Origin of the sequence: Thermosynechococcus sp., from assembly GCF_025999095.1 — a bacterium.
Lineage (GTDB): Bacteria > Cyanobacteriota > Cyanobacteriia > Thermosynechococcales > Thermosynechococcaceae > Thermosynechococcus.
Map to the genome: position 1 here is coordinate 1422232 of NZ_AP024678.1, position 56793 is coordinate 1479024.

Here is a 56793-nt window from a genome sequence, read left to right on the forward strand (position 1 = left end):
AGGTCGCGATCGCTGGCGGGATAGGTGGAAAAGGGTTGAAAGATGATCTGGCGATAGCGCTCCTTCCCTAAAGGTGTGGGTGGTACAAATTTCAGCTGTGGAAGTTTTCCGAGGTATTCAGGTTGTGGTTGACGCGATCGACACCCGCTGCCGCCAGCCGTGCCGTTTGCTCAGCGGTCAGTAGGCCCAAGCAGGCACAGATTTTTAGGGGATAGCGTTCCTTGACTGCTCGAATCGCGCCGAGCACTTGCTCAAACACCTTCTCACTGGGCGATCGCCCGGAAATCACCATGCAAAATGTACCGGCCTTGAGTTGGGCAGCGCGCTCAGCGGCGGCAAGAATTTTCTCCTGCGAGAGCAGGGGATACTTTTCAATCTCAGCGGTGGAGATTTTCGATTGCGAGCAGTAGTGGCAGTCCTCCGGAGCATAGACCACTTTGGGCATTCAGGAGATAGTGCAGCCGTACCCGATTGCCCCAGTAGTGGTAGCGCACCCGATAGGCTGCCGCCAGTTGATTCAGGAGTTCCGTATCGGGGGCTTGGAGCACCGCTCGCGCTTGATCGCGGCTGAGGCACTCGTCGGCAAGGGCTAAATTGGCAAGGTGCTGCCAGTCAGTGGTCAACACAGTACTCATGGGGTTGCTCTTAACTACGAAGGGTAACAGCGTATTTTTCCACCAGGCTGTCGCGGATGCGCTGATGGAGTTCATTCACCTCGGCCTCGGTGAGGGTGCGATCGCCGGCGCGGTAGGTGAGGCGAAAGGCCAAACTGCGCTGCCCTTCGGGCACCCCGCTGCCACTGTACTCATCAAAGAGTTCGACACTCTCCAGGAGAGAGTCGCGCCCCCCCGCGGCTTTCCAAATGGTGCGACTGAGTTCCGCCACCGTGAGAGCCGCCGGGGCAAAGAAGGCGAGGTCGCGATCGCTGGCGGGATAGGTGGAAAAGGGTTGAAAGATGATCTGGCGATAGCGCTCCTCAAGGCGACTCAGGAGGACCTCCAGGTCTAGTTCAAAAACATAAACAGCAGCGGGAAGCTCTAGGGCGGCGGCATACTGGGGGTGTAACTGGCCAAAGATACCGAGCCGTTCTCCCTGCAAACAGAGAACCGCTGTGCGCCCCGGATGTAGACGTTCATCGTGGCGATCGCTCTCATAGTCCACAGGCAAACCAAACCGCTGAAAAACGCTCTCAAGAATCCCCTTGGCTTCGTACCAGGTGAGGGGCTGAGGCTGTTGCGAGCGGCGCACCCATTTACCCTGCCACGGATCACCACCGATGATGCCCCCCAGGCGATCGTTTTCCCAAAGACCCTCCTCATCTTGACCAAAAACCCGACCAATTTCAAAACCATTGAGGGGCGGATTCCCCTGTTCTTGGTTGTAGCGGAAGGCCTGCACTAGACCCGTAATTAGATCCGTGCGCAGTGACGAAAACTCAGCGACTAGAGGATTCACAACCGTGACTTGATTCGGCTGTCCCCCCTTGACCCAGGAATAGTGCATTAATTCCGTCAGGCCCGCCCCGCGCAAGGCTGCCCGTACCTCCCGCAGCAGGGTGAGTTCTAGGGGCAAGGCCCCCACCTCCGTCTGGGCTGGCAAGGTTTCCTCAAAGCGATCGTAGCCATAGAGTCGCGCAATCTCCTCAATGAGATCCACCTCCCGCTCAATGTCACGGAAGCGGTAGGGGGGTACCGTTACCGACCACACCACTAACTCGTTCTCAAGGGTTTCTTGACGGCTGAGGTGAAAGCCAAGGCGGCTGAGGAGCTCTTCAACGGTCTCTGGGTCCAAATAGGCGGGCTCATCGCTATCCTCTGTCCTCAGCAACCACTGCCCCCAGGAGCCGATGCACCTGTTCCAGCCGCAGGGTGAGGGTCCGCTCGAGGGGCGGCCGCTGATCCGCCAGCGTGGTATAGCTGACTGTTCCCTGGGCAATTTCCCTTAGCAGGGCGATCGCTTCCGCGGTGGCCGCCTCTAGTTCTGCTGGGTTGACCCCCCGTTCATAGCGCGCTGAAGCTTCCGTGCGCAATCCCTGGTCACGAGCCGATCGCCGGATCACCGGACTGGCAAAGAGGGCCGCCTCAAGGAAGACGTTCTGGGTTCCCAGGTGCACCTCGGTCTCTTCGCCGCCCATCACCCCTGCTAGGGCAACCGGCACGTCGCCGGCGGTAATCAGCAGATTCTCCGAACTGAGGCGGCGCTCCTCACCGTCCAAGGTTTTCAGGGTTTCGCCCGCCTTGGCAAAACGCACCCCGAGCTTTGACCGGCGTTTGGGCAGCAACCCTTTGCAGCCGATCCCAATCAAAGGCATGGAGGGGTTGCCCCCACTTCAGCAGGATGTAGTTAGTGATGTCCACCACATTGTTGATGGCTCGCAAACCCGCAGCCTCTAAACGTTGCTGGAGCCAAGGGGGTGAAGGGCCAATTTGGACATTAGTCATTAGCGTGCCACAGTAGGCAGGACAGGCCTGGGGGTCAGCGATCGCCAGTTGTACCGGTGCTTTAGCGCGGGACTTTTTGGGAGCGATCGCCTTTGGGGTTGGCAGCATCAGGGGCGCGCCGGTTAATGCCGCCACTTCACGGGCAATCCCCACCATACTCAGGGCATCGGCACGGTTGGCGGTGGAGCTGAGGTGCAAAATTACATCATCCAAGCCCAACAGCGGACGTACATCTTGGCCTACGGTTACTGCATCAGTGAAGGTGTGAATGCCCTCAGACTCCTTGGTTAGCCCCAATTCCGCAAGGGAGCAGATCATACCTTCGGACTTTACCCCCCGCAGTTTTGCTGGTCGAATTTTCAGATCAATTTTTGCCAGATATGCCCCCGGTAGGGCCACGGGTACATACAAGCCTGCTGCAGCATTGGGGGCCCCACAGACAATGGTGCGGGGCTCCCCTTGACCCACATCGACTTGGCAGACCCGTAATTTTTGGGCATCGGGATGGGGCTCACAGGCCAAAATATGCCCCACCACAACCCCTTCAGCCCATGTGCGCCGATCTTCAATTTCTTCGACTTCAAACCCTGCCATCGTCAGGCGATCGGCCAAAATCGTAACATCCAGATCAACCGCCACCAATTCCCGTAGCCAGCGAAGGGAAACCCGCATGGAATCCTCAAAAAATGTCATACTTTGCCATTTTTCAGCCTACTCCCCTGTGATGGCATTGCACAAGTGCGAGTCGGCAGGAAGCAAGGATTTCAGGAACGATCGCCGATGCCAAGGAGTAAGGCCATACTGGTCAAGGGCTTGGCGGTGTTCGGGGGTGCTGTAGCCCACATTGCGTTCCCAACCATACTGGGGATAACGACGCGCTAAGCGGGCCATGAAGCGATCGCGCCGTACCTTGGCAATAATTGAGGCACAGGCAATACTATAGCTGCGGCGATCGCCCCCGATAATGGCCGTAACCCTTTCAAAGGGCGCTGTTTTGGTTAGTTTGCCGTCAATCAGGGCATGGTCCCAAGGGGCCACCCGCTCTAGAGCCCGCGCCATCGCTCGATAGGTGGCTTGCAGAATATTCACCTGATCAATTTCCGCCACACTGGCACTGCCAATGCCAATGGCGATCGCTTGGTTATAAATCTGCGCAAAGAGGCGCGATCGCTGGCGGGCAGTCAACTGCTTAGAATCCCGTACCTCTGGAAGGGGGACACAGTCCACAGGCAAAATTACGGCTGCCGCCACCACTGGCCCTGCTAAGCAACCCCGCCCCACTTCATCCACACCGACGACGCGACAATCGCCCTGTTGCCAGTAGGCCTGCTCATAAATCAGACTGAGGGGTTCCATGCCTAGTGGCCAATCCCTACATAGCGAAAGCCCAGTGACTCTAGCCCCTTGCGATCTAAGAAGTTGCGGCCATCAATGATCACCGGTTGGTGCATCACCTTGGCCAATGCGCCATAATCCACCTCTTGGAATTGTGGCCAGTCGGTCACCAACACCAGAGCATCACAGCCATCAGCAAGGTGCAGTAGATCTGTTTCCACAATCACATGGGAGAGACCCGATCGCAGGCCCGACTGGGACACAAGGGGGTCATAGGCTTTGACCTTAGCACCTAAGCGATGCAGTTCCTCAATCAAATTAAGGGCAGGGGCATCCCGCAAATCGTCGGTGTTGGGCTTAAACGTTAACCCCAAAAGACCAATGGTTTTACCCTTGAGGATCTTCAGCACCTGTTGCAGTTTTTCAATGACAATAAAGCGCTGCCGCTGGTTCACTTGAACCGCTGCTTTAAGCAACTGGGCATCGTAGCCGTAGTCTTCCGCCGTGTGGATGAGAGCCGAAACATCCTTGGGAAAACAGGAGCCCCCCCAACCTAAGCCCGCCTGCAGAAATTTCTCGCCAATACGGGAATCTAAACCAATTCCCTTGGCCACTTGAACCACATCTGCCCCCACGCGATCGCAAATATTGGCAATTTCATTAATAAAGCTGATTTTGGTCGCCAAAAAGGCATTGGCAGCGTACTTGATCATTTCCGCCGAACTCAGATCCGTGACCAAAACTGGTACGGGAGGCAAGGTGGGATCAACCGCATACTTGCGCTCAATAATCGGCGCATAGAGTTCCTGCATGACTTGAATCGCTCTGCGGCTACTGCTGCCCAAGACAATGCGATCGGGATTCAACGTGTCATAGACCGCTGAACCTTCCCGCAGAAATTCAGGATTGCTGACCACATCAAAATCTAGTGGCGGATGGGTTCCCCCGGCTTTAATGGCATCGGCCAAATCGGGTTCTCGCTCAACCACGCCATCTAGAATAATCATCCGTACCCAGTCCCCTGAGCCAATGGGCACTGTGGATTTATTGACAATAACTTTGTATCCCAAATGCAAATGGGCACCAATCCCCCGGGCAACGGCTTCCACATAGCGGGTATCGGTTTCACCATTGGGCAGTGCAGGCGTACCGACAGCAATAAAGAGCACCTCACCAAACTCCACCCCAGCGCCCAGATCACTACTGAAGCGAATGTGACCACTGGCAATGCAACCCCGGAGTAACTCCGTCAGACCCGGTTCATAAATGGGGGATTCCCCCTGTTGCAGCAGCTTGACCTTATCAATATTGTTGTCAATGCAAATGACCTCATGGCCAATATGTGCCAGGCACACTCCCGTCACCAAACCCACATAGCCGGTGCCAATTACACAGACCCGCATTCCCTGTGGCCTCCCTAAGCTTCCACCATCATAGGCGTATAGGGTACGCCCAGCCGCTCAGCAAAGTCAGGAATTGTCCGCTGCAGCCCGGCGAGGAGAGGCACGGTTGGTTGCCAGCCCAACACTGTGCGCGCGAGGGTAATGTCGGGACGACGGCGCTGCGGATCATCACTGGGCAGGGGCTTAAACTGAATTTCCACCCCTGGATTAATCAGGGCCTGGATTTTTTGGGCGAGCTCTAGCACTGTGTATTCATCGGGGTTGCCGAGGTTCACAGGGCCAATGTGATCGCTATTCATCAGCCGAATTAACCCTTCCACCAAATCGCTGACATAGCAAAAGCTACGGGTTTGGGAGCCGTCCCCATAAACCGTGAGGGGAATGCCCTGCAACGCTTGGACAATAAAGTTGCTGACGACGCGGCCATCGTTGACCTGCATTTTCGGGCCATAGGTATTAAAAATCCGGGCCACGCGAACATCTACATTGTTTTGGCGGTGGTAGTCCAAGGTAAGAGTTTCTGCCACTCGCTTGCCTTCGTCATAGCAGGAGCGCACACCAATGGGGTTGACATGCCCCCAGTAGGACTCAGGTTGGGGATGCACTTGGGGGTCACCATAGACTTCTGAAGTTGAGGCCAGGAGAAATCGTGCCTTCACGCGTTTGGCCAACCCCAGCATGTGGAGTGTGCCCATGACATTGGTTTTAATTGTTTTGACCGGATTGTATTGGTAATGAACCGGTGAGGCGGGGCAGGCCAGGTGATAGATTTGATCCACCTCCAGGCGAATTGGATCGGTGACATCATGGCGGATCAGTTCAAAGTTCGGATGACCTATCCAGCGCAAAATGTTGCGCTTCGTACCAGTGAAGTAGTTGTCTAGGCAAATGACCTCATGACCCGCTTCCATCAGCCGATCAACGAGATGGGAACCAATAAACCCAGCGCCGCCAGTCACTAGAATGCGCATTCCGATTGCCTCAGTGCACTGATTTATGCCTCTGCCTCAGCTTAGCATGAGTTTGTAGGCAGCCAGTGCTATATGGATTTCCGCTGCCGACTTTAGGAACCAAACTTGAGAGGACGTCCGCGCACAGCAGTATTCACTTGCCCTTGGCTAAACACAACCTCACCATTGACAAAGGTGTACACTGGCCATCCTGTCAATGACCAGCCCTCAAAAGGACTCCAGCCACACTTGGTGAGAAGTTCCTCACGGCGCACTGGGCGATAGGTCTGCAAATCCACGAGCACCAGATCTGCATCGTAACCGGGGGCAATTTTCCCTTTGTTGGGAATTTCATAGGCCGCAGCAACAGCAGTGGACATCCAGCGCACCACTTGCGGCACAGTACAGCGGCCTGCCATCGCTTGGGTCAGCATGAGCGGCAAAGAGGTTTCTACCCCCGGCATACCAGAGGGGCTCTGGGGATAGGGCTGCGCCTTTTCCGCTAGGGTGTGGGGGGCATGATCGGTGGCAATAAAGTCAATGACGCCATCGAGTAGTCCTTGCCAGAGTTTTTCATTATCTACTGCTGTGCGCAGGGGTGGGTTCATTTGCGCCAGGGAACCCATTTTGGCGTAGGCCTCTGTGGTCAGTAGCAGGTGTTGGGGAGTGACTTCCACCGTTATCCAAGGAAGTTTGTGCTCGCGCAGAAAGTCGACTTCAATCCCTGTGGAAAGATGGAGAATGTGTAGGCGGCGTTCGTATTTACGGGAGAGCTTCACGGCTAACTGGGTGGCGTTGAGGGCAGCAATCTCATCTTGAATTTGCGAGTGTATGGCCACATCGGTAATGCCAGCAAATTGTGCGCGGCGGGCCCGGATGCGAGCCTGATCTTCAGCATGGACAGCAATGAGGCGTTTGCCCTCACTAAAGATACGGTCTAAAATTGGCTCTTCGTCCACCAAGAGGGGCCCGTGCATTGACCCCATGAAAATCTTGATACCGCAGACGGGGTGGACGGTGTTGAGGACGGCAAGGTTATCCTGAGTGGCGCCAATGAAAAAACCATAATTCACGACACATTTGGCGGCGGCACGGGCCAGTTTATCATCTAGGCTCGCCTGATCAATGGTTAGGGGGCGGGTATTGGGCATTTCCAAAAAGCTGGTGACCCCCCCCTTGGCACAGGCACAACTGGCGGTGAACAGATCCTCTTTGTGCTCTAAGCCGGGTTCGCGAAAATGCACTTGTGGGTCAATTACCCCTGGCAGGAGGGTTAAGCCTGTGGCATCAATGACCGTATCGCCGGGGTTCACAGTGACGCGCTCTGCTACTTCTGCAATGCGATCGCCCTCAAGGCGCACCTGTTGCTGGCGGAGTTCTCCCTCTGGGGTACAAATCACCGCATTTTGGATCGCGATCGCCACCCTGTTCTCCTTAAAAATTGGCTCTGCTATTGAGAATCTTACTGGCCTGTGAAACCCAAGGACACAAAGGATAAACTATAAACATCTGTAATACCTGTGGTGATAAAAATTTGACCCAAGTCTATCTTCTTAACGGAGATAAAACCTTTATACTGTAGAGCGTGTCTGTAGGTGGGGCGCGATCGAATCGCTATGGAATCTGGTATTGACTTACAGGGGCAGTTTATTCATGCGTTGGAATCCCTTGGCCTTTCCCATGATCTAGCCAAGCTACTTTGGCTGCCCTTGCCAATGTTAATGATGCTAATTGTGGCTACGGTGGGCGTCCTGGTGGCCGTTTGGCTAGAGCGGAAAATTTCTGCTGCTGTGCAACAGCGGATTGGCCCTGAATACATTGGCCCATTGGGGATTTTGGCACCCCTGGCCGACGGGCTCAAACTGATTTTTAAAGAGGATGTTCTCCCCGCGAATACCGATCGCTGGCTGTTTACCCTTGGTCCAGCAGTGGTCGTGATTCCCGTCTTTTTGTCCTACATTATTGTCCCCTTTGGCCAAAACCTACTGATCTCCAACTTGGCAATGGGGGTCTTCCTCTGGATTGCCCTATCAAGTATTGCGCCCATTGGCCTACTGATGTCGGGCTATGCCTCCAACAACAAATACTCCCTACTGGGCGGACTGCGGGCAGCGGCACAATCCATTAGCTACGAAATTCCCCTTGCCTTAGCAGTGTTGGCAGTGGCCATGATGTCCAATGGCTTGGGCACGGTGGAAATTGTCGAGCAGCAGTCGGAATACGGCATCCTCAGTTGGAATGTCTGGCGGCAGCCCATCGGCTTTTTGATCTTTTGGATTGCCGCTCTAGCAGAGTGTGAGCGCCTTCCCTTTGACTTGCCGGAAGCCGAGGAAGAACTCGTGGCCGGCTACCAAACAGAGTACGCGGGCATGAAGTTTGCCCTCTTTTACCTGGGTGCCTACGTTAACCTTGTCCTTTCGGCACTCCTAGTCAGTGTTCTCTACTTTGGCGGTTGGAGCTTCCCCATTCCCCTAGAAACCCTTGCCCATCTCCTGGGGGTGAGTCAAAGCAATCCCTTTTTGCAGATTGCCTTTGCAGTGGTGGGCATCACCATGACCCTGATTAAGGCCTACTTCTTCGTGTTTTTGGCAATTCTGCTGCGTTGGACCGTGCCCCGTGTGCGTATTGACCAGCTCCTAGATCTGGGCTGGAAATTCCTATTACCAGTGGGTCTAGTGAACTTACTGCTGACCGCTGGCTTGAAGCTGGCCTTTCCCGTAGCCTTTGGCGGCTAAGACACTCCCATTTCTATGAGGTGACACCATGAAATTCCTCAATCAGATTGCCAACTATGCCAAAGAGGCAGTGCAGTCGGCGAAGTACATCGGCCAAGGCCTCTCCGTTACCTTCGATCACATGCGGCGGCGGCCGATAACAGTGCAGTATCCCTACGAAAAGCTGATTCCTTCAGAACGGTTCCGGGGACGGATTCACTTTGAGTTTGACAAGTGCATTGCCTGTGAAGTCTGCGTGCGGGTTTGCCCCATTAACCTGCCGGTGGTGGACTGGGTCTTTAACAAAGAGATCAAAAAGAAAGAGCTCAAGCACTACAGTATTGACTTTGGGGTGTGCATTTTTTGCGCAAATTGTGTCGAGTACTGCCCCACCAATTGCCTTTCAGTAACAGAAGAATACGAACTGGCCACCTACGATCGCCACGAGCTGAACTACGACAGTGTGGCCATGGGACGCATTCCCTACAAAGTGACCCAAGACCCAATGGTGACGCCGATCCGTGAGTTTGCCTACCTGCCGGCGGGGGTGATGTCTGGCCATGATTTGCCGGCGGGTGCCCAACGGGCAGGGGAGCGTCCGGAGGCGATCGCCACCCCTGCTGAATCATCTGAGAACTAGGAGTTGTTGCTGTGGACTTAGCCACCCTGACCCAAACGATGACCTTCTTTGCCCTTGCTGCTGCAGTGACTGTTGCCGCTCTGGGCGTTGTGCTCCTGAACAATGTTGTCTATTCCGCCTTTTTGCTAGGGGTTGTGTTTCTGAGCATCTCTGGGCTGTATATCCTCATGAATGCTGACTTTGTCTCAGCGGCGCAAATTCTCATCTATGTTGGTGCGGTCAACGTTCTCATCCTGTTTGCCATCATGCTCGTCAATAAGCGCGAGGCCTATACGCCGGTACCCGGGCGCTGGCTGCGTCAGGGGGGGGCTGCCGTGGTCTCCCTGGGGGTCTTTGCGTTGCTGACGAAAATGATTTTGCAAGCCCCTTGGCAACTCAGTTCCCTGCCCCCCACCCCTGACAGCATCACCACCATTGGCCAGCACTTTTTCAGCGATTTCCTCTTGCCCTTTGAGTTGGCCTCGGTCTTACTGCTGATGGCCTTGATTGGGGCAGTGGTTCTCGCCCGCCGCGAACTGGTCTTGGAGGCTGAACCCCCCCTCGGGGAAGAGGTGGTCCCCCCCTTGGAGTTACCGGAACGTCCCCGTGAACCTGTGGCCTTGTCTGAAAAATAGGGAAAGACGATGCAGTTAACCTCTGTTTTGATCTTGGCAGCACTGCTGTTTTGTATTGGCATCTATGGTTTGGTGACCAGTCGCAATGCCGTGCGTGTGCTCATGTCCATTGAGCTGCTGCTGAATGCTGTTAACCTCAATTTAATTGGTTTTGCCAACTATCTGGATGGCCAGCAAATCAAGGGGCAAGTCTTTGCCGTATTTGTGATTACGGTGGCAGCCGCCGAAGCCGCCGTGGGGTTAGCAATTATTTTGGCCATCTATCGCAACCGCGACACTGTTGACATGGAGAAATTTAACCTCCTGAAGTGGTAGCCTAGAGGTTGGAACTTGCTTCCCTCAATTGCCGTCTAGAGTACAAGAGCCAGTGTCAGCAAAGGGGCAATCACCTATGACAGTGCGTCTTGGTAAGTCGGTCACTTATCTCTCATTAATGGCATTGGGGGCAGCTGCTGCCATGTTTGTCACCCACTTGATGCCAGCGTCAACGCCCTTGGTCACTCCCAGCTTGGCCCAGTTGCCGGCACCGCTACCGGCGGGAAATGACGTTAACTTTATTGCCCGTGCCGTTGAAGAGGTGGGCCCTGCCGTGGTGCGCATTGATGCTTCCCGTAGGGTGCAGGCCCGTGTGCCGGCTATCTTTAATGACCCTTTCTTTCAGGAATTCTTTGGGCCGATGATGCCCCCCCGCAGCCGTGAAGAACGGGGTCTGGGGTCTGGTTTTATCATTAGTAGCGATGGCTTGATCCTGACAAATGCCCACGTGGTGGAGGGGGCCGATCGCGTTCAGGTGACGCTTAAGGATGGTCGTACATTTGAAGGGCGTGTATTAGGTCAAGACCGTCTGACGGACGTGGCGGTGGTCAAGGTGAATGCCAACAATTTACCGGTGGTGCGCCTTGGCAATTCGGATACTTTGCGCCCGGGGGAGTGGGCGATCGCCATCGGCAATCCCTTGGGACTGGACAATACGGTCACCGCTGGCATTATTAGCGCCACGGGACGTTCCAGCGGCGATATTGGGGTGCCCGATAAGCGAGTGGGCTTTATTCAAACGGATGCTGCCATCAATCCCGGCAATTCGGGTGGCCCCCTGCTCAATCAGCGGGGAGAAGTGATTGGCATGAATACGGCGATCATTGGCGGTGCCCAGGGCCTAGGATTTGCAATTCCTATCAATACGGCGCGGCGCATTGCCAATCAACTCGTGGCCAATGGCCGGGTAGATCATCCCTTCCTCGGTATTCGCATGGCCAATCTTACCCCTGAGGTGCAGCAACGCCTCAACGCCAACCCCAATAGTCCTGTGCGGGTGCAGGAAAGTTCGGGTGTTTTGATTTTTGAAGTCCTACCCAACTCTCCCGCTGCCCGTGCCGGTTTGCAACCTGGAGATGTGATCCGTCGTATCAATGGCCAAAACATCACCAAAGCGGATCAAGTGCAGCAAATGGTGGAAAGCGCCGGCATTGGTCGCACAATGGACATAGAGGTGCGTCGCGGTGGCCAAAGCGTAACGGTGGCCGTCCAGCCGGCTCCCCTGCCTACCCAAGCGAGTCGCTAGGGTGTTGACGGCAGTTCTGATCATTCCCACGGGCATTGGCGCTGCCATTGGCGGTTATGCGGGGGATGCGATTCCCGTTGTTCGTGCCTTGGCCCAAGTGTGCGATCGCCTGATTACCCACCCCAACGTTCTCAATGGCGCCATGCTCTACTGGCCGCTGCCCAATGTCTGGTACGTCGAAGGCTATGCCCTGGATGAATTTGCCGCCGGCCATTGGGGATTGCTACCACCCCGGCCGAATCGCATTGGTCTGTTACTGGATGCGGCCATTGAACCAGAGCTGCAACTGCGCCATCGGCAAGCGGCAGCGGCGTGCTCGGCCACCTTGGGCTTAACCATTACTGAACCGGTGATAACAGATGCACCCTTGGGGGTGCAGTTACAAACTGCTGCCTCCGGCAGCACATGGGGCACGGTGGCAAACGCCGCCAGTTTACTGCGGTCGGCAGAAAAACTGATTCAAGTCGCTAAGGCCGAGGCGATCGCGATCGTGACTCGCTTTCCTGATGATCTGGGCACCGCAGCATTGCACCACTATCGTAGGGGCCAAGGGGTCGATCCTTTAGCAGGGGCAGAAGCGGTCATTAGTCATTTGATTGTCCAGCACTTTCAGATGCCAGCCGCCCATGCCCCAGCCCTGCAACCCTTACCCCTCGAGGCGAGTGTCCATCCCCGCGCCCTGGCCGAAGAAATTGGCTATACCTTTTTGCCCTCGGTGCTGGTGGGGTTGAGTCGTGCTCCCCGCTACAGTTTAAGTGCCCCCCAAGCCCTGTGGCGCCAGGAGGTAGATGCGGTGATTGTACCCGCCACTGCCCTGGGTGGGCGGGGAATTCTGGCCTTTGCTCATCAGGGCATCCCCATCCTAACGGTAGCGAACAACACCACAACCCTCAATGTTACTGGGGCCGATTTGGGGATAGAGACCATTCCTTGCCAGTCCTATGGGGAGGCGATCGGCGTCCTGAGTGCCATGAAGGCGGGAGTATCCTGGCAAACGGTTACCACAGCAACCTAAAGCTGGCATTGAGTCTGGGGTTGATGCAATTGATGGTGCTGCCTGAGGCAGAGATGCCGCGAGTGGCGAGGTTACTGGCTGAGCGCACGCAGGGGGAAGCAGCCCCAAAGTCAGCAGTCATAATAGAGTTAATCACGACGATTGTGTTGTACAAGTTCACGGAGCTGAGTCGGGAGGAGGTGTTGCGGATGTTGGGGTTTACCACTGAGGAACTGAAGCGGACACGGTTTTATCGGGAGGTGTATGCTGAGGCGCGGGCGGAAGGACTAGACGAAGGACGGCAGCAGGGACTGCAACAAGGAGAAGTGCTAGTTATCTTGCGCCTGCTGCGGCGGCGGTTTGGGAGTGTGCCTAGTGAGCTAGAGGAGCGGATTCAGCGGCTTTCTATTGCGCAGATTGAGGCTTTGGCGGAGGCGTTGCTTGACTTTAGGGAGCTGGGGGACGTGGCGGCATGGCTAGAACACTCCTGTTAACTTATCCATGCGCCGCGATTCCCTCTTTTACCAACTATTTGCCCAACTGCCCCAAACCCTCTTTGACCTGCTGGGCACAGACACCCCTCAGGGGTATCGTTTTGACTCAGTCGAGCTGAAGCAAACCGCCTTTCGCATCGATGGCGTCTTTGTGCCCCCTGACCCTGCGGGCACGGTCTATTTCTGTGAGGTGCAGTTTCAGCGGGATAACACCTTCTATGAACGCTTCTTTGCGGAGATTTTTCTCTATCTGCGCCTGTATCGCTCCACCTTTGCGGACTGGCAAGCGGTGGTGATTTATCCCAATCGGCAAACGGAGCAAGAGTCTTTTGACCCCTATGACCTGTTGGTCCATAGTCCGCGCCTGCGCCGCGTCTATCTCAATGAATTGGGGTCACCGGAGAGCTTGCCCTTGAGTGTGGGGTTGATGCAATTGATGGTGCTGCCTGAGGCAGAGATGCCGCGAGTGGCGAGGTTACTGGCTGAGCGCACGCAGGGGGAAGCAGCCCCAAAGTCAGCAGTCATAATAGAGTTAATCACGACGATTGTGTTGTACAAGTTCACGGAGCTGAGTCGGGAGGAGGTGTTGCGGATGTTGGGGTTTACCACTGAGGAACTGAAGCGGACGCGGTTTTATCGGGAGGTGTATGCTGAGGCGCGGGCAGAAGGACTAGACGAAGGACGGCAGCAGGGATTGCAGCAGGGATTGCAACAAGGAGAAGTGCTAGTTATCTTGCGCCTGCTGCGGCGGCGGTTTGGGAGTGTGCCTAGTGAGCTAGAGGAGCGGATTCAGCGGCTTTCTATTTCGCAGATTGAGGCTTTGGCGGAGGCGCTGCTTGACTTTAGGGAGCTGGGGGACGTGGCGGCATGGCTAGAACACTCCTGTTAACTTATCCATGCGCCGCGATTCCCTCTTTTACCAACTATTTGCCCAACTGCCCCAAACCCTCTTTGACCTGCTGGGCACAGACACCCCTCAGGGGTATCGTTTTGACTCAGTCGAGCTGAAGCAAACCGCCTTTCGCATCGATGGCGTCTTTGTGCCCCCTGACCCTGCGGGCACGGTCTATTTCTGTGAGGTGCAGTTTCAGCGGGATAACACCTTCTATGAACGCTTCTTTGCGGAGATTTTTCTCTATCTGCGCCTGTATCGCTCCACCTTTGCGGACTGGCAAGCGGTGGTGATTTATCCCAATCGGCAAACGGAGCAAGAGTCTTTTGACCCCTATGACCTGTTGGTCCATAGTCCGCGCCTGCGCCGCGTCTATCTCAATGAATTGGGGTCGCCGGAGAGCTTGCCCTTGAGTGTGGGGTTGATGCAATTGATGGTGCTGCCTGAGGCAGAGATGCCGCGAGTGGCGAGGTTACTGGCTGAGCGCACGCAGGGGGAAGCAGCCCCAAAGTCAGCAGTCATAATAGAGTTAATCACGACGATTGTGTTGTACAAGTTCACGGAGCTGAGTCGGGAGGAGGTGTTGCGGATGTTGGGGTTTACCACTGAGGAACTGAAGCGGACGCGGTTTTATCGGGAGGTGTATGCTGAGGCGCGGGCGGAAGGATTACAAGAGGGAAAACAAGAGGGACGAGAAGAAGGACTTCAGGAAGGCTTGCAGCAGGGATTGCAGCAGGGATTGCAACAGGGATTGCAACAGGGATTACAGCAGGGATTACAGCAGGGATTACAGCAGGGATTGCAACAAGGTTTACAACAAGGACTGCAGCAAGGACTGCAACAAGGACTGCAACAAGGAGAAGTGCTAGTTATCTTGCGCCTGCTGCGGCGGCGGTTTGGGAGTGTGCCTAGCGAGCTAGAGGAGCGGATTCAGCGGCTTTCTATTTCGCAGATTGAAGCTTTGGCGGAGGCGTTGCTTGACTTTAGGGAGCTGGGGGACGTGGCGGCATGGCTAGAACACTCCTGTTAACTTATCCATGCGCCGCGATTCCCTCTTTTACCAACTATTTGCCCAACTGCCCCAAACCCTCTTTGACCTGCTGGGCACAGACACCCCTCAGGGGTATCGTTTTGACTCAGTCGAGCTGAAGCAAACCGCCTTTCGCATCGATGGCGTCTTTGTGCCCCCTGACCCTGCAGGCACGGTCTATTTCTGTGAGGTGCAGTTTCAGCGGGATAACACCTTCTATGAACGCTTCTTTGCGGAGATTTTTCTCTATCTGCGCCTGTATCGCTCCACCTTTGCGGACTGGCAAGCGGTGGTGATTTATCCCAATCGGCAAACGGAGCAAGAGTCTTTTGACCCCTATGACCTGTTGGTCCATAGTCCGCGCCTGCGCCGCGTCTATCTCAATGAATTGGGGTCGCCGGAGAGCTTGCCCTTGAGTCTGGGGTTGATGCAATTGATGGTGCTGCCTGAGGCAGAGATGCCGCGGGTGGCGAGGTTACTGGCTGAGCGCACGCAGGGGGAAGCAGCCCCAAAGTCAGCAGTCATAATAGAGCTAATCACGACGATTGTGTTGTACAAGTTCACGGAGCTGAGTCGGGAGGAGGTGTTGCGGATGTTGGGGTTTACCACTGAGGAACTGAAGCGGACACGGTTTTATCGGGAGGTGTATGCTGAGGCGCGGGCAGAAGGACTAGACGAAGGACGGCAGCAGGGATTGCAACAGGGATTGCAACAGGGATTACAGCAGGGATTACAGCAGGGATTACAGCAGGGATTGCAACAAGGTTTACAACAAGGACTGCAGCAAGGACTGCAACAAGGAGAAGTGCTAGTTATCTTGCGCCTGCTGCGGCGGCGGTTTGGGAGTGTGCCTAGTGAGCTAGAGGAGCGGATTCAGCGGCTTTCTATTTCGCAGATTGAGGCTTTGGCGGAGGCGCTGCTTGACTTTAGGGAGCTGGGGGACGTGGCGGCATGGCTAGAACACTCCTGTTAACTTATCCATGCGCCGCGATTCCCTCTTTTACCAACTATTTGCCCAACTGCCCCAAACCCTCTTTGACCTGCTGGGCACAGACACCCCTCAGGGGTATCGTTTTGACTCAGTCGAGCTGAAGCAAACCGCCTTTCGCATCGATGGCGTCTTTGTGCCCCCTGACCCTGCGGGCACGGTCTATTTCTGTGAGGTGCAGTTTCAGCGGGATAACACCTTCTATGAACGCTTCTTTGCGGAGATTTTTCTCTATCTGCGCCTGTATCGCTCCACCTTTGCGGACTGGCAAGCGGTGGTGATTTATCCCAATCGGCAAACGGAGCAAGAGTCTTTTGACCCCTATGACCTGTTGGTCCATAGTCCGCGCCTGCGCCGCGTCTATCTCAATGAATTGGGGTCGCCGGAGAGCTTGCCCTTGAGTGTGGGGTTGATGCAATTGATGGTGCTGCCTGAGGCAGAGATGCCGCGAGTGGCGAGGTTACTGGCTGAGCGCACGCAGGGGGAAGCAGCCCCAAAGTCAGCAGTCATAATAGAGTTAATCACGACGATTGTGTTGTACAAGTTCACGGAGCTGAGTCGGGAGGAGGTGTTGCGGATGTTGGGGTTTACCACTGAGGAACTGAAGCGGACGCGGTTTTATCGGGAGGTGTATGCTGAGGCGCGGGCAGAAGGATTACAAGAGGGAAAACAAGAGGGACGAGAAGAAGGACTTCAGGAAGGCTTGCAGCAGGGATTGCAGCAGGGATTACAACAGGGATTGCAACAGGGATTACAGCAGGGATTACAGCAGGGATTGCAACAAGGTTTACAACAAGGACTGCAGCAAGGACTGCAACAGGGAGAAGTGCTAGTTATCTTGCGCCTGCTGCGGCGGCGGTTTGGGAGTGTGCCTAGTGAGCTAGAGGAGCGGATTCAGCGGCTTTCTATTGCGCAGATTGAGGCTTTGGCGGAGGCGTTGCTTGACTTTAGGGAGCTGGGGGACGTGGCGGCATGGCTAGAACACTCCTGTTAACTTATCCATGCGCCGCGATTCCCTCTTTTACCAACTATTTGCCCAACTGCCCCAAACCCTCTTTGACCTGCTGGGCACAGACACCCCTCAGGGGTATCGTTTTGACTCAGTCGAGCTGAAGCAAACCGCCTTTCGCATCGATGGCGTCTTTGTGCCCCCTGACCCTGCGGGCACGGTCTATTTCTGTGAGGTGCAGTTTCAGCGGGATAACACCTTCTATGAACGCTTCTTTGCGGAGATTTTTCTCTATCTGCGCCTGTATCGCTCCACCTTTGCGGACTGGCAAGCGGTGGTGATTTATCCCAATCGGCAAACGGAGCAAGAGTCTTTTGACCCCTATGACCTGTTGGTCCATAGTCCGCGCCTGCGCCGCGTCTATCTCAATGAATTGGGGTCGCCGGAGAGCTTGCCCTTGAGTGTGGGGTTGATGCAATTGATGGTGCTGCCTGAGGCAGAGATGCCGCGAGTGGCGAGGTTACTGGCTGAGCGCACGCAGGGGGAAGCAGCCCCAAAGTCAGCAGTCATAATAGAGTTAATCACGACGATTGTGTTGTACAAGTTCACGGAGCTGAGTCGGGAGGAGGTGTTGCGGATGTTGGGGTTTACCACTGAGGAACTGAAGCGGACGCGGTTTTATCGGGAGGTGTATGCTGAGGCGCGGGCGGAAGGATTACAAGAGGGAAAACAAGAGGGACGAGAAGAAGGACTTCAGGAAGGCTTGCAGCAGGGATTGCAGCAGGGATTACAGCAGGGATTACAGCAAGGATTGCAACAAGGTTTGCAACAAGGAGAAGTGCTAGTTATCTTGCGCCAGTTAAGGCGGCGGTTTGGGAGTGTGCCTAGTGAGCTAGAGGAGCGGATTCGGCGGCTTTCTATTTCGCAGATTGAAGCTTTGGCGGAGGCGCTGCTTGACTTTAGGGAGCTGGGGGACGTGGCGGCATGGCTAGAACACTCCTGTTAACTTATCCATGCGCCGCGATTCCCTCTTTTACCAACTATTTGCCCAACTGCCCCAAACCCTCTTTGACCTGCTGGGCACAGACACCCCTCAGGGGTATCGTTTTGACTCAGTCGAGCTGAAGCAAACCGCCTTTCGCATCGATGGCGTCTTTGTGCCCCCTGACCCTGCAGGCACGGTCTATTTCTGTGAGGTGCAGTTTCAGCGGGATAACACCTTCTATGAACGCTTCTTTGCGGAGATTTTTCTCTATCTGCGCCTGTATCGCTCCACCTTTGCGGACTGGCAAGCGGTGGTGATTTATCCCAATCGGCAAACGGAGCAAGAGTCTTTTGACCCCTATGACCTGTTGGTCCATAGTCCGCGCCTGCGCCGCGTCTATCTCAATGAATTGGGGTCGCCGGAGAGCTTGCCCTTGAGTCTGGGGTTGATGCAATTGATGGTGCTGCCTGAGGCAGAGATGCCGCGGGTGGCGAGGTTACTGGCTGAGCGCACGCAGGGGGAAGCAGCCCCAAAGTCAGCAGTCATAATAGAGCTAATCACGACGATTGTGTTGTACAAGTTCACGGAGCTGAGTCGGGAGGAGGTGTTGCGGATGTTGGGGTTTACCACTGAGGAACTGAAGCGGACACGGTTTTATCGGGAGGTGTATGCTGAGGCGCGGGCAGAAGGACTAGACGAAGGACGGCAGCAGGGATTGCAACAGGGATTGCAACAGGGATTACAGCAGGGATTACAGCAGGGATTACAGCAGGGATTGCAACAAGGTTTACAACAAGGACTGCAGCAAGGACTGCAACAAGGACTGCAACAAGGAGAAGTGCTAGTTATCTTGCGCCTGCTGCGGCGGCGGTTTGGGAGTGTGCCTAGTGAGCTAGAGGAGCGGATTCAGCGGCTTTCTATTTCGCAGATTGAGGCTTTGGCGGAGGCGCTGCTTGACTTTAGGGAGCTGGGGGACGTGGCGGCATGGCTGGAGCGCTTTGCTTGAGTGGGGCCGTGGGTCGGGATTGTTGGCATGGTGAGGGGGGCGGCGTTTCAGTGAACAGTTTAAGAAGTTAAGAAGTATTGCCATTGCTTAAGTAGCAGCAACGATCGCCAGACCCAGGTGAATTTTTAGAAGACCCAGGCAAATTTTTACAGAGCCGGGTGAATTTTTACAGAGCCGGGTGAATTTTTACAGACCCAGGTGAATTTTTAGAAGACCCAGGCAAATTTTTACAGACCCAGGCAAATTTTTACAGAGCCAGGTAAATTTTTAGAAATGTGTTAGAAATGTGGCGATAGGGTGAAATTTTTCATTAAAGAAAAACCATACTAAAGACTATGGAGCCTGGGGATAGAAACTATCCTAACGGTGGCCTGTGGATAGCTGGTAGGTTTCTGGTGCATTGACTTAGGTGCCGCTATGAAAAAGCCCGATCGCCCGCTTGGACTTTCGAAGCGACAATATCGCAAGCTGATGCGGTTTATCCGTCATCTCATGTTTCAGCTACAGCGCTGGGTACGGCAGCGACTGACGCCCCTCGTAGGGCGACGGCGGCAGCAGGGGGCAAGGCTGCGCTGGGGTCGCGCCGGCTTTGTGCTGCCAACGGCGGTGATTGTGTTGGTGGTGCTGAGCCTCACGGTGGCGGCCTTGATGATTCGCACACTAAATCGCACTACCGAGGTGAGCGGTCAACGGCAAGAAATCCAAGTGATGAATGCCACGGCCCCGGCCATTGATCGCGCCCGCACAAAATTAGAGTATTTCTTTACCCAAGACCCGCAGCGGCCCAATGGCGTGCCTGGCGAAGACACCATCGCCCAAATCATGGGCAATCAGGGGTCTTTCGCCCGCACGCCGGATCCCTACACGTTGGCGGATGAGGAGCGCATTGACTTGGATGGGGATGGCACGCTGGATAATGCCTGGGCCTTTCAACCTACGCCAGACTCCATTGTGGCCTACTCGATTTTGATGAAACGCCCCACGGATGCGCAGCTCAACCTCAGTGATGACGAAAAAGCCAAAAACCTGATTACCCGCAGTCGCCCCATGGGGATTACGGAGGTGGGGAATCAGTGCCCCAACGTAGGCGGCGGCGGCAACACCGTCGAGGTGGGCTGGGATGAGGTGACCAGTGCCATTCTGCGGAAGAATTTCCAAATCAATGCCTTTGTCTATGAAAACCGCAACGGCGGCCAAGCCCTCTCCACCATTGAGTTTGTGCAAGAGCGGCAAATGGAGCGGGGCAACAAGTGGGGCGCCTGGTTCCGCAACGACTTGGAAATCTTTCCGGGGCCGACCTTCCGCTGGAATGGGGCCATGCACACCGAGGGCAGCATCTTTATGACGGCGGGCGGTGACGGTTTCCAAGCCCATTTAATCAGTTCGCCCAGGTCCTGCATTTACACGCGCGCGGCGTCTGAGATTACGGCAACGGAGGTGGTCAACCCCCAAACCCAGCAAATTGAGTTTCAGGGGCAATTTATGGCCGGCAGTCTGCGGGACAACAACACCACCGCCGGAACAGTCAAAATTCACTCCTACCGCGAACCCCCCAGCCCTCCCTACACCGATGATGACCCTCCAGCAGCAAAAAACATTGTTACATTCGATAAGGATCGAGATTCGGTCAAGGATGGTGTGAACCCAGCGCAAGTTGCCCTGAATCCGGTGGCGATTCTCACCGAGGATAAAAGCAGGGCCCGCGGCAGTGACCCCACGAATCTCAGCCACCGCGATAACAATTGGAATAACCAATTTTATGTGGTGCAGGGGCGCTTTGCCAACAAAAGCCAGCCCAAGCCCTATGTGGATGACACCTACCGCGCCGATGACCGCTATGGCCCCAAGCCGACTTATGGTAAGATCGGGATTCCCGCTGGCACCATGGGCGACCCAATTGTCGACCTACCGGACAAGCCGCTGACGCGCAATGTAGCCCCGCCCGACAGCTCCAACAAGCGGGAAGACTTAGGACTGGATGGCTATTGGGAGCGGCGGGCCCGCCAAGAGGGGCTGCGCATTATTGTGGGGGAACGTCTGGAGTTGGGGGACCCCCTTGAGCGACCTGATTCATGCCCAGGTGGACAACGCTGTAATGAGTTCTATCAGCACCGCACTCTGCGGGATAACTTGGCGGCGGTGCAGGCAGCGGTTGTTTACCACTACAAATTCAACAACAACGGACAAGCGGATCCCAGCATTCCCGATCCCTTTACGGACCCTTACCCAGGGCAAAACAGTGGGGGCTACGAGCCCGTTGCCTGCTTGGCCATGACCTACCACCACGGCACGCGCCAAACCGCATTGAACAGCATCACGTTTTTTACACCTGACCCGTCACTTAACATCCCGTTCTTTCAAAACGGCACACCGCTCTTTGACTTCTTTAGAGGGATTGGCACCAACGGCTGGGAGTTTGAGCTGAACGATGACCCGAGTAATGGATTTTACAGCCAGTTGAGTAATCCAACCTCGGCGCTGCGGCAAGCATTACAGAACCTGGCTAATAACTACGGCGATCCTGCCGGGGCTTTTCCACCAAAACAGGAAAACTCCCCCAACAACACTCACCCGAACCCGGGCACAATAAAATACGGCAACTTCTCGAACTTGCGGCGGGCTTTGACTCAGCTCACAACGGTTGGTAATGACGTAAGTAAGCTTAGCTTGGCCGATCAGAGCACCCTGCACACTGCCGGCTGCATGTTGGGAATGCTGGCCTACAGCGTGAAGCAGGTGGAACAGCTTTCACAGAGCTCTAACGCTAATGTTAAGCTCGCTTCAAATTATCCACTTCCAGATGGTGGGAATCAAGATCTCATCACATTCAGCAATCCCAACAGCGCCGGTAGTCTCCTACTTGACAAGCTCTGGCTAGAAGTTGACACCTCATTAAATAACCCGATGACTACTACTGCTTATCCTGTCCTGTATCAGGTGTTTGACCCTAACGATCCTTCGAAGACTCGTCTGGATGTTGTTAACGAAATTGCTAATCTTGTCCAACCTCGCCCCGACCCAGGCGCATTCACAGTGCCAACAGCACTGGCGCCGAGTGGGTCGAATCCCGATCGCCCCGATCGCCGGAATCAAATTATTTATTATGATGGTAGCCAATACCAGCGCTACAACATTGCCTTCTTAGACAACGCCCTCTTCAATGGCCGCGAGGAAATGGCGGTGCGGGTCATGGACATTGACCTTGATTTGCTGCGGCGCACCTCCTTTGGCGGCGATACCTGGTTGCCGATGGGGGGCATTGTCTATGCCTTCCGTGAGGATGCCGTGCGCGAAGATGGCATTGCCCGCCCCTGCCTCCCCGGCCAAAACTGGATGAACACCGATCCTAATAATCCCCACGACCCCTGTTTGGCAAGTAATGGCATTTCCCTGAAGCCGGTGGACTTCTTTGCCGACCCGCTGCGGCGCCCCAATGGCTTCCGCCTACTGAACGGCAACCGCCTTGACCGCCAAGGCATTCCAGACGAGAAAAATATCGCCGGCCTGTCCTTTATCAGTGACAACCCGGTGTATATTCAGGGGGACTTTAACCTGCACAGCACTGATGGCACCGCCAGCAATCTCATTGAGGAGTTTACCGACAAGCTCGAAGCCAACTGGAGTAATTTCTACAGTCGCAGCACCCTAGATTCTCGCTTTGCGCGGCCCGACAAAGACACTGCGCGGCCCGACCAAGACACATGGCGCCCCGCAGAAATTTTGGCCGATGCCGTCACAATTCTCTCTGACAACTTCTGCGATGGCTTTGCCGAGCACTACTTTGTAGGCGTCCTTAATCCCCCTATTAGTAATCTTGATAATACTGATCCTCGCAGCTGCGGCTCCTCCGGCAACCGGACCTCTTTCCTGAATGCCAACCGACCCAACCCCCCCCTCGACCCGAACGACCCTCAGCTTGTGCGGGAAAGCCAAAATAACGACTTACTCAATATCCCCCTACTTAACCCCTCCCCCTCGGGGCCCGATCAGAGGCCAATTTATGTGAATAAGAATGGCCAAGCCAGGGGAGTTTCTAATTATAATTCATTTAACAACGACCGTTCCTTGATTGCGGCGAAAGACAACACCCGCGTCAATGCGGTGATTGTGAGCGGCATTGTGCCCTCGCGCCCCAACCAGGCCTACGGCGGCATGCACAACTTCCCGCGCTTCCTGGAAAACTGGAGCGGCAAAAATCTCTGGATCCAAGGGTCATTTATTCAGCTCAACTTCTCCACCCAAGCCACCGGCCCCTATGACCAAGACCAGTGGGAAGTGCCTAATGATCCTACCTGCTGGGATGTCAACACCGCCTTTAACTGTAATGCCCAGGGCGTCGAGCTGATTAAATACTACAGCCCTCCCAACCGCCGCTGGGGCTATGATGTGGCTCTGCAACTGGCGCCCGCTGGGCCAGTGGCGCGGCGGTTCATTACCCCCGGACGGCAGCGGACAGAGTATTACACCGAGTTGCGCGCCGATGATCCCTATATCCAGCAACTGCGCTGTGCCAACCGACCCGCCAGCATGGGAGGGGGCAACATTGATCCAAGTGCCAGTTGTTCTGCCTAAACTGTGGAGGTGATTTGACCATGACTCGACGCGACCGTGGCCTCACCCTGCTAGAGTGTGTGATTGCCATTTTGGTGGTCAACCTCGCCCTAGCGATGCTGGCCGCCCCCCTGGTGCTGGTGGCCGCCACCCGCCTGCGCAACGATCGCATCAATCAGGCCACCGAAATTGCCCGCGGCGAAATTGACCAGCTGCGGGTGCTGATGGAGCAGGGGGTCAATGTACGCAGCACCTCCACCGCAATGCTGCCCCCTGCAAGCACCGTAGGTGATGCAACCTTAGGGAATGCGGCCGCCCTCTCTCGACAAGCGCCCCCGCAGGCGATAGCGACATGCACCTTACCCCTGAGCGCCACCACCGCCTGTGAACGGGAACTGAACAACAGCCGCTTTGCCGTCCAGATCTATCGCGGCGAGTTGACCACCACCAACAGTGGGTTGGTCTTGGGCTATCCGGTGCAGGTGCGGGTCTATAACGCCGATGCCGTGCCAGTTCCCGATGGTCTCTTCCCCCCTGGGCAGCCCATTGAGCAGGCCACAGCCACAATGACCAGCGGCGGCCCCGCAAGTGAGAGGCGCCCCCTGGTGGTTTTGACCACCGAGATTGTGCGCGCCGATGCGGCCGAAACCCTGTCTTATCTGAAGCCTTCTAAAATTAGCCAGTCCATACCGCAGGCAGCACCTTTGGGGGGGGGCTCACCAAGCAGTTATAGCCCAAGCGGTTCTTTGCCCAGGTCCCCAGGCCTAGGCGTCGCCAGTGGCAATTCCATGTCCGAAGAACCACCCACAATATCACCCACAATATCACTCCCAGCAAAGCTTGGAACAACACCATGAGCAAAACAGCAAACCATCGTGCAAAGGAGAAAGAGCAATGAAATGGCCAACCTGGCGCTGGCGGCGATCGCGGGGCTTTACCTTGGTGGAGATCCTCGTCTCCCTGGTGATTGCCGGCATTCTCATGAGTGCCTTGGGCGCCATTTTGATTGACATGCTCGACACCGAACGGCGGGAAGCCTCTTTAAATCAACTGCGGCAAGACCTCAAGGCCGCCATGGATGTAATTAGCAATGACTTGGCCCAGGCGGTCTTTGTCTATAACGGCAACTGCCTGGCGGGCAATGATAACTCTAACCCTAAGCCTAAAGACTTGTGCGGCGATACCACCCGCCCCACTAGCCAGCGCCTCACCAATTACCTGCCGCCCTTTCCCGCAACCATGACCCCCGTCCTGGCCATGTGGATTCTGGAGCCTTTTCCCTACGATCAAAACCAACTGGGCTATGCCACCTTTAAGATGCCGCGGGATTGCGAGAAGGTATGGTCTAGCGATGCACCAAGGACGAAACAACACTGCCGCGATCTCCAAAATGGCCGCCGCACCTACACCCTAGTGGTCTATTACATTGATACGGCCCCCACCTCCTTCTGGGCGCCGGAATCAACCTGGCAGGGGAAAGCGCGACTGGTGCGCTATCAACTGCGCAAGTATAAGGTGGCCAACGTGGCCAGTGACGCCAATTATGACTACCTGGGGATCAATCAGGGGTATGTGGAACCGGTGGGCGAAACCAACTTTGCCCGCTGGCCGTTCAAAGTAGGCACTGCAACCAATGAAAATCTCCAGGACACGCGAGCGGGTGGTCGTCCCCTGCGTGATATTGAGGGCTACCTGCGCGTTACCGATTTGGTGGTGGTCACCGATTTTATTGATACCGATACCACCATCCCCTCCCCGGCCTGTCCAGAGGCGCTGCCAGGCACCCCTGACTTTGTGCGCACGCCCCTCAGTGCGGCGGCAGCACCGGCGGGCTTCTTTGCCTGTGTGCAGGATGGCGGCGCCAGCTTCAATGCCGCCACCTTTGTCTATTTGCGGGGCAATCCAGAGGGACTCCCCGGCATTCGCCCCCAAGATGTGCAAAATCGCCCAGTGATCACCACAACGGTTTTGAGCCGCTCTGTGCAAGGAAAAGTGCCTAAGTACTAGCCAGGAGGAAACAAGCTATGGAACGCCGCCAGCGCGGATACACAATCACAGAGATGTTGGTGGTGATTGTTTTAATCGCCATCGTACTTGGGATTGGTACGATGAGCCTCTTTCCACTGCTGCAGCGGCAACGGGTCAGGGCAGCGGTGAATAATGCCCGCAACGTGCTGCGCTTGGCCCAAGCCAGCGCCAAAAAGCAAAAGGTGCCTTGGGTGGCTGCTTTTCGCAATACTGATCTGGGCCCGCAGTGGTCAATTAATCCTGTGGGGAGCGATCGGCGCAATTGGCAATGGCAGCCCTTGGTGGACGATGATGAGCAACTGGTGATGGTCATGTGGGCCACTGATTTTAACTCCGTCAATAGGAATGAAAAGAATGAAATCCTGGAATGCCAGCAAGCACAGCAATCCCCCACCTGTGAGCTGGCCTTTGACTACCAAGGGCGGGTGATTACCCCCGTCACGCCGCGGCGGATTAGCTTTAGCATCTATGCCTATGAAAGTGCTTACCTGCAATGTGTGCGGGTTCCTACCATCCTCGGCGGCATGCGCCTAGAAGACGGCAGTTCCTGCAAAGACTATCGCGAATAAATCGCGAATACGTTGTTGATTGCCGCCGTAGAGCGGGGATAGGCCCCCTTGGCCACTCTCATACCCAAGCTGTCATACTAGCACCGAACGATGATGCCCCAAGAACATTTTTACATTAACCTCCTGTTCTTTCTGCAACAACACCGCCAGCAGCGGCGCACCGCCAATGCCGGCTTGACCCTGCCAGAGGTGTTGGCGGTGATCGTCATTTTGGGGGTCATTGCCCTGATTGCCTTGCCCTCCTTGCTCAACCAGCGACTGAAGGCACAATTGGCGGGGGCCAAATCAGCCGTGGGCGCCGTGAACCGTGCCCAGGAGGCCTACCGCGTCCGCCATAAAATCTTTGCCACCAAGCTGGCCTATTTGGGCATCTACAACACCCAAGGGGGCGGCTATCGGGTGGATGGCTATTATCCCCTCCGCCTCACCTACGACCAAGTGAAAGAGAAAGACACGGGGCGCATTCTCCATGGCGGTGGCAATCCTTGGTACGCGGCTGTTCATGCCCAAGCCATCGATCCGGCCGGCACCGGCGTCTCGGGGTGCGTGTGGGCCAAGGAGGGAAACTACGGCGTCACCACCTCCTCGGTGAAGGAGGGCAGCAGTGCCGCGCCCCCTGGCGACTGTTGGGCACAGGTCAACACCGACACCGGCAAAGAAGTCGAGTATTTGCCCATCGAAACCACGGAATAGGCCGCCGCTTCTAGGGAGTAGCGTTGAGCGCGGGGCGTTGAGCGGAGCCGCTGAGGGCCTCCAGGATCGCCAGCAATTCCTGCTCAAAGGCCAACTGGGCCCGGTTGGTGCGTCCGCCGACATAGAGGAAGGTCTGCTCCTGCAGGCCCCACACTTGGGAGTGGGAGACATAGCTCATGATCACGCCGGCAATTAGGAGGGCAAACCCAGCATAAAACAGGGGAATCCCCGGATCGGCTTTAATTTGGAGCCCCGTACTGCCCACCAGCTCCACCAAGGTCAGGGTAACGCCGTTGAGTTGTGTTGCCATGCCCGTGCGCAAGCTGGTGAGAAACTCCCCCTTGGGGCCATAGATCAACACGGTGCCCTGCAGATCCCGCGCAATCAGGGAAACCCCCTCCGAGAGGTCGGGCTTGGTGGGCAGCCAAGTGCCCCAAAGGCGACCTTTGCCGGCGGTGTCCAGTGGCGCCATGGGCAGTTGCAGCACCGGACTCTGGTTGAGGCGAAAGCGCAGGGCGGCAATGCTCCAGTCGGCTTGGTAGAAGGTGACGCCCCGATACCGCAGGGGCCGATTGACATGGATCGTGCCCCGCTTCACCTCCTGGCCGGCAGCATCCAAGACCGAGAGATCGGAGTAGAACTGATCAATGTCGCCGGCAGCGGTGTAATCAATCCAAAAGCGATTCACCTTGACCGACCAGTCCTGGGGAATGCGGGCCAAGGGTCCCGCCTGCACAAGGTGCTGCAGCTGAACGGTGTCACCACTGGGAATCAGCTCCTGGGCCATAAAACCGGTGAGGGCCCCCAAAATGCCCCCCAGCAGAATGAGAATCATGCTGGCGTGAACGACAATCGGGCCAATGCGACCAACCAGCCCCTTGCGGGCATAGAGTTGGCTGTCAGTTTGCCAGACGCGGTAGCCCCTTTGCCTGAGGGCAGTGGCCAATTCCGCAAGGGTGACATTGGCAAGGGTGGTGCTCAGGCTCAATTTGGCAAACTGCTGCGGCTTTTGGTAGTACTGCCAGCGCTGGGCAGCGGTGAGGGCGCTCACTTGGCGACTAAAAGTGCAGGCGGTGAGACTGGCGCCAAAGAGCACCAGCAGAGCGAGGTACCACGGGGTGCGATAGACCCGATCGAGCCCCAGGGCCAAAAGTAGCCGCCAACTGAGGAAGCCAAAGAGGGCCGGCTTTTCGGGATAGTGGGCCTGATAGTAGCTCAGGGACTGCCCCTGCTCAATCACGGTGCCAGCAATACTGGCGATGGCAATGGCCAACAGCAGCAGAATCGCCAGGCGCAGATCGGCTAGGAGGGCAAGAAAACGGCGAGGGGTAGGCATTAGCTTGGCCAATTCACCCAGTCTTGGGGCTTGAGAAAGGTGCTGTACAGTTCCGCTTCCGGGCTGTTGGGGGGCGGTTGATAGCCATATTCCCAGCGCACCAAGGGGGGCAACGACATCAAAATGGATTCGGTGCGGCCGTTGGTTTGCAGGCCAAAGATGGTGCCGCGGTCATAGACCAGGTTAAATTCCACATAGCGGCCGCGGCGATAGAGCTGAAACTGCCGCTCGCGATCGCCATATTCTAGATGCCGCCGCCGTGCCACAATGGGCAGATAGGCCTCCAGAAAGGCTTGGCCACAGCTTTGCACAAAGGCAAAGAGGTCTTGCCAAGAACGACTGCCAATGGCGCCCACGCGTTGGCTGTAGCGGGCGGCGTCGCCGTCGGGATGGGGGCCGCGGTACAACTCGCGATCGCTGCCGTCTTGGTAATCAAAAAAAATGCCGCCGACGCCGCGGGTTTCGCCGCGATGCTTGAGGTAAAAGTATTCATCACACCAGCGCTTAAAGACGGGGTAGTATTCCCGGTGGTGGCGATCGCAGGCCGCTTTATGGACTTGGTGAAAATGCTTGGCATCCTCGGCAAAGGGGTAGTAGGGGGTTAAATCGGCACCGCCGCCAAACCACCACACCGGCCCGGCCTCAAAATAGCGGTAGTTTAAATGCACCGTTGGCACATAGGGATTGCGGGGATGCAGCACCATGGAGGTACCGGTGGCATAGAAGCCATAACCTGCCGCCTCAGGGCGCTGCGCCAAAATCGAGGGGGGCAACTGCTCGCCCCAGACTTCTGAGAAATTCACGCCCCCCTGCTCTAGGAGCTGCCCCTGTTTCATCACCCGTGAGCGACCGCCGCCCCCCTCCGGCCGTTGCCAACAGTCTTCCTGAAACTGGGCGCCGCCATCGGCAGCCTCGAGGGCCTGACAAATCTGATCCTGGAGGTCCTTCAGAAACGCGGCCACCCGCTGCCGCGAATCACTGGGCACGGCCGGGGTTGCAGAAGTTGCCACCGTCATAGTTAATCCGCCATCCTCATACTGGTCTTAAGGGCAAACAGGCCTGTTTAAGGCTGTCTAGGCTTTATTGTACTCTGAGGTTAGCACCTGAGCGAGTTTTGCCCCCAGGGCTGCCACCCACCGCTCATCCTGCTGGGTATAGCTGCGGGGGGCATTGGTGCCCAAAATCATTACGGTTTGCTCGTCCACCGGCTGGCAAATCACCCCTTGGGTATTGGGGGGTAAATAGTCAAATTCAATGCGGCCGGGGTAAAGGGCTAGATCCACCAAATAGATGGGGCGTTGGGTCTGCAGGGCCCGCTGCACAATGGCGCCGGTGCCGGTCATGGGTTTGGGGCCGAGAATGCCGCGGCGCAGCAGGGGGCGATCGCCCCGCCAAATGACAATGGACTTTGTGGGCGTATTCATCAACACTGTGTAGGAGAGCCATGCTAGTTCTGTTTTCAACAGAGGCGAGAGATCAGCCGCCAGCTCAAAGCCCTCTTGCCCCTCTAGGCGCACCGCCTGGGGAGGCCGGGGCTGCACCCGCTGCCAAATCAGCGTTGTCAAGATCAAGACCGCTGCCAGGATCACCCCCACCACATCGGCGCGGGCCTGGGAAGGGGTAGGCAGGGGCGTCAGCAAGCGATTGACCAGCAGCAGAGTGCCCCCCAAAACCCCCGTGGCCAGGGGCAAATAGCGCAGGATTTGATCAGTCATCTAAAGTTCTAAAAAATTTGCAGGAGTCACGTAGCTATCTATTATTCACCAATGCCCAGATCACAGTGGTGGGAGGAGATGCAGCAATGAAAAGACAACGGTGCCTCAAAGCTGGCCAGCGATCGCGGCTGGTGGTTGCCCTGCTGAGTTTGAGTGTTTTGGGTCATCTCCCCGTTGCCCTGGCCACCCCACCCCTGCGCCTAGAAATCAGCCTCTCGCGGCGCCAACTGACCCTCTACCAAGGACACACGCCGCTGCGCCGGTATCCAGTGGCGGTGGGCCGCCCCGGCTGGGAAACCCCTATCGGTCAATTTCAAGTTCGCCAGATGATTCGCAATCCCGCTTGGAAAAATCCCTTTACTGGGGTAGTGATTGCTGGCGGGCATCCCCAAAACCCCTTGGGACGGCGTTGGATTGGCTTTTGGAGTGATGGTACCGATTGGATTGGCTTGCATGGTACCCCCAATCCTGATTCCATTGGGCATGCGGTCTCCCACGGTTGTGTGCGCATGTACAACCGCGACATTGAAGAGCTTTTTGAGAAAGTGCAACTAGGGGTGCCCGTGATTGTGGTGCCCTAGAAGGGGGCGACCAGGGCGGCGCCAAAAAAGACGACGGCGATCGCATCCACTAGGCCATGGAGGAGAACCCCTACCCAGAGGCGCTGCGTACAGGCAAAGGCCAAGCAGTAAAAGATAGAGGCGAGGCTGGCCATGAGAATATACACCCCGCGGTAAGCCATGAGGGGCAGTTGCATATCGGCACTGGGCTCGTTGCCGACATGGAGAACCCCAAACAGGAGTGAGCAGCTGAGAATGGCCCCCCAAGCAATGACCCCTGGCCGCCAGCGATCGCCCCCATAGTGCCGCAGCAGGTCCCGCACCAAAATCATCAGGCCACTGCGGAAGATCACCTCCTCAAAAATGCCCACCCGCATAGCAAAAAGCGTTACATAGACAAACACCGCCAGCGGTGAGGGGGTCAAGTTGAATTTGGCCAAGGGCAAAAAGCCCAATAGCGTGCCCAAGGGCACCAGGATTGCCGAGGCCACCAAGAACAGGGCCGCCAGTAAACGGGCATCCCGCCAGCGGGGTTCAAAGCTATAGCCAAAGTGCGATCGCCCCAGCCCCTTGCCCAAAATGATCACAAGAATAAAGAGTTGCAGCGCCACAAAGGGGCCAAAACGAAAATAGGGGGTCGAGAACCAGTAGAGGCTAAACAGCGACAGGGCAATGAAGGGCATCTCCTGCCATCCCAAGCCGGTGGCACTTGTCGGGGGAGGGTGTCGCCGCTGCCAATCGCCCCAAGCACACAGCAGCAGATAAAGAGGGGCAAGGAGGAAGCCTTCGCTGTACCCCTTGGGGAAGGCGGGCGAAACCAGCCCACTGTGGCTGAGGAGCAAATAGAGCGTTGCCCCCCCGATCCACGCCCACAACAGCGGCGGCGGTGTGGTGTTTTGCCGCAGCAGGAAAGGGACACGCACCATTGCCCCAACGCCCCCCAGAAAGATTAACAAATTCAGCCCCCCCTGATCGGCAAAGATCAAGTTCGTGAGAACCCGATGCCAGGGAAAGCGGCTGGCCTCCGGCAGGGCTAAGCCAATGGCCATGTACAGCCCTAGGCTCAGGAGTAAGCGCCCCTGCCACCGTTGAGCCAGCTTGGCACAATCACGCTGGTCGCTTGCCCACCACAGCACCGGAAACCCGCCAATCATAACGACGGCGGTCGACTCCAGCAGACTTTCTAGCCACGGCCAAGGGGTTGCAGACAAATAGCGCAGGTAGAGCAGTTGGGCCCAAAACCAAAGCACACAGGCGGCGATCGCCACCTGTTGCTCGCGGCGACTGGAAAATCGGGGTGAGTGGAGAAAGCCTTGCGGCGCTGTGGCCAACCAATCCCTAAGGGAGTGTTGAGGCTGGCTCAGGGGTTTAGGCATCGGCATTCTAGAACCGTGGCGATCGCAACTGCGGGCAGGGGGTATAATCAAGGCTTATTCCCAGCCTGTGGGAATGGAGCAAGACACCTCAGTTGATTTTTGCCTACCCCGCAACCGCATTTTGCCATGACTACCGCCACTCCTGATCGCGATCGCCTCAGCCAACAACTCCAAGATTTAGAAGCCCAAGCCTTGGGGGCGATCGCCACCGCCAGCACCCTCGATGCCCTAGAGCACCTGCGCGTCGCCTATCTGGGCAAAAAAGGGGAACTCTCACAAATTCTGGCCCTTATGGGGAAATTGCCCGCTAGCGATCGCCCCGCCATTGGTACCCTGGCCAACACCCTTAAGGAAAAGCTCCTCCAAGCCCTAGAGGCCCGCCGCGAAACCCTGCAAGCGGCAAAAATTGCGGCGCAACTGGCGGCTGAAACCCTTGATGTGACCATGCCGGGAGTATTTCGTCCCCAAGGGCACATTCACCCCCTCAACAGCACCATTGACCGCATCCTCGATATTTTTGTGGGTCTTGGCTATACCGTTGCCAATGGCCCAGAAATGGAAACCGACTACTACAACTTTGAGGCGCTCAATACCCCGGCAGATCACCCGGCGCGCGATATGCAGGACACCTTTTACCTGCCCGATGGCAACCTCCTGCGCACCCACACCTCCTCGGTGCAGATCCGCTACATGGAACTCTATGAGCCCCCCATTCGGATTGTTGCCCCCGGCCGCTGTTACCGCCGCGACACCGAGGATGCCACCCATGCGGCAGTGTTCCATCAGATTGAGATTTTAGCGGTGGATGAGGGGCTGACCTTTACCGATCTCAAGGGCACCGTGACGACGTTTCTAGCAGAACTCTTTGGTGACGTTCCCATTCGCTTCCGCGCCAGCTATTTTCCCTTTACCGAACCCTCGGCGGAAGTGGATGTGCAGTGGCAGGGGCGCTGGCTCGAGGTGATGGGCTGTGGCATGGTGGATCCCGCCGTTCTGAAAAATGTTGGCTATGACCCAGAGATCTATACAGGCTTTGCCGCTGGGTTTGGCGTAGAGCGGTTTGCGATGGTGCTGCATCACATTGATGATATTCGCCGCTTCTACACCAGTGATCTGCGCTTTCTGCGGCAGTTTTAGGAGGGGTCAGCTTGGCAACACCCCGTTTGCTGGTGGTTCTCAATGGCAAGGGCGGCGTGGGCAAAACCACCACAGCAATTAATCTGGCGGCCACCTATGGGCAGGAGTACAAGGTGCTGTTGGTGGATAGCGACCCCCAGGGGTCAGCGACCTGGTGGTTTCAGCGCAGTGGTCAATCCATGGGCTTTGATTTGGCTCAGGAGGTCAACCCCAAACTTCTCGGCAAGGTGCGCAAGCTCTCTAGCTATGACCTGATTGTTGTTGATACACCCCCGGCCTTAGCCTCCAGTGCCCTCGGCGCCGTCGTCCCGATCGCCGACTATCTGGTGCTGCCCACCCCCCCTGCCCCCATTGATCTGGCCGCTCTCATTGAAACCGTCAAGCAGGTGGTGGAACCCTCTAAGGTTCCCCACCGCGTCCTGCTCACCCGCGTTGATCCCCGCTGTGTCAATGAGGCCCTTGAGGCCCAAAATACCCTCCTGCAGTTGGGGGTAGCGACTTGCCATGCCTTTATTCGGGCCTACAAAGCCCACGAACGAGCTGCCCTAGAGGGGGTGCCCATTACCCAATGGAAGGGCAAACAGGCCAAGGAGGCCCAAGCCGATTACCGCCGTGTTGCCGAGGAGCTGGAGCGGGATTGGCGTTGATGGCTTGCCCCTAAAAAAAGCCAGTATAATCTACAGCTAATATGTCCAATATCGGTCGCTTAAGGGGAATATGCGTCGCTTGCTTAGTCTAGCCTGTATTCTAGGCGGCTTTTATTTCATTGCCCAAAATATTATCTTTCACGGCACTGTTAACGCAGCTACGGCCACTCTCTTGTCCTTCATCGGTGTTTTCATGATTACCTCAGATCGTGATCAGACTCGCCACCTGGGGTATTGGGTCTTAGCGTTAGCCGCATTCTTTGTTTTTTTCAATGCGCGTTTTTTTTCTCAAACCAATGAGTCTTTTGCAATTTGTGGTTAGCTACGCTGCTATAGTCATTGGGTTTCGGTTGTGGAGGAGTTAATTAGAAATTAGATAATTAGAGATGCCGAGACGCTGGGGTTTGTCAATTATGAATAATATATGAATAATATATATCAGTTCTATAGCATCAGTTATGAAATAATGATATTAATAACACGATCGCCCTAGGAGAGGCTTCTGCTATCCTATGCCATGACCAAAGTGGCACTTCAATCACATTTCCTTTGCTCCGTCGCATTTTTGAATTAAGGTCAACAGCACGTGGACACCACCGTACTGAGTCAATACCGTCAGCACACCCAAGAGCGCGCTGTTTTGGGAATTCCCCCCTTGCCCCTGACCGCTGCCCAAACCTCTGCGGTCTGTGATCTCCTGCAACAGCCCCCGGCGGGGGAAGAGGAATACCTGCTGCACCTGATTCGCGATCGCGTGCCCCCCGGTGTGGATGAAGCGGCCTATATTAAGGCGGGCTTTTTGACCGCTATTGCCAAGGGAGAACTCAGCAGTCCCCTCATCACCCCTGTTGCCGCGGTGGAACTCCTAGGCACCATGCTGGGGGGCTACAATGTCCACTCCCTCATTGACCTGCTGCGCCATGGGAACCCTGAACTGGCCACGACAGCAGCCAAGGCCCTGAGCCATACCCTCCTGGTCTATGACGCCTTTCACGACGTCCAAGACCTCATGCACCAAGGGAATCCCTACGCCCACCAAGTGATGGCAGCGTGGGCCAATGGCGACTGGTTTACCTGCCGTGAACCGCTTCCAGAGGCGATTACCGTCACCGTTTTCAAAGTGGCGGGTGAAACCAACACCGATGATCTCTCCCCTGCTCCCCACGCCACCACTCGCCCCGATATTCCCCTGCACGCCACGGTGATGCTGGAAAGCCGCTTGCCGGGGGCACTGCAAATCATTGCCGAACTAAAGCAAAAGGGCTACCCCCTGGCCTATGTCGGTGATGTGGTGGGCACCGGTTCCTCCCGCAAGTCCGCCACCAACTCGGTGATTTGGCACATTGGCCGGGACATTCCCTACGTCCCCAATAAGCGCACCGGCGGCGTCTGCCTTGGCGGCAAGATTGCGCCCATTTTCTTCAACACCATGGAGGACTCCGGCGCCCTGCCCATTGAGTGCGATGTCACCCAAATGAATATGGGGGATGTAATCACAATCTACCCCTACCGCGGTGACATTACCAACGCAGCGGGGGAAGTGATCAGCCGCTTTACCCTCAAGCCCGATACCCTCTTGGATGAAGTGCGGGCGGGGGGGCGCATTCCCCTGCTCATTGGGCGTACCCTCACCGACAAAGCGCGGGCAGCCCTTGGCCTTGAACCCAGTCCCCTCTTTACCCGTCCCACGCCTCCCGTTGAAAGCAATAAGGGCTATACCCTTGCCCAAAAAATTGTTGGTCGAGCCTGTGGTCTGCCGGGGGTGCGCCCCGGGACCTACTGCGAACCGGTGATGACCACAGTGGGCTCGCAGGATACCACCGGCCCCATGACCCGCGATGAACTCAAGGAACTGGCCTGCCTTGGCTTTGGCGCCGACTTAGTATTGCAAAGTTTCTGCCATACGGCGGCCTATCCCAAGCCCGTTGACGTTAAAACCCACAAAGAACTGCCGGACTTTATCACCTCGCGGGGCGGCGTTTCGCTGCGGCCAGGGGATGGCATTATTCACTCGTGGCTCAACCGCATGCTGCTGCCCGATACCGTGGGCACAGGGGGCGATTCCCATACCCGGTTCCCCCTGGGGATTTCCTTTCCGGCGGGCTCTGGGTTAGTGGCCTTTGCGGCGGCCCTGGGGGTGATGCCCTTGGATATGCCGGAGTCGGTGCTGGTGCGCTTCAAGGGTTCCTTGCAGCCGGGGGTGACCCTGCGGGACATTGTCAATGCCATCCCCTATGTGGCCATTCAGCAGGGCAAGCTCACCGTCGCCAAGGAGAATAAAAAGAATGTTTTCTCGGGGCGGATTATGGAAATGGAGGGGCTGCCAGACCTGCAACTAGAGCAAGCCTTTGAACTGACCGATGCCACGGCGGAGCGATCGGCGGCCGGCTGCACGATTAAACTGAGCGAAGAGACGGTGGCCACATACCTGCGCTCCAATGTGGTGTTGCTCAAAAACATGGTGGCCCGGGGCTATGGCGATGCGCGGACGATCCTACGGCGGGTGAAAAAGATGGAGGCATGGCTGGCCAATCCCCATCTTCTCGCTGCGGATCCCGATGCTGAGTATGCCGATGTAATAGAGGTGGATCTTGATCAGATCAAGGAACCCCTCGTGGCTGCCCCCAACGATCCCGACAATATCAAAACCCTCTCGGAATGTGCCGGCGATCCGGTGCAGGAGGTCTTTATTGGCTCCTGTATGACCAATATTGGCCACTACCGTGCCGCGGCCAAGGTGCTGGAGGGGGAAGGGGCGGTGCAGGTTCGTCTCTGGATTGCCCCCCCCACCCGTATGGATGAGCAGCAGTTGCGCGAAGAGGGCTACTACAGTATTTTTGCCGCTGCTGGGGCACGGCTGGAGATGCCGGGGTGTTCTCTGTGTATGGGTAACCAAGCCCGCGTTGCTGATAACACCACCGTTTTCTCCACCTCCACCCGGAACTTCAATAACCGCATGGGCAAAGGGGCGCGGGTCTATCTGGGATCCGCAGAGCTGGCCGCTGTCTGTGCCCTGCTGGGGCGCATTCCTACCCGCGAAGAGTACCTAGACATTGTGACGCGGAAAATTGATCCCTTTGCTGCGGAGCTCTATCGCTACCTCTACTTTGATCAAATTCCTGAGTACGAAAACCAAGGCCGTCTCATTTCTAAGGAAGAGGAGGCAAAACTACTGGCCAGTATTGGCGACTAGCCCTTGACCTACACCCAACGGGAAAAAGCAATTCCGGCTTCCACACAAAGGAACCCGAGGATAGGCGTGCTGAGCCAATAGAGCCACGCAAGCCGCAGATAGCCTTGGCGGCGCAGGTTGGATACCTCTAGGGTAAACGTGGAAAAGGTGGTCAAAGACCCCAAAAAACCAACGGTGAGGCCATAGCTGAGCCACAGCGGTGCTCCCCAACGGCCTACAACATGGCTCAAAAAGCCCATGAGAAACGCACCCATGAGGTTCACACTCAGGGTACCAAAGACGAGGGTACCAAAGCGGCGATCGCTCCATAGACCGACATAGTACCGTATCAAAGCGCCGGGCACAGCCCCGATGGCGATCGCCAAGAGTCCTTCAGGTGAGATCATCGCCCTTCTCCCAAGAGGCTAAGCCCCACAGCACTAAGCGGCTGCCCAACTCCAAGGCCAGCAATCCCAGCCCCGTACTGCCGAGCCAGTAAAACCCCTCGACCGCCATATCCCGGATACCCAAGAGCTTGTCGTTATCCAACTCGTAGGATGAAAAGGTTGTATAGGAGCCAATAAATCCCGTTGTCAATAGCAAGCGCAAATCGGGGTGCAGGACAAACGTGCCGGCAAAGGCGAGGGGGGCAATTACCCCCAGCAAAAAGCAGCCGGTGACATTCACAATCAAGGTGGCAAAGGGCACATTGCCCGCAAGATAGGGTTCCAAATAGGCTGCCAGTAAGAAGCGACTCAAGGCACCGGGGATGGCTCCAAGACTGACGGCCAAGGCGGGGCGCAACCGAGGATGAATCGGCATCATGAGCGGGGCTCCTCCACAATCAATACCGGTCGCGTTGAGCTCTCAAGAATACTCTGACACACAGACCCCATGAAGAGGCGCTTGAGACCCTTTTGACCATGTTTGCCAAGAATGATTTCAGTCACGTTGTACAGGGCGGCGGTACTCAAAATGGCTTCGGTAATGGGGCCAGCAGTCACAATGAAACGATAGCGAATATCTGCAAGGGACTGCTTAATTTGCGCTTCGAGTGTGGCCACCGCTTTGGGGTCAGGTACATCCTGCACATGGAGCACAATCACTTGCGCATCAGTACATCGCGCTAATTCCGCCGTCTTTTGGAGAACATAGGGGGTGACACTGGAGGTATCCACCGGTGCTAAAAGAACAACCCGTGGTTGCAGCAGGACTTTGGTGGGGTCCACCTCCCCCTTTTGCAGGAGTTTTGGCGCCAACGTGGGAATTGCCCATGCCCCGACGGGAGCCGTAATCAAGATCGCGAGAACTGCGATCGCTAGCATCGTTTCAGCCCCAGGCACCCCAGCAGACAAAGGCAGAGCACCAATGGCCGCTTGTACAGTTGCCTTTGCTGAATTCCCCGCCAGCAAAAAGAGGCGTTCTGAGAGCGTCCAATTACTGCCAAGGGTGGAAAGATACCAACCAATGCCCCGCCCCATCAAGGTACCCCCTGCCAAAATGACTAAACCCACACCGAGGGAACGTTGCAACACCCCTAACTGAATACTGGCACCCAACAGCACAAAGAGAAAAATCTCTGCCACCTGCCACAGCGCGTCAAACCCCCCCCGTAATTGCCGCCCTAGGGGCGCATCCATCTCAATTAAAAAAAAGCCCGCACTCATGACCGCCAGGTAGCCGGAAAACAGGGGCAGGCGATCGGCCAAGCCCACCGCCCCCAAGGCCACTGCCGCTGCCACGAGGGTTGTTTGCACCCGATTTTGACTCCAGTTTTGCTTGACCAACAAAAAGACCAGCGCCCATGCCAAGCCATAGCCCACAATCAAGCCACCCCCAATTTCAAGGAGTGCCTGCACACTCACTGCCAAAGCGGGCGGCAAGCCACCTAGGAATCCCCTGCCATGGTCAGCCCCCATGAGTAAACTGAAAAGCAGCAGCACCACCACATCGGAAATGGCGCTGCCGGAGAGAATGGCATCGCTAATCCCCTTGTCTACGCCCCAGCCCAAACTTTTTAGCCGTAGCATCCCCGGCACAATGACCGCGGGGGACTCCGGTGCCACGATCGCCCCCAACAATAGCCCCTGTTGCCAATTAAATCCCAGTAAAAGCATGGCCATCCCTGCCACAACTGCCATTTCACCCAATGCGGGTAACACACCAAGGCGGAGGGCCACAGTGCCCTGTTCGGCCAATTTCTGGCGATCCAAGCCCAAGCCCGCCCTCATCAAAATCACCATCACCGCAACGGCACGAAAGGCAGGGGCTGCCCCTAGGACGTCGCTTTGCAACAGATTCAAAGCCGCAGGCCCGAGGACAATTCCCACAAGAATCATGCCGATCAAGGCGGGTGCCCCCAGGCGCCGCGCCAACTGACCAGCCAAGAATCCCAGCAGGAGGATAAGGGCAAGGGTTTCTAAAATAGTTGACATTGCTGCAAACCTCACTGTGACACTGAACCCTACCCTATCGGACAACCCAATATGATTTTCAGGGCTCAGTGTCCCTAGCGATCGCCGCAAATCCCTTATATGCTCTATAGTGCTTGGTTATTGGCGGAGCATCGGCAAGATGACGTATTGCTTGGGAATTCTCACCACGTCGGGTCTAGTGATGGCAGCAGACTCTCGCACGAATGCCGGGGTAGACTATATTTCCACCTATCAGAAGCTCTTTGATTTTTCAGTGCCGGGGGAGCGGGTGATTGTGATTTGTACTGCTGGTAACCTTTCCATTACTCAGGAGGTCCTGACACTGATTCGCCGTGATCTCAAGGGGCAGTTGGAGCACAGTCTCAACACGTTGCCCAATATGTACGAGGTCGCCCGCTATGTCGGTACCAAGCTGCGGGAGGTCACCGATAGTCATCGTCCTTGGTTAGCTAAGGATAACATTGACTACCAATGCACATTTCTCGTGGGGGGGCAAATTCGTGGCGAGGAACCCTACCTCTACCTGATCTACAGTCAGGGCAATTTTCTGCAAGCGACGCCCGAAACTCCCTTTCTGCAGATTGGTGAAACAAAATATGGCAAGCCGATTTTAGACCGCACGTTGCGCTTTGATACGCCGGTAGATGCGGCAGCAAAATATGCCCTGCTCTCCCTTGATTCAACGATGAAATCCAATATCTCCGTCGGCCCCCCCCTTGACCTGATCATGTACCGCACCAATAGCTTTGAGATCTGTCACCGCGCCGAATTTGTGTTGGGTGATCCTTTTTTGGTGAAGGTGCGGCAGTTTTGGGAGGCCTCCTTGCGGCGAGCATTTGAGGAAATGCCCGAGATTGAATGGAACCGCCGCCAGCCTTCTCCGACTTCCTCAATGGTGCTGCCAGCACCGGAAACCCTTGTTGCAGAATAGGAAAGACCAACGATGACCTCTCCTTCCTTAGGGCAGCAAGTCGCCGCCCTGGGCATTGGTTACATTCAGCACCATCTATTCCTCTGTGCCGACCAAACCAAACCCCTGTGTTGTGACAAGGCCGTGGGTTTAGAAGCATGGGAGTATTTGAAAAAACGCCTCAAGGAATTAGGCTTGGATCAACCGCGCCCCGAGGGCTGTGTTTTTCGCACCAAGGCCAATTGCCTGCGGGTGTGCCAACAGGGGCCGATTTTAGTGGTCTATCCCGAGGGTGTGTGGTATCACTCGGCAACGCCGGCAGTTATTGAGCGGGTCATTCAGGAGCATCTGCTGGCGGGGCAGATTGTTCAGGAGTATCTACTGGCGTCACCACCGCCCGCAAGAGCAGGCGATCGCCCCACCAATAGCCCGCATGGGTAATGCGCACGGGTGTGCCTGCTGCTAAGGGGGCGCGATCGCTCTGGTGCTGGTGCGGATCAAAGGGAACACAGGCCCCAACTTCACCAATCAACCTAACCCCCCACTGCTCTAAGAGTTGAAACACCGGCTGTACCAGGGGCAAAATCCGCTGGGCGGGGGCAGCGGGGTTTTGGCGGGCAGCATAGGCGGCAGTGGGCCAGAAGCGCAGGAACGGTTCAAGGATGTGCAGGGCTTGCTGTTGCAGGGCTACCTCGGTCGTGGATTCGCCATAGAGCCACTGAAACAACTCCCAGGGAGTGACTCCCAGAACGTGGGCAAGGCGTTCGAGGGTTTCAAGGCGCAGTCGGTGCAGGTCGCCTACCCAAATGGCATTGGCTTGCTGTCGGCTAAATCCTTGCCGATGCAGTTGACTCTTGCGGGTAATGCCGGCCCTCGCAAGGCGCTCTTGCAGACGCTGGCTCATGGTTCTAGTCGCTGCCCGGTGCGATCGTCAAAAAAGTGGAGATGCTGTGGATCAGGGCGCAAATACAGGCGATCGCCCCGCTGAATGGGCTGCTGCCCCGGCAAGCGCACCCGCAACGTCTCTCCGGTTGCCGTGAGGTGAACCGTCAAGCCCGTTTCATGGCCAAGGGCTTCTACGAGGTCCACCTGAACTGTCAGTGTATCCTTCTGTTCAGCCGTCGCCAGCAGGAAATGCTCAGGGCGAATCCCCAGCCAGGCCTTGGATGCCGAGGGTAGGGGCGGGCTCAGGGGCAACTGCCAATCGTGGTACTGAATTTTGCCTTGGCTGAGGGTCACGGCTAAAAAATTCATCGGCGGTGAGCCAATAAACTCGGCCACAAAGCGATTGGCAGGACGTTGATAGAGCTCTAAGGGTCTGGCGATCTGTTGAATTTGGCCTTGGTGTAGGACCACAATGCGATCGCCCATGGTCATCGCTTCCGTTTGATCATGGGTCACATAAATGGTCGTGATGCCCACTTGCCGCTGAAGTTGAACAATTTGGGCGCGGGTCTCAGTGCGCAGCTTAGCATCTAGGTTAGACAGGGGTTCATCCATCAAAAAGACTTGGGGATTGCGGGCCATCGCTCGTCCGAGGGCGACCCGTTGTTTCTGGCCACCCGAAAGTTGTTTGGGGTAGCGATCTAGCAAGTGCTCAATTTGCAACATCTCCGCAATCTGCCTCACCCGTTGGTGAATGGCCCGTTCACGGGGAAAAGAAAGTTGCATCCCCCTGGGGAGCGATCGCGTCCAGCGGGTTAAGGTGGCTTCAATGGGGGCGGGTAACACCCCCTTCATCTGTGAGTTGCGGCGCAAACCAAAGGCCAAGTTGTCATAAACGGTGAGATGGGGATAGAGGGCATAGCTTTGAAAAACCATGGCAATGTCTCGCGCTTTGGGGGGTAAACCATTGACCAGGCGATCGCCCACCCAAATCCTGCCGGTGGTTGGGTCGTCTAAACCGGCAATGAGCCGCAGCAAAGTACTCTTGCCACACCCCGAAGGCCCCACGAGCACCAAAAACTCGCCCCCACCGACACTCAGATCAATTCCTTGCAGAACCGTGACATCATGCCGGCGCTGGGGGTCGCGATAGACCTTGGTCAGTTGTTCAAGGCGTACACCGGTCACGATCGCTGTCCTAGGGAGCTAATTGGCTAGAATCCCACACTGAAGCCAATCTGACAAGACGCCTAGGCAAGGTGCAGCTTCAGTACGGAACGGGGCGCCCGGCGAACCCGCGCCCGAATCGTGGGCAATCCCAGACGTTGGCAGGCTTCGTAGCGATGACACCCCGAAAAGCCATAGTACTGCCCTTCCACCTCAAGGACATCAATGGGCTCCTGTTGGCCAATTTCAGCAATGGAGGCCATCAAGGCTTCAACTTTGGCAGGATCCGTTTGCCGAATCAGGGGACGACGAATGGCATTGAGGGGCAAATCTAAAATTCGCATCGGTATACCCAAACTCGTTATGAGTTTATTTTAGCAATCCATCCCCTGCCGGCAACAAAATGCCCTTGAATAACTTCCTAACGTTGCAGTAAGACAGTAGGGGTTGGCTTTTAGCCGTTAGTTGTGTCATTTAGGTGGTTTTTGATGGCTTTGCAACGTCGTCGCTTCCTCACCCTGGCCGCTGCCGGTATGGGGGCAGCTCTGCTACCCCAGGGGCTACAGCTTTTGTATCAACGGGCCGCCCGCGGCCAATCAGTGACAGGTCGGGGCTTTGGCCCTCTGGTCAAGGATCCCAGGGGCCTGTTGGATTTGCCAGCCGGGTTTCAGTATCGAGTGTTCTCAAAGTTGGGCGATCGCCTCAGTGATGGCACCCCTGTGCCCGCCTGCCATGATGGCATGGCCGCCTTTGCTGGCCCTGCTGGCACGACCATCCTAATGCGTAACCATGAGATCACTCCTGGACTGCCCCCGGTCTTTCAGAGGGTAGTAGCCCCCAAGGACAAGATGTACGACCCCCTTGCCCCCGGCGGCACAACCACCCTTGTGGTCAGCAAGGATCGGCGGCTCCTCAGGCATTACGTTTCCTTGGCGGGCACCTCCCGCAATTGCGGCGGTGGCAAAACCCTCTGGGGCAGTTGGATTAGCTGTGAGGAAACCACTGCCACCCCTGAGCATCCTGCCAACTTTGGGCCCGTGCAAAAACGCCATGGCTATAACTTTGAAGTGCCCATCAGTGCCCAGGGACCAGTGACGCCAGTTCCCCTGCCGGCAATGGGGCGTTTTCAACACGAGGCGATCGCCATCGATCCGAAAACAAATATCATTTATCAAACGGAGGATCGCGGCGATGGTCTGTTCTATCGCTTTATTCCCAAAGAGCCCACCAACCTTGCCGCCGGCGGTCAACTGCAAGCCTTGAAAATCAAACGCTATCCGAAAGCCAACACGGGTCAGGGGTTGCCCCTACGCCAGCCCTTCGAGGTGGAATGGGTGGATATTACGGAACCTGACCCCCCCCAAGATACGGTGCGCTATGAGGGTTATCAGAAAGGGGCAGCCCAATTTGTGCGCGGTGAAGGCCTCTGCTACCACCAGGGCGAATTCTACTTTACTGCCACCAGCGGCGGTAATAAGCGCCTAGGTCAAATCTGGCGCTATCGCCCCGGCAGCACCTCAACGGCGGGGGGCACCATCGAGCTATTTGTGGAGTCCCCCGGCAAGGCGGTTCTGGATTACCCCGATAACTTGACAATGGCCCCTTGGGGAGATCTCATTTGCTGCGAAGATGGCAACGATTCAGTGAACCGTCTAGTTGGCATCACGCCCACCGGCGAAGTGTACACCCTGGCGCGCAATGCCCTCAACGATCAGGAACTAGCAGGGGTTTGCTTTTCCCCCGATGGCCAAACCCTGTTTGTGAATCTTTACCATCCGGGAATGACGTTTGCCATCTGGGGACCTTGGGATCGGCGGGGCTAATGGCCCAACTAAAAGGGAGGCAGGCTATCCCTGGCTCCCTTAGTGTTTTCCTATGGACTCAACTCAGCAGTGCAACCCCTTCTCATTCCTTTATTTTTGCTTTAGCTCAGCGCCACACGGGAGCGATCGTAGATCGCACCCAAGACCGGGTTAACTTTCCCTTGGATTTGATTCCAGTAGTGGGCTGCCCTCACGGGCATGCCGATCGCTGCCGCCATGCGGGCGAGGAGGGTTTGCTCACGGCTTTTAATCAGCATATGATGGGCCCTCGCCAAGGAGCGAGCCATTTCGTTAACTGTTGCTGTCATGGGCACCGAGGCCACATTATCAGCCAAGCGAGCAGCGGGAACGCCAGCGGGCTGTTTGCCTTTTTGATACTTGACGCCGCGATAGGTCATGATTTTTAAGGACTCTTCCGGCGGATTTGTCACCGCCGCCACCCGATAGGTGCTACCGCGATACTTGGCCACGACATCCGTTGCTTGGGTGTTGATCGCTGGAGGAACGTAGTTGTATTGAACGCCGCGATAAGTCAGAGTAGTCATAGTTTTCGCCCCATTTGTATTACAAGGTGAACTGATTGAGGCGCGTTCCTTCGGGATCTATTTCCCTACTTCCGTCCCTCGCAAAGGGATAACGCTGACAATTAAACTTCGTCTGAAAAGCGTTTACTGAGGCCCTGCAAGGGATGAACGATTTATTTCTGTATCTAATTTAACAATTTCTCGACCTTAAAGCAAGCTATTCATAGAAATTTACAATACTCGGGCCCCTAGTTCCCTAGGGATGTGATTATCTGAGACAACAAAAAGGGCCAACCGCGAGGATTGACCCAATTGCATCATTTTTGCACGTTTATTAAGGGCGGTTTTAAGCCTCCCCTAGGGGATAGACACTCACACGCTTGCGATTTTTGCCATAGCGCTCAAAGGTAACGACGCCGGCAATCATGGCAAAAAGCGTATCATCACCCCCGCGACCCACATTCGCGCCCGGGTGGAATTTGGTTCCCCGCTGCCGCACCAGAATGTGACCGGCCTTGACCACTTCGCCGCCAAAGCGCTTGACACCCAAACGCTGGGCATTTGAGTCGCGACCGTTGCGGGTGCTACCTGTTCCTTTCTTGTGTGCCATATTAACCTCCTAGGGATTCACCATTGAGACGAATCTCATTGATCATGATGCGAGTGAGTTCTTGACGGTGGCCTTTTTTCCTGCGGGTTTTCTTTTTCGGGCGCATTTTATAGACAATCACCTTCGGCCCGCGCCGATGCTCCATCACCGTACCAGAGACAACCGCACCACTGACGTAGGGTTGACCCACGTGGACTTGGCTATCGGTTTGCACCAGCAACACCTGTTCTAGGTCAATGGTGCCCTCCGGCTCAATGGGGAGCCGCTCCACATCGTAAAAGCGCCCAGCTTCAACGCGCAGTTGCTTGCCACCGGTCTCAATGATTGCGTATGCCATAGAAATTAAAAAACTCCTTGCCGTGCAGGTGAGGGGATGCGCGCCTCTTGGAAAACCTGTTCCGTGCAAACTCAACGATTTTCCATCATAAAATTTATGCCCTGTGGCTGTCAAACCCTAGCCGACCCAAGGTGGACTGTCTGTTGAACCTTCAGGGAATTCGGGGCACTCAGCGAGGGAGATCTCCTTAAGCATCTCTGGATAGTAAAAAACAAGGAGGGTAGTGCCCATACAAATGACATCTTCATGGTGAAGCAGAGTGCTGTGCTGAAGTGGTAGGCCATTCAGGAACGTGCCATTGCGGCTGTGATAATCACTGATGAAGTAAAGGGGCTGCCCCCTAAAGAGAAAAGCGTTGATCACAGCATGCAACCGCGAGACATAGGCATCTGTGAGACGGATACTACAGTCCAGTTGGCGGCCAATGGTCCACTGGCGATCGGGACTGAGAATGACTTCCCGTTTTGGCAAACCACGTTCGCGAACGATCAGCGATGCTTTGGGGTAGCTTGGCGTGGGCATCCTGCGTCTTCCATCGCAACGGGATGCCCCTAGCCTAGATCGCCTAGATGACAACTAGATTACAAATGTTTAGATTACAAATGTTGCCCCATCCCCTTGGGCCGCTTGCCAACTACGGGCATCAAAGTATAAATCCTCAAGGGAAATACTGGCCAAGGCCTCCTGAAGTTTTTGGTGGAGTCGTTGCCAGAGACTCAAGGTGACCCAATCCGCGGTGCCATCTTCCGGTTGGGGGGGGTGTAAAAACAGGGGAGTTGGCGATTCACCAACAGCAGTAAGGATATCCCGCAGGGAAATGGTTGCTGGGGGACGGGCGAGTTGATAGCCCCCATAGACGCCGCGCAGCGATCGCACCAAGCCGGCACGCCGCAACTCAATCAAGAGTTTTTCCAGATAGGGGGCAGGAATCTTTTGCCGCTCAGCAATGGTACGCACCGAGGCAGGCCCATAGTTGGGCAACAAACTCAAGTCCAATAGAGCCTTGATACTGTAGTGGCCGCGGGTAGTGAGGGTCATGCCGCTTTACCAACCGTGGTGATGTAGAGAACGGCTTCTTCGGGGGGAATGCCGAGGAGATCGTTGACCTGATCATCAAAGAAGCCGCCGATACCACTCACCCCTAGCCCCAAAGCGGTAGCGGCTAAGTTAAGTCGCTGGCCGAGGTGGCCGGCATCCATGTGCAGGTAGCGATAGGCGCGTTCGCCGTAGCGAGCGATCGCCCGCTCCAGATTGGCGGTATGGAAAATCACCACGGCGGCATCGCGACCGAGGTCTTGATTGAGACAGAGAAAATGCAACTGTTCCTGAAAGTTCTTGAAGCGAATCTGGCGGAGTTCATGCTCGGCTACAGCGTAGTAGTAGCAGCCCTCCTCAAGCTCCCTGACCCGCGTCACGGCAATAAAGGTTTCCACCAGGGTCGGGTCAAAGAAACTGGGGCATTCGTCTAGGCCTTGATCGCGGTAGTCCTGCGGATGGTAGGCAAAGGTGAGCAGGGCAGCCAATTGATCCATCTCAATCCCTTGGCCACTGTAGCGACGGGTGGAGCGCCGCTGGCGAATGGTTTGCTGCAGAGCGGCTAGATTGGTTTCCCAGTGAATGATGGTTTTGCTGAGACTGACCCGCAGCCCAAAGGGAAAGTTGTACTTACTCGCAGGGGGTTCGGCAGGCTCCTTGGCGCTGGGGCTGGCTGTCTGCATGCCGTAGATCATGTCACTACTTGTGAGGGCACTGGCACGATGGCAGGCTCTGAGCAGCTCGCCACTGGCGATCGCCCCATAGTCATAGCAGGTGGCAGAGGGCAACACAGAGGGAAACGTGGGTAAGTTTTCGTCCACTTCCAGCAAATTGGCCAGGGCAACCACCGCCAAGACCCCCTCCTGCTCTGGATCAAGGTAAAGCAGTTCATTCATCTGGGCATCCACAAAACCACCAATGAAGTGGGCACGAAAATCATGGATATTGGCGGCCAGTTCCACATTCCCCAAGAGGTGCCCAATGTCAAGACAAAGGCGGCGATAGGCGCGATCGCCATAGCGCCACGCGGAACGGTAAAAAACAGCTGTCACCACCAGAGCAATGTGCGTCCTTTCTAGCGCTGGGTGCCAAAGACAAGCGGCCTGTAGGGCTGACCAACAATAGCTTTGCCACACCTGCACAAGGGCGTGATCTTTTACCTGATAGTTATAAATGCCAGCGGGAACAGCGGTATCGTTGCGAGTAAGAACATAGATCTCCGCTGGATAGAGCCCTCCAGCAGAGGGGGCTGCCCGCATATAAAAGGGCTGATCGGGATAGGGAACCACCCCAGTAATGCCATAGGTGCAGTACAGCAAGCGGGAGAGTCGCTGCCAGTAGGGGTGAGCCGACCCCTTCGCCGGCTCTAGGAACGACTTCAGGGAAAAGACGGAGCCCAGGGGATAGGTTTTGAAGGGACTCGGTTGACGGCTCCAATCCAAGGGGGCAGCTTGTTGGGCTAAGGTCTCAGGGGCGTACTTGGTGCGTTCGTGGTAATGTTGTGCCAAAGAAAATTGTTGAAACCCCATGGCGGTGCCTCACCAAGTTAAGAAAGCATTAAGCAATGTGAACTTCGTCAATAAATTCCCCTACAGTCAAAAAAGCCTAAGTAGAAATACCTAAGATTGTCAAATACCCTTTTACCATTATGGCGAAATTCAACGCGGAGGAGCTACTCCAAGCCTATGCAGCAGGGGAACGGAATTTTCGCGGCAGCGATCTAACGGGTTTGAGTCTGTTTGACACCAACCTCAGTGATGCCGATTTTAGCGAGAGTACACTGGAGAATGCCTACTTGCCCTATTGCCAGTTAAATCGAATTCAGGCAACTGCTGCTAATTTGCGCCATAGTGAGTTGGGAGATGCTGAGTTGTACCAAGCCAACCTCGCTGCAGCGGATCTCGAGGGGGCGAGCCTTGTGCGGGCCAATCTACGCACGGCCAATTTGGAAGGGGCAAACCTGCGGGGGGCCAATCTGCGGGGGGCAGATCTGCGCTATGCCAATTTGCGCCAAGCAAATCTCCAAGGGGCAAACCTCCAACAGGCCAATCTACACCAAGCGGATTTAACGGAGGCTCAGGTACAGCGGTGTAATTTTTTTCGGGCAACGGGTGTCGATTTGTCGATGGCGGTGTGCGATCGCACCACTATCTACCCCGATGGCTATTTCTATCCCTGAGGCAGGGTAATGAGGGTAACCGGATTCAGGGGCTGGAGGCGGTGGCCTTGACCCAGGGGAACGGAACGGCTGAGTTGCACCTGGAGCACTTGCGGGTTGACTTGATGGGTCTGACACCAGTGGAGCACTTGGCCTTGGTGTTCGAGGGTAGCGATCGCCAGCACTAGCCGGCCGCTAGCGTTCAAGTGGGACCAACAATAGTCGAGATTGGCCAGTAACTGAGCACCACTGCCGCCAATAAACACCCGATCCGGGGGCGGTAAATCCCTGAGGCGCTGGGGTGCTGTCCCTTGGAGCGGGATGAGGTTGGTCAAACCAAAAGCCTCGCGGTTGCGCTCAATCAGTTGAACGCCAATAGCCGTTTTCTCGATCGCATAGACGGTGGCTTGGGGGGCAAGGCGGGCGATTTCCACAGCAACACTGCCGGTGCCGGCCCCGATATCCCAAACAATTTCTACAGTGCTGGTGAGGGCCAACTCCGCCAAAGCCAGTACCCGCACTTCCCGCTTCGTCATCAGGCTAGGGCGATCGCCAAAGGTGAAAAATTGATCATCCGCCAAGCCAATGGCAGGCCACTCCCGCGGGGGAATCTGCTGCGGCTGACGTAGAAGCACAACCAAATTGAGAGGATGCACCGGCGGGAGAGCCGCGGTCGGTTGTGCTAGATCCCAAGGGAGAATGGCCTCTGATGTACTGCCCAACGCCTGACATACCCACGCTTGGTAGCGCACGGGCAAACGCAGGGATTGATATAAACGGCTGATGGCAGCAATATTGGCCTCGCCATCGGTATAGATGGCAATTTTCTCCACCCCCCGCTGCAACAGGGGCACCAATCCCGCTAGATCCCGCCCATGGGCACTGTAGATCACCGCATCCTGCCAAGGGAGCTTGAGGCGACTAAAGGCCAATTGCACTGCACTGAGGTGGGGATGAAACGTTAACTGATCCGGGCTAAAGACTTCAAGGAGCCAGCGGCCCAATCCATAGAACAGCGGATCACCACTGGTGAGAATGACCACTTGGGGGTTGGGGGTGGTGGCCAAGTGGGTTTGAATCGCCTTGAGACTAGCATTAAAGTTCCCTAGGGCGAGGCGGGGAGTGTCCCCCTGGGGAATCAATTGCAGATGGCGATCGCTCCCCACCAAGAGGGTGGCTGAATGAATAATCTGCTGCACGGTGGCTGGCAACCCTTGCAGACCCTCTAAGCCAATGCCCACCACATGAATCGGAGTCACGCTGGCTCCTTGCTATAGGCCAACTCCAGTAGGGCATTGACAATCGCCGCTGCCACAGGCGATCCCCCCTTGCGACCGGCAATCCGAATTTGCGGCACGGGCAGTTGGGCAAGGGCAGCTTTTGACTCCACGACATTGACAAAGCCAACGGGGACGCCAATGACGCCTGCCGGCGGCACAGGGGTCTGTTGCAGGCGATCGCACAGGGCCAGGAGGGCCGTTGGCGCATTCCCAATCACAAAAAGACCGTGGGGCCACTGTTGCCAAGCACGGAGCATCCCGGCTGCACTGCGGGTTTGACCGGGAGCGGTGGGGCTGCCATGGTCAAGGGCGGTAATGATTGGGTTTTGGAAGGTGCGGCTGACCATTGTTTGAATGCCCACGCTGACCATGGCCACATCGGTAATAATGGGCACACCTGAGCGCAGGGCCTGAGTGAGGTGGGCGATCGCCCCCGGCGAAATCTCCAGGAGGTTCTTGAACTCAAAATCGGCCGTGCTGTGGATAATTCGCCGCAAAATCGCATAGCTAGGGGGGTCAAAAGGGTGAGGCCCGATCTCGCGATCAATGATGGCAAAACTCGCTTGGGCAATTGGATGCAGCAGAGACACCGGACTTCTGATAGGATAGTAGAACTGCCTAAACTTGGAGAGATGGCCGAGTGGTCGAAGGCGCAGCACTGGAAATGCTGTGTGGGGCAACTCACCGAGGGTTCGAATCCCTCTCTCTCCGTATTGTTATATTGCCACTCTAGGGGTACCCCTGCTGCAATCAAGGGAGAGCGCAAGGCTTCCCACCGAGGGGCTTATTTCTCCAGTCTGGGCGGGCGATCGCTATGATCAAAGAATCTTCGCAGCCTTCCCTGAGAAATTCACTGCCATGCAGCGTCCTTGGCAAGTCTATTCTGCTGACCCCGCCCCCCCAAACTTCATCGAGGCAGTTAAGAAGCTCCATCCCCATGCAGGCGCCATTACGGCTCAGTTACTTTGGCAGCGGGGCTACCGTGATGCTCTTCAGCAAGTGCCCCCTTTCTTAGATTGGCGCCACTACGAGTCAGCCTCCCCCCTAGAGTTTCCAGACATGGCTGCTGCCCTAGGGCGTTTGCAACAGGCACTCGATCAACAGGAAAAGGTGGCCATTTGGGGAGACTTTGACACCGACGGGGTCACAGCGACTGCCGTCCTCTGGGAAGGACTAAAACCACTTTTGGGAACCCAATTGGTGGATTTTTATATTCCCAATCGCCAGTGCGACTCCCATGGCCTCTCGCGCCATGGCCTTGAAACGCTGAACGAAAAGGGGGTCTCCCTGATCATCACCTGTGATACTGGCTGCACAAATGCTGCTGAAATTGCCTTTGCCCGAACGCTGGGGATAGACGTGATTGTGACCGATCACCACGCCCTCGAACCCACTCCCTTGGGGGCGGTGGCGCTGATCAATCCGCGGCAGTTGTCCCCGAATCATCCCCTACATCACCTATCGGGAGTTGGCGTCGCCTACAAATTTTTGGAAGCTGTGTATGCCACATGGCCAGAGAAAACCCAGGGGTATCCCCTCGAGAATCTCCTTGATCTGGTGGCTATTGGCCTCATTGCCGACTTAGTGGAACTGAAGGGTGAATGCCGCTATCTTGCCCAGCGAGGCTTAGACCAGCTGGGAAAGCATCAGACCCTCCGACCTGGAATTGCTGCCCTTTTGGGGCGAGTGTCCAAGAATACGGCTTGGCAACGGGAGATTAGTTTTGCCCTGGCCCCCCGCCTTAATGCCGTAAGTCGTATCCATGGGGATGTGGGGCCGCTGGTGAGACTCTTGACTACGCAAGACAAAGAGGAAGCTAAGCAGTTGGCTCGCAAGATTGACAAGATGAATAGCGAGCGGAAACGGCTCCAAAAACAGATTGCTCAGGCTGCCCATGCCAAAGTGGCTCAATTGGATCTTTCGGTAACACGGGTGATTCTGCTGACCGATGAGAATTGGCCCTTGAGTCTATTGGGCCTAGTGGCAGGCGAGATGGTAAAAACCTATGGCCGTCCTGCCATTTTGCTACAGACCAATGCCGCTACGGGAATGGCCGCCGGTTCAGCCCGTTCCGATGGCGTTGTGGATCTGTATGAGGCCCTGCGTTGCCAAGGGCATTTATTGGAGGGATTCGGCGGGCATCCCTATGCCGCAGGCTTTAGGCTCAAGATAGAGCACATTGCCCTGTTAGAAGCAGCCCTCAACCAATTCTTAGCCCAGCAGGAGGGGACGGCCACGGCGGCACCGCAACCGTTGAGGATTGATTTGGAAGTCACTCTAAAGCAACTTAACGATGCCCTCTTCAAAGAACTGGAAATACTCGCTCCCTTTGATTCAACCCACCATCCCCTCCCCCGCTTACTTGTGCGCCATGTAGAGCTCACCGAAGTGCAGGAGAACAAAGTCAAAAATGACCCCACGAGGCGGTATGTCTCCATGATGCTTCTAGATCCCCAAGCAAAGCAAACCTTTCCCGCCAAGTGGTGGGATCATCAAATAGGGGATTGCCCCAAGGGAGCCTGTGATCTAGTGATTGAACTACAGCAGTGGCAAAGCTCCCTATCAGCCGTCATTCAAGATCTGCGCCCCAGTGGCACCAGTATCATTGAGGCTGCCCCGTTTCAGGCCCTCATTGATGGCCGCAATTGCCCCCGTGGGGTGGCCGAGACTGGCTTGCGCGTGGACACCTGCCCAACCTCATGGGAAAACTGGCGACAATGGATTCAACGAGCTAAACAGGAACAGCAACCCTTGATTCTGGCCTACTCGCTCCCCAAGGAACAGGATGCCCTCGAGGTTTGGCAGAAATTCCTAACCCGTTGCCAAAAGGCGGGTCAACAGGGAACGTTACTTCGGCGAGAGGCCCTGTGCCAAGAGCTTAACATTGAGGCAATGACATTGGGCTATGCTCTCAGGGCGCTGGCAACCCTAGGGGTTAAAGTGGAGAACACGGGGGACAGGTTCCGATGCCAATGGCCGCCCCAGATAAAACTTTCTCCGGATACAACAACAGCACTAGAGGCCTTTAGAGCAGCGATCGCCGCAGAGAATTTCCGTCGCAGGTATTTTGCCACCGCCCCCCTACAGGCCCTTCAGGAAACACATAAACTGGCTACACCCTTTTTCAACAGGGGAGGGACCTAAGGAACACACACGAGCCGACAGGGGAAACACACTAGCCATCAACGCTGCTTGAGAGAAGAAGAGCGATCGCTCTCAGGAGGGCCTCAATCTGATTACACCCAACGTGCCTCGGTGCAACGCCTGCAACCGTACCTTTATCCTCCCACGGCTGCCTTTGACTGCCTACCGTGTTTTCACTCAACTTTGCCACCCTTGAGCAAGAGGAAATTCTCCCTCAGATTCCGTAAAACCACGGATGGCTAGACGTACATGGCCGCCATGAGGGCATCGCTCATCGTCACGTTGGTGGCCACACTTTGAATATCATCGAGATTTTCGAGGGCATCCATCAGCTTAAGGAGGCGCCGTGCCGTGTCTTCATCGGTGATTTCTACGGTATTCATGGGAATCCAGCGGCTTTCGGTGTCGAGAACGGTATAGCCGTGGGCTTTGAGGGTTTCGCTGACGGTTTCAAGGGCAGGGACGGGACAACGCACCTCGGCCACCTCCTCTAGGATTTCGTAGGTTTCGACATCAGCCGCCAGGAGGGCTTCCAGGAAAGCTTCTTCGTCGCTAGGTGCAGTCACGGTCACAATGCCGCACTGTTCAAACATCCAGCCCACACAGCCAGTTTCGCCGAGGTTGCCCCCCTGTTTATTAAAGGCGGCCCGCAGATCTGCCGCCGTGCGATTGCGATTATCCGTGAGGGCTTCAATTAAAAACGCCACTCCCCCCGGCCCGTAGCCTTCGTAGCGAATTTCTTCTAGGGGAGCATCACTGTCGAGGGTGCCAGTCCCTTTGGCGATCGCCCGCTCAATATTTTCGCTGGGAATCCCTGCTGCTTTGGCCTTCTCAATGGCACTGCGCAGTTGAAAGTTGCCCGCTGGATCCCCTCCCCCATGCCGAGCTGCAATAATGATTGCTCGCGAGAGCCGCGCAAAGATCTTGCCCTTTTGGGCATCCACCCGCGCCTTTTGCCGTTTAATGTTTGCCCACTTACTGTGACCTGCCATAGGGGAAGCGCATGGAAAAGTCAGAAAGAACCCCGCTGGAACCAACGGGGCAAATCAACAGGGTTAGTTTGATCGAAGCTATCTTTAACGGAAACCAACAGCGGCTTGCCAAACAAAGGCCAAGGCCAAAAAGAGCACCGGAATCACTGGCAGCACATCCACGAGGGGATCAAAAATGGCGTAGGCTTCCGGCAGTTTCGCAACCAAAACCAAAGCATCAATCATGGTGTTTTCCTAAAAGAATTCAGCGATCGCAAGAGAACTGAAAAAATAGTACCATAGCGGCTGCGGCAACGGGATCGCCATGCCAGACATTCTCCTTTTATCAGAAACAGACCAGCACGACTTTTGGATGCAACAGGCGATCGCCCTGGCAGAACAGGCAGGAGCTGCCGATGAAGTGCCCGTGGGTGCGGTGATTGTCAGTGCTGAGAATGAACTCATTGCCACAGGGGAAAATCGTCGCCAGCGAGATCATGACCCCACTGCCCATGCGGAAATCATTGCCCTACGCCGCGCCGGTCAACGTCTAGGTACGTGGTATTTAACGGGCTGCCGCCTCTATGTGACCCTAGAACCCTGCCCGATGTGTGCCGGTGCCATTGTCCAGGCCCGCATTCACACCCTTATCTATGGGACGACGGATCCAAAATCAGGGGCAATTGATTCGGTGCTGCAACTGCCCCATAGCCCAGCGGTATTCCACCGGCTTCAGGTCATTGGCGGGGTTCAGGCAACCGCCTGTCGGCAGCAGTTGCAAAGGTGGTTTCGCCAGCATCGTCAGAAAGAACGGCAATAATGCCTGCATCCCCCACCCGCTCCCGTAGGGTTTGGATGGTTTCACCCAGGAGGGGATGGCGCCACTGCGGAGCGATCGCCGCAAGGGGCACAAGGACAAAGGGACGCTCTGCCAAGCGGGGATGGGGCACGGTCAAGTCTGGGGTGCGAATGCTGCGATCGCCATAGAGCAGTAGATCGAGATCCAGGGTACGGGCCCCCCAATGCTCTTGTCGTTGGCGACCAAACTGCGCTTCGATCGCCTGCAGCCTTTTTAGGAGCGCCCAAGGGGAGAGTTGCACCTGAGCAAGGAGGCAACCATTCCAGTAGTCCGGTTGAGGAGGACCAACAGGAGCAGTGCGATACCACGGCGAGCAGGCTAAGACACTGATCCCCGGCGTTTGGGCAAGCACTTGGAGAGCTGAGCGCAGTTGCAGCAATGGCTGACCCAGGTTGCTGCCGAGAGCGATCGCCACGAGGGGGGGGTCAGACGGGGATATACTTAAGTCAGTGCATTCTACCATTGTGCCTGTGGAGAGTGCCGCTCACTCCTCCTGTTATACCTGCACTGTTCACCTATTGCCAAAATCGTTGTGGATCTCCGGACTCTCTTTCATACTGCAACCCCAGTCATTGGCGTTGTCCACCTCCTTCCCTTACCCACCTCCGCCCGTTGGGGGGGGAGTCTCAAGGCTGTTATTGACCGCGCCGAACAGGAAGCCACAGCCCTTGCGTCGGGGGGAGTCAATGCCATTATTGTTGAGAATTTCTTTGATGCGCCCTTCAGCAAAGATCGGGTGGATGCTGCTGTCGTCAGTGCCATGACCTTAGTGGTGCAGCGGTTAAAGAATCTGGTAGCTGTGCCCATTGGCCTTAATGTGCTGCGCAATGATGCCTTTAGTGGGCTGGCGATCGCTGCCTGTACGGGGGCCCAATTTATCCGCGTCAATGTCCTCACCGGGGTCATGGCCACCGATCAAGGCATTATCGAAGGTCAAGCCCATCAATTGCTGCGCTACCGCCGTGAACTGGGGCAAGACATCAAAATTTTTGCCGATGTGATGGTGAAGCACGCCCAGCCCCTCCACAGCCCGAATCTGGCCACGGCAGTACGGGACACCTTTGACCGCGGACTCGCCGATGGGGTGATTCTCTCCGGTTGGGCAACAGGACAGCCACCCACCGAGGAGGATCTATCCGTTGCCGCTAGTGCCGCTAAGGGACAACCCCTTTTTATTGGCAGCGGTGCCTCTTGGGACAATGTGGAGCAGTTGGCGCCCTACGTCAACGGCGTCATTGTTGCCAGTTCCCTGAAGCGCAATGGTCAGATTGAACAACCCATTGACCCCATTCGGGTCAGCCGTTTTGTTGAAGCCTGGCAGCGGGCCCACCACAAGCTTCAGGACGTCGATCGCGCCAATGCCAACTGCCGAGGCTCGATCAATGAACCCCTGCCAGCCATGGTTGTGCACGGGCAAAGGTAGTCAGGCGATCGCCCCTGTTAACTGTGGAACGTACTGCCCAAGACCATTGAGGTTGAGGCGATAGCTGCGGGGATGGGCAATCAAGTAGGCAGTGCTGCTAAAGATTTGCTCTAACTCCACAAGGCCATTTTCCTTGAGGGTCCGTCCCGTTGACACCAAATCCACAATTGCCTCCGCCATGCCCATAATTGGCCCCAGTTCCACTGAACCATAGAGAGGCACAATATCCACGGGCAAATCCAACTGCTGGAAAAAGGCATCGGCACAGCGGACAAACTTTGAGACAACGCGGCAATGGGGGGGCAAATCGCGGACACTGCGGTAGGGGCTAGAGGCTTTAACGGCCACCGATAGACGACACTGACCAAAGCCCAAATCCGCTAGTTTGGCCACGTGGGGATTTTTTTCCCGCAGCACGTCATACCCGACAATGCCCAACTGCGCTTGACCAT

At 56.0% G+C, this 56793-nt stretch carries 56 protein-coding genes, 1 tRNA gene, 3 pseudogenes and 1 riboswitch (2 of these 61 cut by a window edge); of the genes and pseudogenes, 31 read left to right on the forward strand and 29 right to left on the reverse strand.

Going from position 1 to position 56793, the window contains the following annotated elements; genetic code table 11:
• The 7 genes and pseudogenes from Q0W94_RS06970 to Q0W94_RS07015 form a co-directional block, all read right to left on the reverse strand.
• Positions 1-41 (reverse strand): annotated as a pseudogene (locus Q0W94_RS06970) (phenylalanine--tRNA ligase subunit beta); its annotated part reaches 268 nt to the left of the window's first position; the annotation flags it as partial.
• 22 nt (positions 42-63) lie between these two features.
• Positions 64-635 (reverse strand): annotated as a pseudogene (locus Q0W94_RS12295) (radical SAM protein); the annotation flags it as partial.
• A 10-nt stretch (positions 636-645) separates the two neighbouring features.
• Positions 646-3113 (reverse strand): annotated as a pseudogene (pheT, locus tag Q0W94_RS12300) (phenylalanine--tRNA ligase subunit beta).
• A 39-nt stretch (positions 3114-3152) separates the two neighbouring features.
• Positions 3153-3797, reverse strand: a complete 645-nt coding sequence (locus Q0W94_RS07000) for a ribonuclease HII (protein WP_297757074.1) — start codon at positions 3795-3797, stop codon at positions 3153-3155.
• 2 nt (positions 3798-3799) lie between these two features.
• The gene (locus Q0W94_RS07005; protein ID WP_297757076.1) at positions 3800-5179 is read right to left on the reverse strand and encodes a UDP-glucose/GDP-mannose dehydrogenase family protein; all 1380 of its coding nucleotides are present in this window, start codon (positions 5177-5179) and stop codon (positions 3800-3802) included.
• Between the two features lie 14 nt (positions 5180-5193).
• Positions 5194-6150 carry a UDP-glucuronic acid decarboxylase family protein gene (locus Q0W94_RS07010; protein ID WP_297757079.1) on the reverse strand — a complete coding sequence of 319 codons (957 nt, stop codon included), beginning with the start codon at positions 6148-6150 and terminating at the stop codon, positions 5194-5196.
• 92 nt (positions 6151-6242) lie between these two features.
• Positions 6243-7553, reverse strand: coding sequence for a dihydroorotase (locus Q0W94_RS07015; protein ID WP_297757082.1), 1311 nt, complete (start codon positions 7551-7553; stop codon positions 6243-6245).
• A 192-nt stretch (positions 7554-7745) separates the two neighbouring features.
• Between Q0W94_RS07015 and nuoH the strand changes: the two genes are divergently transcribed.
• From nuoH to Q0W94_RS07105, 18 genes are all read left to right on the forward strand, one after another.
• Positions 7746-8864, forward strand: coding sequence for an NADH-quinone oxidoreductase subunit NuoH (gene nuoH / locus Q0W94_RS07020; protein WP_297762385.1), 1119 nt, complete (start codon positions 7746-7748; stop codon positions 8862-8864).
• Between the two features lie 28 nt (positions 8865-8892).
• On the forward strand, positions 8893-9483 hold the full coding sequence (ndhI, locus tag Q0W94_RS07025; protein ID WP_297757085.1) for an NAD(P)H-quinone oxidoreductase subunit I: 591 nt from the start codon (positions 8893-8895) through the stop codon (positions 9481-9483).
• Positions 9484-9494: 11 nt separating this feature from the next.
• Positions 9495-10097, forward strand: coding sequence for an NADH-quinone oxidoreductase subunit J (locus Q0W94_RS07030; protein ID WP_297757088.1), 603 nt, complete (start codon positions 9495-9497; stop codon positions 10095-10097).
• Positions 10098-10106: 9 nt separating this feature from the next.
• A complete protein-coding gene (gene nuoK / locus Q0W94_RS07035) occupies positions 10107-10412 on the forward strand; it encodes an NADH-quinone oxidoreductase subunit NuoK (protein WP_297757089.1) in 306 nt (101 codons plus the stop codon).
• 76 nt (positions 10413-10488) lie between these two features.
• Positions 10489-11658, forward strand: a complete 1170-nt coding sequence (locus Q0W94_RS07040; protein WP_297757092.1) for an HhoA/HhoB/HtrA family serine endopeptidase — start codon at positions 10489-10491, stop codon at positions 11656-11658.
• Position 11659: 1 nt separating this feature from the next.
• A complete protein-coding gene (locus Q0W94_RS07045) occupies positions 11660-12673 on the forward strand; it encodes a DUF3326 domain-containing protein (RefSeq protein WP_297757095.1) in 1014 nt (337 codons plus the stop codon).
• A gap of 32 nt (positions 12674-12705) precedes the next feature.
• Entirely contained in the window at positions 12706-13146 is a 441-nt protein-coding gene (locus Q0W94_RS07050; protein WP_297757098.1) for a DUF4351 domain-containing protein, read from the forward strand.
• 7 nt (positions 13147-13153) lie between these two features.
• Complete coding sequence (locus Q0W94_RS07055) at positions 13154-14035, forward strand: Rpn family recombination-promoting nuclease/putative transposase (protein WP_297757101.1); 882 nt, start codon at positions 13154-13156, stop codon at positions 14033-14035.
• 7 nt (positions 14036-14042) lie between these two features.
• The gene (locus Q0W94_RS07060; RefSeq protein ID WP_297757104.1) at positions 14043-15068 is read left to right on the forward strand and encodes an Rpn family recombination-promoting nuclease/putative transposase; all 1026 of its coding nucleotides are present in this window, start codon (positions 14043-14045) and stop codon (positions 15066-15068) included.
• A gap of 7 nt (positions 15069-15075) precedes the next feature.
• Positions 15076-16041, forward strand: coding sequence for an Rpn family recombination-promoting nuclease/putative transposase (locus Q0W94_RS07065; protein WP_297757107.1), 966 nt, complete (start codon positions 15076-15078; stop codon positions 16039-16041).
• A 7-nt stretch (positions 16042-16048) separates the two neighbouring features.
• The gene (locus tag Q0W94_RS07070) at positions 16049-17050 is read left to right on the forward strand and encodes an Rpn family recombination-promoting nuclease/putative transposase (RefSeq protein ID WP_297757110.1); all 1002 of its coding nucleotides are present in this window, start codon (positions 16049-16051) and stop codon (positions 17048-17050) included.
• A 7-nt stretch (positions 17051-17057) separates the two neighbouring features.
• Entirely contained in the window at positions 17058-18011 is a 954-nt protein-coding gene (locus Q0W94_RS07075; protein ID WP_297757113.1) for an Rpn family recombination-promoting nuclease/putative transposase, read from the forward strand.
• Positions 18012-18018: 7 nt separating this feature from the next.
• Positions 18019-18996 carry an Rpn family recombination-promoting nuclease/putative transposase gene (locus Q0W94_RS07080; RefSeq protein ID WP_297757116.1) on the forward strand — a complete coding sequence of 326 codons (978 nt, stop codon included), beginning with the start codon at positions 18019-18021 and terminating at the stop codon, positions 18994-18996.
• A gap of 417 nt (positions 18997-19413) precedes the next feature.
• Entirely contained in the window at positions 19414-23568 is a 4155-nt protein-coding gene (hpsA, locus tag Q0W94_RS07085; RefSeq protein ID WP_297757119.1) for a hormogonium polysaccharide biosynthesis protein HpsA, read from the forward strand.
• 20 nt (positions 23569-23588) lie between these two features.
• Positions 23589-24404 (forward strand): hypothetical protein, encoded by an 816-nt coding sequence (locus tag Q0W94_RS07090; RefSeq protein ID WP_297757122.1) that lies wholly within the window; start codon positions 23589-23591, stop codon positions 24402-24404.
• Between the two features lie 37 nt (positions 24405-24441).
• Complete coding sequence (locus Q0W94_RS07095) at positions 24442-25554, forward strand: PilW family protein (protein ID WP_297757125.1); 1113 nt, start codon at positions 24442-24444, stop codon at positions 25552-25554.
• A 17-nt stretch (positions 25555-25571) separates the two neighbouring features.
• On the forward strand, positions 25572-26144 hold the full coding sequence (locus tag Q0W94_RS07100; RefSeq protein WP_297757128.1) for a Tfp pilus assembly protein FimT/FimU: 573 nt from the start codon (positions 25572-25574) through the stop codon (positions 26142-26144).
• A gap of 90 nt (positions 26145-26234) precedes the next feature.
• Positions 26235-26837 carry a type II secretion system protein gene (locus tag Q0W94_RS07105; protein ID WP_297757131.1) on the forward strand — a complete coding sequence of 201 codons (603 nt, stop codon included), beginning with the start codon at positions 26235-26237 and terminating at the stop codon, positions 26835-26837.
• A gap of 10 nt (positions 26838-26847) precedes the next feature.
• Here Q0W94_RS07105 and Q0W94_RS07110 read toward each other — a convergent pair whose 3' ends face one another.
• From Q0W94_RS07110 to Q0W94_RS07120, 3 genes are read right to left on the reverse strand one after another with little or no spacing between them, the layout of a single operon-like run.
• Entirely contained in the window at positions 26848-28173 is a 1326-nt protein-coding gene (locus Q0W94_RS07110; protein ID WP_297757134.1) for a cytochrome c biogenesis protein, read from the reverse strand.
• The gene (gene hemF, locus Q0W94_RS07115) at positions 28173-29189 is read right to left on the reverse strand and encodes an oxygen-dependent coproporphyrinogen oxidase (protein WP_297757137.1); all 1017 of its coding nucleotides are present in this window, start codon (positions 29187-29189) and stop codon (positions 28173-28175) included. Before hemF ends, Q0W94_RS07110 begins: the two co-directional genes overlap by 1 nt.
• A 57-nt stretch (positions 29190-29246) precedes the next feature.
• Positions 29247-29888 (reverse strand): cofactor assembly of complex C subunit B, encoded by a 642-nt coding sequence (locus Q0W94_RS07120; protein WP_297757139.1) that lies wholly within the window; start codon positions 29886-29888, stop codon positions 29247-29249.
• Positions 29889-29974: 86 nt separating this feature from the next.
• Here Q0W94_RS07120 and Q0W94_RS07125 point away from each other — a divergent pair, with 86 nt between their 5' ends.
• Positions 29975-30469: a L,D-transpeptidase gene (locus Q0W94_RS07125; protein ID WP_297757142.1), complete on the forward strand. Its 495-nt coding sequence runs from the start codon at positions 29975-29977 to the stop codon at positions 30467-30469.
• Here the strand turns inward: Q0W94_RS07125 and Q0W94_RS07130 are convergent.
• Entirely contained in the window at positions 30466-31875 is a 1410-nt protein-coding gene (locus Q0W94_RS07130; protein WP_297757144.1) for a CPBP family intramembrane glutamic endopeptidase, read from the reverse strand. The two genes, Q0W94_RS07125 and Q0W94_RS07130, sit on opposite strands and share 4 nt — an antisense overlap.
• Before the next feature lie 75 nt (positions 31876-31950).
• Here Q0W94_RS07130 and pheS point away from each other — a divergent pair, with 75 nt between their 5' ends.
• The 4 genes from pheS to acnB all read left to right on the forward strand — a co-directional run bounded on the left by pheS (position 31951) and on the right by acnB (position 36801).
• Positions 31951-32961, forward strand: coding sequence for a phenylalanine--tRNA ligase subunit alpha (gene pheS, locus Q0W94_RS07135; protein WP_297757147.1), 1011 nt, complete (start codon positions 31951-31953; stop codon positions 32959-32961).
• Positions 32962-32972: 11 nt separating this feature from the next.
• Entirely contained in the window at positions 32973-33608 is a 636-nt protein-coding gene (locus tag Q0W94_RS07140) for a ParA family protein (RefSeq protein WP_297757150.1), read from the forward strand.
• Between the two features lie 70 nt (positions 33609-33678).
• Positions 33679-33930, forward strand: a complete 252-nt coding sequence (locus tag Q0W94_RS07145; protein ID WP_297757153.1) for a hypothetical protein — start codon at positions 33679-33681, stop codon at positions 33928-33930.
• Between the two features lie 264 nt (positions 33931-34194).
• Positions 34195-36801 carry a bifunctional aconitate hydratase 2/2-methylisocitrate dehydratase gene (gene acnB, locus Q0W94_RS07150; protein ID WP_297757156.1) on the forward strand — a complete coding sequence of 869 codons (2607 nt, stop codon included), beginning with the start codon at positions 34195-34197 and terminating at the stop codon, positions 36799-36801.
• Positions 36802-36809: 8 nt separating this feature from the next.
• On the opposite strand, the gene crcB (Q0W94_RS07155) is transcribed toward acnB, so the two are convergent.
• The 3 genes from crcB (Q0W94_RS07155) to Q0W94_RS07165 are packed head-to-tail and all read right to left on the reverse strand — an operon-like array spanning position 36810 to position 39215.
• Complete coding sequence (crcB, locus tag Q0W94_RS07155) at positions 36810-37187, reverse strand: fluoride efflux transporter CrcB (protein ID WP_297757159.1); 378 nt, start codon at positions 37185-37187, stop codon at positions 36810-36812.
• Positions 37174-37605, reverse strand: coding sequence for a fluoride efflux transporter CrcB (crcB, locus tag Q0W94_RS07160; protein WP_297757161.1), 432 nt, complete (start codon positions 37603-37605; stop codon positions 37174-37176). The genes crcB (Q0W94_RS07155) and crcB (Q0W94_RS07160) overlap by 14 nt, the downstream gene beginning before the upstream one ends.
• The gene (locus tag Q0W94_RS07165) at positions 37602-39215 is read right to left on the reverse strand and encodes a cation:proton antiporter (RefSeq protein WP_297757165.1); all 1614 of its coding nucleotides are present in this window, start codon (positions 39213-39215) and stop codon (positions 37602-37604) included. The genes crcB (Q0W94_RS07160) and Q0W94_RS07165 overlap by 4 nt, the downstream gene beginning before the upstream one ends.
• Before the next feature lie 139 nt (positions 39216-39354).
• Here Q0W94_RS07165 and Q0W94_RS07170 point away from each other — a divergent pair, with 139 nt between their 5' ends.
• Both Q0W94_RS07170 and Q0W94_RS07175 read left to right on the forward strand, forming a co-directional pair.
• Positions 39355-40146: a proteasome-type protease gene (locus tag Q0W94_RS07170; RefSeq protein ID WP_297757168.1), complete on the forward strand. Its 792-nt coding sequence runs from the start codon at positions 39355-39357 to the stop codon at positions 40144-40146.
• Between the two features lie 12 nt (positions 40147-40158).
• Positions 40159-40566, forward strand: a complete 408-nt coding sequence (locus Q0W94_RS07175; RefSeq protein ID WP_297757170.1) for a ferredoxin — start codon at positions 40159-40161, stop codon at positions 40564-40566.
• Here Q0W94_RS07175 and Q0W94_RS07180 read toward each other — a convergent pair.
• From Q0W94_RS07180 to Q0W94_RS07190, 3 genes are all read right to left on the reverse strand, one after another.
• Positions 40460-41029: a helix-turn-helix domain-containing protein gene (locus tag Q0W94_RS07180; protein ID WP_297757173.1), complete on the reverse strand. Its 570-nt coding sequence runs from the start codon at positions 41027-41029 to the stop codon at positions 40460-40462. The genes Q0W94_RS07175 and Q0W94_RS07180 overlap by 107 nt on opposite strands.
• The gene (locus Q0W94_RS07185; protein ID WP_297757175.1) at positions 41026-42198 is read right to left on the reverse strand and encodes an ABC transporter ATP-binding protein; all 1173 of its coding nucleotides are present in this window, start codon (positions 42196-42198) and stop codon (positions 41026-41028) included. Before Q0W94_RS07185 ends, Q0W94_RS07180 begins: the two co-directional genes overlap by 4 nt.
• Before the next feature lie 62 nt (positions 42199-42260).
• Entirely contained in the window at positions 42261-42521 is a 261-nt protein-coding gene (locus Q0W94_RS07190) for a sulfiredoxin (RefSeq protein WP_297757177.1), read from the reverse strand.
• Between the two features lie 144 nt (positions 42522-42665).
• Here Q0W94_RS07190 and Q0W94_RS07195 point away from each other — a divergent pair, with 144 nt between their 5' ends.
• A complete protein-coding gene (locus tag Q0W94_RS07195; protein WP_297757180.1) occupies positions 42666-44000 on the forward strand; it encodes an alkaline phosphatase PhoX in 1335 nt (444 codons plus the stop codon).
• Positions 44001-44101: 101 nt separating this feature from the next.
• Here Q0W94_RS07195 and Q0W94_RS07200 read toward each other — a convergent pair whose 3' ends face one another.
• The 6 genes from Q0W94_RS07200 to Q0W94_RS07225 form a co-directional block, all read right to left on the reverse strand.
• A complete protein-coding gene (locus Q0W94_RS07200) occupies positions 44102-44545 on the reverse strand; it encodes a DUF4278 domain-containing protein (RefSeq protein WP_297757183.1) in 444 nt (147 codons plus the stop codon).
• Between the two features lie 39 nt (positions 44546-44584).
• A riboswitch (Glutamine riboswitch) is annotated at positions 44585-44697 on the reverse strand.
• A 173-nt stretch (positions 44698-44870) separates the two neighbouring features.
• Complete coding sequence (gene rpmA, locus Q0W94_RS07205) at positions 44871-45134, reverse strand: 50S ribosomal protein L27 (RefSeq protein WP_297757186.1); 264 nt, start codon at positions 45132-45134, stop codon at positions 44871-44873.
• Position 45135: 1 nt separating this feature from the next.
• Positions 45136-45471, reverse strand: coding sequence for a 50S ribosomal protein L21 (rplU, locus tag Q0W94_RS07210; protein ID WP_297757189.1), 336 nt, complete (start codon positions 45469-45471; stop codon positions 45136-45138).
• A 117-nt stretch (positions 45472-45588) separates the two neighbouring features.
• A complete protein-coding gene (locus Q0W94_RS07215; protein WP_297757192.1) occupies positions 45589-45993 on the reverse strand; it encodes an FHA domain-containing protein in 405 nt (134 codons plus the stop codon).
• A 69-nt stretch (positions 45994-46062) separates the two neighbouring features.
• Positions 46063-46509 carry an Rrf2 family transcriptional regulator gene (locus Q0W94_RS07220; protein ID WP_297757195.1) on the reverse strand — a complete coding sequence of 149 codons (447 nt, stop codon included), beginning with the start codon at positions 46507-46509 and terminating at the stop codon, positions 46063-46065.
• Entirely contained in the window at positions 46506-48035 is a 1530-nt protein-coding gene (locus Q0W94_RS07225) for a SagB/ThcOx family dehydrogenase (RefSeq protein ID WP_297757198.1), read from the reverse strand. Before Q0W94_RS07225 ends, Q0W94_RS07220 begins: the two co-directional genes overlap by 4 nt.
• Before the next feature lie 119 nt (positions 48036-48154).
• Between Q0W94_RS07225 and Q0W94_RS07230 the strand changes: the two genes are divergently transcribed.
• Positions 48155-48685: a pentapeptide repeat-containing protein gene (locus tag Q0W94_RS07230; protein WP_297757201.1), complete on the forward strand. Its 531-nt coding sequence runs from the start codon at positions 48155-48157 to the stop codon at positions 48683-48685.
• Here Q0W94_RS07230 and cbiE read toward each other — a convergent pair.
• Positions 48676-49923: a precorrin-6y C5,15-methyltransferase (decarboxylating) subunit CbiE gene (gene cbiE, locus Q0W94_RS07235; protein ID WP_297757204.1), complete on the reverse strand. Its 1248-nt coding sequence runs from the start codon at positions 49921-49923 to the stop codon at positions 48676-48678. The two genes, Q0W94_RS07230 and cbiE, sit on opposite strands and share 10 nt — an antisense overlap.
• A complete protein-coding gene (locus Q0W94_RS07240) occupies positions 49920-50534 on the reverse strand; it encodes a cobalt-precorrin-8X methylmutase (RefSeq protein ID WP_297757206.1) in 615 nt (204 codons plus the stop codon). The genes cbiE and Q0W94_RS07240 overlap by 4 nt, the downstream gene beginning before the upstream one ends.
• Before the next feature lie 36 nt (positions 50535-50570).
• Here Q0W94_RS07240 and Q0W94_RS07245 point away from each other — a divergent pair.
• Together Q0W94_RS07245 and recJ are read left to right on the forward strand one after the other, a co-directional pair.
• Positions 50571-50655, forward strand: a tRNA-Ser gene (locus tag Q0W94_RS07245).
• 147 nt (positions 50656-50802) lie between these two features.
• Entirely contained in the window at positions 50803-53088 is a 2286-nt protein-coding gene (recJ, locus tag Q0W94_RS07250; protein WP_297757208.1) for a single-stranded-DNA-specific exonuclease RecJ, read from the forward strand.
• Between the two features lie 239 nt (positions 53089-53327).
• Here the strand turns inward: recJ and Q0W94_RS07255 are convergent, their stop codons facing one another.
• Together Q0W94_RS07255 and Q0W94_RS07260 are read right to left on the reverse strand one after the other, a co-directional pair.
• Positions 53328-54080 carry a YebC/PmpR family DNA-binding transcriptional regulator gene (locus Q0W94_RS07255; protein ID WP_297757210.1) on the reverse strand — a complete coding sequence of 251 codons (753 nt, stop codon included), beginning with the start codon at positions 54078-54080 and terminating at the stop codon, positions 53328-53330.
• Between the two features lie 84 nt (positions 54081-54164).
• A complete protein-coding gene (locus Q0W94_RS07260) occupies positions 54165-54305 on the reverse strand; it encodes a photosystem II reaction center protein K (RefSeq protein WP_011056031.1) in 141 nt (46 codons plus the stop codon).
• 79 nt (positions 54306-54384) lie between these two features.
• Between Q0W94_RS07260 and tadA the strand changes: the two genes are divergently transcribed.
• Positions 54385-54879 (forward strand): tRNA adenosine(34) deaminase TadA, encoded by a 495-nt coding sequence (tadA, locus tag Q0W94_RS07265; RefSeq protein WP_297757211.1) that lies wholly within the window; start codon positions 54385-54387, stop codon positions 54877-54879.
• Here the strand turns inward: tadA and folK are convergent.
• Positions 54797-55381: a 2-amino-4-hydroxy-6-hydroxymethyldihydropteridine diphosphokinase gene (folK, locus tag Q0W94_RS07270; RefSeq protein WP_297757213.1), complete on the reverse strand. Its 585-nt coding sequence runs from the start codon at positions 55379-55381 to the stop codon at positions 54797-54799. The genes tadA and folK overlap by 83 nt on opposite strands.
• A 69-nt stretch (positions 55382-55450) precedes the next feature.
• Between folK and btpA the strand changes: the two genes are divergently transcribed.
• Complete coding sequence (gene btpA, locus Q0W94_RS07275) at positions 55451-56341, forward strand: photosystem I biogenesis protein BtpA (RefSeq protein ID WP_297757215.1); 891 nt, start codon at positions 55451-55453, stop codon at positions 56339-56341.
• On the opposite strand, the gene hisG is transcribed toward btpA, so the two are convergent.
• Positions 56342-56793, reverse strand: partial view of an ATP phosphoribosyltransferase gene (gene hisG / locus Q0W94_RS07280; RefSeq protein WP_297757217.1) — the 3' portion only. 184 nt of this gene lie beyond the right edge of the window; 452 of the gene's 636 nt are visible here — the last part of the coding sequence; its start codon lies off the right edge, out of view; the stop codon is at positions 56342-56344.

Coding starts and splice junctions, on each gene's coding strand:
- Q0W94_RS07010 (WP_297757079.1), bottom strand. CDS start 6,150: ATGCGCATTCTAGTGACTGGCGGCGCTGGGTTTATTGGTTCCCATCTC.
- Q0W94_RS07180 (WP_297757173.1), bottom strand. CDS start 41,029: ATGAGCCAGCGTCTGCAAGAGCGCCTTGCGAGGGCCGGCATTACCCGC.
- crcB (WP_297757159.1), bottom strand. CDS start 37,187: ATGATCTCACCTGAAGGACTCTTGGCGATCGCCATCGGGGCTGTGCCC.
- hemF (WP_297757137.1), bottom strand. CDS start 29,189: ATGACGGTGGCAACTTCTGCAACCCCGGCCGTGCCCAGTGATTCGCGG.
- Q0W94_RS07170 (WP_297757168.1), top strand. CDS start 39,355: ATGACGTATTGCTTGGGAATTCTCACCACGTCGGGTCTAGTGATGGCA.
- Q0W94_RS07190 (WP_297757177.1), bottom strand. CDS start 42,521: ATGCGAATTTTAGATTTGCCCCTCAATGCCATTCGTCGTCCCCTGATT.
- recJ (WP_297757208.1), top strand. CDS start 50,803: ATGCAGCGTCCTTGGCAAGTCTATTCTGCTGACCCCGCCCCCCCAAAC.
- Q0W94_RS07255 (WP_297757210.1), bottom strand. CDS start 54,080: ATGGCAGGTCACAGTAAGTGGGCAAACATTAAACGGCAAAAGGCGCGG.
- ndhI (WP_297757085.1), top strand. CDS start 8,893: ATGAAATTCCTCAATCAGATTGCCAACTATGCCAAAGAGGCAGTGCAG.
- Q0W94_RS07075 (WP_297757113.1), top strand. CDS start 17,058: ATGCGCCGCGATTCCCTCTTTTACCAACTATTTGCCCAACTGCCCCAA.
- Q0W94_RS07090 (WP_297757122.1), top strand. CDS start 23,589: ATGACTCGACGCGACCGTGGCCTCACCCTGCTAGAGTGTGTGATTGCC.
- folK (WP_297757213.1), bottom strand. CDS start 55,381: ATGGTAGAATGCACTGACTTAAGTATATCCCCGTCTGACCCCCCCCTC.
- Q0W94_RS07215 (WP_297757192.1), bottom strand. CDS start 45,993: ATGCCCACGCCAAGCTACCCCAAAGCATCGCTGATCGTTCGCGAACGT.
- Q0W94_RS07120 (WP_297757139.1), bottom strand. CDS start 29,888: ATGACTGATCAAATCCTGCGCTATTTGCCCCTGGCCACGGGGGTTTTG.
- rpmA (WP_297757186.1), bottom strand. CDS start 45,134: ATGGCACACAAGAAAGGAACAGGTAGCACCCGCAACGGTCGCGACTCA.
- Q0W94_RS07220 (WP_297757195.1), bottom strand. CDS start 46,509: ATGACCCTCACTACCCGCGGCCACTACAGTATCAAGGCTCTATTGGAC.
- Q0W94_RS07230 (WP_297757201.1), top strand. CDS start 48,155: ATGGCGAAATTCAACGCGGAGGAGCTACTCCAAGCCTATGCAGCAGGG.
- Q0W94_RS07125 (WP_297757142.1), top strand. CDS start 29,975: ATGAAAAGACAACGGTGCCTCAAAGCTGGCCAGCGATCGCGGCTGGTG.
- Q0W94_RS07260 (WP_011056031.1), bottom strand. CDS start 54,305: ATGATTGATGCTTTGGTTTTGGTTGCGAAACTGCCGGAAGCCTACGCC.
- Q0W94_RS07110 (WP_297757134.1), bottom strand. CDS start 28,173: ATGCCTACCCCTCGCCGTTTTCTTGCCCTCCTAGCCGATCTGCGCCTG.
- Q0W94_RS07095 (WP_297757125.1), top strand. CDS start 24,442: ATGAAATGGCCAACCTGGCGCTGGCGGCGATCGCGGGGCTTTACCTTG.
- nuoK (WP_297757089.1), top strand. CDS start 10,107: ATGCAGTTAACCTCTGTTTTGATCTTGGCAGCACTGCTGTTTTGTATT.
- Q0W94_RS07005 (WP_297757076.1), bottom strand. CDS start 5,179: ATGCGGGTCTGTGTAATTGGCACCGGCTATGTGGGTTTGGTGACGGGA.
- rplU (WP_297757189.1), bottom strand. CDS start 45,471: ATGGCATACGCAATCATTGAGACCGGTGGCAAGCAACTGCGCGTTGAA.
- Q0W94_RS07165 (WP_297757165.1), bottom strand. CDS start 39,215: ATGTCAACTATTTTAGAAACCCTTGCCCTTATCCTCCTGCTGGGATTC.
- Q0W94_RS07100 (WP_297757128.1), top strand. CDS start 25,572: ATGGAACGCCGCCAGCGCGGATACACAATCACAGAGATGTTGGTGGTG.
- Q0W94_RS07060 (WP_297757104.1), top strand. CDS start 14,043: ATGCGCCGCGATTCCCTCTTTTACCAACTATTTGCCCAACTGCCCCAA.
- Q0W94_RS07080 (WP_297757116.1), top strand. CDS start 18,019: ATGCGCCGCGATTCCCTCTTTTACCAACTATTTGCCCAACTGCCCCAA.
- nuoH (WP_297762385.1), top strand. CDS start 7,746: ATGGAATCTGGTATTGACTTACAGGGGCAGTTTATTCATGCGTTGGAA.
- Q0W94_RS07055 (WP_297757101.1), top strand. CDS start 13,154: ATGCGCCGCGATTCCCTCTTTTACCAACTATTTGCCCAACTGCCCCAA.
- Q0W94_RS07065 (WP_297757107.1), top strand. CDS start 15,076: ATGCGCCGCGATTCCCTCTTTTACCAACTATTTGCCCAACTGCCCCAA.
- Q0W94_RS07195 (WP_297757180.1), top strand. CDS start 42,666: ATGGCTTTGCAACGTCGTCGCTTCCTCACCCTGGCCGCTGCCGGTATG.
- Q0W94_RS07105 (WP_297757131.1), top strand. CDS start 26,235: ATGATGCCCCAAGAACATTTTTACATTAACCTCCTGTTCTTTCTGCAA.
- tadA (WP_297757211.1), top strand. CDS start 54,385: ATGCCAGACATTCTCCTTTTATCAGAAACAGACCAGCACGACTTTTGG.
- Q0W94_RS07225 (WP_297757198.1), bottom strand. CDS start 48,035: ATGGGGTTTCAACAATTTTCTTTGGCACAACATTACCACGAACGCACC.
- Q0W94_RS07000 (WP_297757074.1), bottom strand. CDS start 3,797: ATGGAACCCCTCAGTCTGATTTATGAGCAGGCCTACTGGCAACAGGGC.
- hpsA (WP_297757119.1), top strand. CDS start 19,414: ATGAAAAAGCCCGATCGCCCGCTTGGACTTTCGAAGCGACAATATCGC.
- Q0W94_RS07175 (WP_297757170.1), top strand. CDS start 40,159: ATGACCTCTCCTTCCTTAGGGCAGCAAGTCGCCGCCCTGGGCATTGGT.
- crcB (WP_297757161.1), bottom strand. CDS start 37,605: ATGATGCCGATTCATCCTCGGTTGCGCCCCGCCTTGGCCGTCAGTCTT.
- Q0W94_RS07200 (WP_297757183.1), bottom strand. CDS start 44,545: ATGACTACTCTGACTTATCGCGGCGTTCAATACAACTACGTTCCTCCA.
- Q0W94_RS07040 (WP_297757092.1), top strand. CDS start 10,489: ATGACAGTGCGTCTTGGTAAGTCGGTCACTTATCTCTCATTAATGGCA.
- Q0W94_RS07050 (WP_297757098.1), top strand. CDS start 12,706: ATGGTGCTGCCTGAGGCAGAGATGCCGCGAGTGGCGAGGTTACTGGCT.
- Q0W94_RS07070 (WP_297757110.1), top strand. CDS start 16,049: ATGCGCCGCGATTCCCTCTTTTACCAACTATTTGCCCAACTGCCCCAA.
- Q0W94_RS07145 (WP_297757153.1), top strand. CDS start 33,679: ATGCGTCGCTTGCTTAGTCTAGCCTGTATTCTAGGCGGCTTTTATTTC.
- pheS (WP_297757147.1), top strand. CDS start 31,951: ATGACTACCGCCACTCCTGATCGCGATCGCCTCAGCCAACAACTCCAA.